Origin of the sequence: Xanthomonas vasicola (genome assembly GCF_000772705.2) — a bacterium.
GTDB lineage: Bacteria > Pseudomonadota > Gammaproteobacteria > Xanthomonadales > Xanthomonadaceae > Xanthomonas > Xanthomonas vasicola.
On record NZ_JSBW02000059.1, the window covers coordinates 112,763 to 155,588 of the forward strand.

Consider the following 42,826-nt stretch of genomic DNA (forward strand, 5'->3'; position numbering starts at 1 on the left):
GCGATCGTGCAGGCCACGCGCCAGGTGATCTTCCTCGAAGAAGGCGACACCGCCGAATTGCACCGCGATGGCGTGCGCATCTTCGACGGCAACGATGCACCGGTGGAGCGCCCGCTGCACCTGTCGGACGTGTCGCTGGCCTCGCTGGAACTGGGCCCGTTCCGGCATTTCATGCAGAAGGAAATCCACGAGCAGCCGCGCGCCTTGGCCGACACCATCGAGGCGGCGATCGATGCCAAGGGTTTCCCGGCATCGCTGTTCGGCGCCAACGCAGAAGCGGTGTTGCGCGACATCGAAGGCGTGCAGATCCTGGCCTGCGGTACCAGCTACTACGCCGGCATGACCGCGCGTTACTGGATCGAAGCCATTGCGGGGCTGCCGTGCAGCGTGGAGATCGCCAGCGAATACCGCTACCGCGCCGCGTATGCCAACCCGAAGCATCTGATCGTGACCATCTCCCAGTCCGGCGAAACGCTGGACACGATGGAAGCGCTGAAATACGCCAAATCGCTGGGGCATTTGCACACGCTGTCGATCTGCAATGTGCCGGAAAGTGCGATCCCGCGCGCCAGCGAGCTGGTCTGCTACACGCGTGCCGGCGCCGAGATCGGCGTGGCCTCGACCAAGGCCTTCACCACCCAGCTGGCGGTGTTGTTCCAGCTCACCATGGTGCTGGGCAAGTTGCAGGGCCGCATCAGTGACGCCGAAGAAGCCGAGTATCTGGAGCAGCTGCGCTTTTTGCCCGGCAGCGTGCAGCATGCATTGAATCTTGAACCGCAGATCATGGCCTGGGCCGAACGATTTTCGCCGAAGGAGAATGCGCTGTTCCTCGGTCGCGGCCTGCATTATCCGATTGCATTGGAAGGCGCGCTCAAGCTCAAGGAAATCTCGTACATCCACGCTGAGGCGTATCCAGCCGGCGAGTTGAAGCACGGCCCGTTGGCGCTGGTGGATGCGGCGATGCCGGTGGTGGTGATCGCACCGAACGACCGCTTGTTGGAGAAGGTCAAATCCAACATGCAGGAAGTGCGCGCACGTGGCGGCGAGCTGTTTGTGTTTGCCGACCAGGACAGCCACTTCAGCGAATCCGAAGGCGTGCATGTCATCCGCACGCCACGCCATGCGGGCGTGCTCTCGCCGGTGATCCACACCATCCCGGTGCAGTTGCTGGCCTACCACACGGCCCTGGCACGCGGCACCGATGTGGACAAACCGCGCAATCTGGCCAAGTCGGTGACGGTGGAGTAAGTGCAGTCGCGATGGCGGCTGCATGCACTGCCAGCTGCGGGCAGTCGGCGCACGCACACATGGCGTATGCGGCTCTGTCCCTGCCACTCGCAGGATGGCGATTGATTGCGACGTCCTGCTGGCCGCGCCAACGGGCAACGCGTACGACGTTCAGTCCCTCGCGAAGCAGTCGCGACATCTTTGCCTTTGCACGTGGCGCATGCCGATTCCAGAAAATGACCGTATCCGTCAGGCAAAGGCGCGGCAGCACTGCCAATAGCCGCTCTTAGCGCTCCTCCACCGCCTCTGCCAACCCAGTGGCCCAAGATATGCATAAGCTCCTTGCGAGGGTCTACACCACGCAGGAGGACGTATGCACGAGTCTTTCAAACAGGGGGCGCCGGCCGAATTGTGGCAGGCGTTGGTGCGCGAGGCGGGGCAGCGGACGGCGCGTCCGCTGGACGAATCGCGCGAGCACTACTTGGTGTTCGTGTTGCTGCGCTTCCAGCGCGATGCGCATCTGCTGTCGCGTACACAGGCACTGGCATGGCTGCATGCGCAGGACCAGATCGGTAGCGTGCGCGCCGACGCATTGCGCGATGTGGGCGACGGCTGCCTGCTGATTGCAGGCCTGTTCCCAGGCGTGGCGCAACGCCGGCGGCTGAGTGTGGATTACTTCATCGACCTGGGTAGAGGCGCTTACGCCGAAGTGGCCGATACCCGCTGCAGCGATGCAGGTCTGTTCGCGCAACTGGCCGAGAGCTATCGCGAACTAGTGCGCACACTCGCTGCACTGCGCACCCCGCGCGATTGGCAACCGAGCGCGGGTGGCATTTTGCATGCCTGAGCAGTGAGCATCCGAGGGGCGGTCCCCACATGCGTCGGGACCGCCCCGACTGCGATGGCCGCGTTGTGCGGGCACACTATCCCTGCAGGTCGATCCGCCGGGTGCGTTGTGCCATTACCCGTCGATCAGAACCCTGCATGTTGTAGATCAGCGCGTGCAAGCGTTGGTGCATCGGTCGCGCTGCATGGGGGACATGCAGCGCGTCGCACTAATCCATAGGGACAGGGATTCATGAAGACGTGTATCGCGGCGGTGCTATTGGCACTGCCTGGGCTTGCCGTTGCGCAAGACGTGCCGCTGGGCTATGCCGGTCAGGGCGGAATGACGCTGCAGGAGATCGACCCTGCCATCTACGCGTATCACTACGACCATGGATTCGTGGGCGAAGATGCGATGGGCTGGGATCCTGCGCTGCAATTTGCCTGGTCGCGCATTGCGGCCGCCAAGGTCTGCGCACAGCAATCGCCGTCCGATGCATTGATCGGCAAGCTGGTGGAGCAGTACGGCAAGGATGCCGGGGTGCATCAGGTCAACGGCATCGGCTTCCATGAAGCGCAGATGCGTGCGGCTGGCGCGTTCTGTACGCCTGCGCGCATTACCGAAGCCACGGCAGTGGCGCCAGCGTTCGCGGCTGGTGATTTTTCGACAGCAACGGCCTATGCCGCTGCTGCAGTTGCAGGCACTGTGTCGGTCGCTTCGACAGCCGAGCAGCCAAGTCTGCAGTCCGCTGCGGGCGCCATCGTTGCGCCATCGGCGGATTGGGCCTTGCAGCTTCCCTTACATTCCAGCATGCGAGTGGGCTCCAACGGTCTGCCCAACGGCGATGAAATGTTGCGTGTGGTGCGCCGCGGTCACACCGGAGTGGTCGTCGGCTTGCAAATCGCGACCAGCCTGTTTGCGCGCGGTGTTGCAGTGTCGACCTTCGGAAAAGACCAGCTGAAAGGCGAAAAGATGGAAGGCCTGGGGAATCCTGGCTACCAATTGCAGCGCGATGCAGTCAACGCCCATTTGAAGACCTATTTCACCGGACATCCAGCCGCACTGCCAGTGGACCCGTTCCCGTTGCAGGTGCTGATGTCCGACTGGCTGCTCGTCTATCAAAGCCTGGCCGATACTAAATCGCCTTATGAGCTGCGCTATGCGGTCACGATCGGTGGTGAGCGCAGTGGTTTTCTGAAGCGCAAGGCGAGCCCGATCAGCCTGGACTGTGCGCCGACACCGCGCACCGCCTCGCTGGAAGAATGGGAAGCCAACAATTACGCCTTGGTCAAAGAAGCTGCACAAGCCTATAGCGACGAATGCGCAACGAAATTCGCCGAGCGCTTGCCGCAATGGTTTCCAGACAGAGGTGTTGTTGCAACGTCCAACTGACGTCTCAGATTGGCGGACGCCCGATGTCCGTCGCCTGACGTGATCTGCAAGGATCGTGCAACACAGCGCTAAACCAGAAGGGGCACCGATCCATCGATCAGTGCCCCTTCTGTCTTTTCTACCGCAGCACAATCAACCGACGCTGCGCGCCTGGTTACGTTGTTGCTCGTGCTGATTCTGTGCCTGCGTTTGCGACTGCGCTTCTTGGCGCACGGCATTGCTGCTTTGCTCCAACGGGCGTTCCGCAGCGGCTGCCTTGTCGGTGTAAACCCGCTGATGCGCTGGGTCGTTTAGCTGACCCTGCACGCCGAACAGTCCATTGCCATCCTTGCTCGGCGCCACCACGTCGATGCGCTGCAAGCCGCTGACTTTAGCTTCGAAAGTCATGTGGCCGGCAGTGTTCAACAACTGCTGCCGGTTGGCGAAAGCATTCGGACCCAGCTGTTCCAGCTTGCTGACGGCTTGATTGAACAGCGGGTGATCGGGGTTGGTTTTCTCAGAGAGCAGTGGCGTTTTTTCCGCCTGCCTCAGCGCAGCTTGCGTATCGCGGCCAACCACACCGTCGTCCTGTAGCCCATGCGCACGCTGGAACGCCTTAACAGCTTCGCTCGTCCGCTGGCCATAGGCACCGTCGGGCTTGAGCTCGTGGCCGTTAGCATCCTTGTAACCCAGTTGCTGGAGCGTCTGCTGCAATGTGCGTACGTCTGCGCCACGTGCATTTTCGCGCAGGACACCCGACGCATCAGCGGCGGCATATGCCTGGCTGGGTTTGTGCTCGGTCGCTGCGTGAGATTGCTGCTTGGTCTGGCTGCGCTCCTGCAACAAGTTGCGCGCCTCAGACAGCGGGTCGCTGGCGTAGAGCTTGACGCCCTTGGCGCGCTTGCGCTCCAGGTAGGAATCCAGCGAACTGAGTTCGACACCTTCGCCGCCGCGCGATTGGCTGATCTTGAGCTGGCCATCCTTGGGGTCACGCACCACCATCGTGATGTGGTCGATGTCCTTGTAGCGTCCCTTGTCCCAACTCTGCGGGCCATTGTCCTCGCCGATGATCATGCCCTCTTTGAGGGTCTGCGCAGTGACGTCCTTACCTTGGATCAGTACACCAGAGCGCAGCTCGGCTTTGTGCAGCAATTCGGATGCACTGTCGAAACCAGTGCTGAACTTTTCGTCCTTGGTGAAGATGGCCTTGCCGGCGCCCTTGTTGATCTCATCCATGGTCGCGTTCTGCATCTCGACCACCCAGCCGGAGCAATCGACCCTGCCTTTGTCTGGATCTTTTGCGCCCAGCCCGTATTTGACGTGATCGTATTTGTTGGTGAGGTCATAGGCCGCGTGAAGCGCGATACCGTGCGCTGTAGCGTTCGCCGGCTGGGCAGGTGCAGACTGCGACGGTCCTTGCTGCGTGGCCGAAATGGGCTCGATGCCTTTTTCGGGAATACGGATACGGTCCATCTTCGTATCCCAGTACTGCACAAACGTCTGCGCCATATCCTTGTCGGACATGCGCCGGAACGTTGCCGCATCCACGCCGGTCAACGACTTCAGCTCTCTCTCGCCGACATTGTTGAGAATGTTGGCGCGTGTGCTTTCCAGGCCAAAAGATCCCGTGGCAATCGCGGTCTGCAGAGAGCGGTAGCCACCGGCGCCTTGCTGATGGGCCAGGTACATATCCAGGCCATCGGGCTTCGGCTTGCCCGACAGATAAGGCCGCCCATCGCGTTCGTGCCGATTAATCAGGATCGTCCGGTTATCCAGATACAGCCGCGCTGCTGCGTCGGTGTTGACCACCGCGTCCAGCTCGCGTCCGGCAATGCCGTACTGCTGGGCGGTTGGCGGAGTGAACTGGAACAGTCCTTTTGCACCACCAGGACCGCGGCTGGCCAACTCGTCGAAGGCGCCGCCAGTCTCTACGTGGGCAAAACGCAGGAAGTCGTCACGCGGAATATTCCGCTCGGCCGCTTCGCGTTCGATGATGTCGAGCACTTGGGCTCGTGAGTAGTTCGTCGGCATCGCTCAAGGTCCTTGATTGAGTGCTGCAGCCACGTGGCTGCAGCGGTACGCCGCCCGAACCAATTCCTTTGGTCCTGTATTAAGGGGTCGGCAAATACGATTTGTGGGCCGCATCGTAGCGATATTCAACCGTCTCGTCACCCCCGCTCGTCGGCGGATCTGCGGAAACGGTCACCCGCAGTGCAGGTAGGCCGGGCTGCTTCACGAACGCGAGCTTGCTGCTGTTCTTGAAGCAGGCAATCTTCCCAGGCGCATCCTCGTCACAATCTGCACTGTTGTCCTGCCCCGCCGGGACATTGCCGATATAGGTCCAATGCTTGTCGTTGACGTTATCGGTGTCCTTCGGGTTGAACACCAGCGTGTCGTAAGAAAGGATGCGTACGCCCGACTGCAGGCTCCAGGTCGGCACGGCAAGGACCAGCCGGCCGTCGTCGGTGGCAAAGGTCTCCGGCTTACGTTTGGTGTCGACGGTGTTGCCTTGTTCCATGCCGCCGAATTCGCCGATGTAAGGCTCTGCGCCAAGCAGCTTCCAAGGGGTTTTGCTTCCTGGTTCACTGGTCACGAAGGTGGCATGGGCCAAGGTCACCTTGGTGCCGGGCGCGGGAGAGTGATCGTCGCTTTCAGCGCCGAAGCGCTCGGGCGTTTCCCACGCAAAGCCGGTGTAATAGCGCGTACCGCTGAGTTCGAACTGAAAGCCGTACCAATAATTGATCCAGCTGCCATTGGCGACCTCGTAGGAGGTGGCACCATCGCCGTCCACGTTGCTGATGAAATACAGCACGCTGTCGGTCCGCGGCGGCTGCAATTGTTGGGTCGATCCCTGGGTTGCGTCCTGCATGGGAGATGCATCCTTGTCTGAAGGTTTGGGAGTGGTACTGGCCGCGGCTGCGGCAGTCTTCGGAGCTGTGGTGTCCGGTGTCGCCGGCTTGCAGGCGGCGATGGTTGCTAGCGCAAGAATCAGTGGAATCTTCCTGACGAGCATTCGGGTGCATCCATTGCGGAGGGCGGCGAAAGTCTACTCCAGCCCGGCGATGTGTCCAGTCGTTGCGCCGGATACGGCGGTGCCCGCGCGCCTTGGTGCCGTGTGGCCTTCGGGTAGCGGACGCGTGGCCCTTTCGCCTGCGCATCCGCTGGTTTCCATGCCCATCCCTGCCAAGACGCCAGCCTGCCGCGTAAGCCGCGGATTTATGCCAATGGCGTATTGGAAATGATCTCTACCCAGTAACCATCCGGGTCCTTGATGAAGGCCAGGTGCTTCATGCGGCCGTCTTCCAGACGTTTCTGGTAGGGCACGTTGAGGCTGTCGAAGCGTGCGCAGGCGGCATGGATGTCCGGCACTGAAACGCAGATGTGGCCGAAGCCGCGCGGGTCGCTGTTGCCGTCGTGGTAGACCGGCCCGTCCTGGGTTTCGGTGCCGTGATTGTGGGTAAGTTCGAGCACGCCGGGGATGCCGGCCATCCACAGGCGACGCTGCGCGTCGTCATCGGGAATAGCGGTGCCTTCCGGTAGCAGCGCGAGAAAATACAGGCTGAATTTTGCGTCGGCAAAATCGCGTACGTCAAGCAGGCGGAAGCCCAGCACGCGTGTGTAAAAATCCAGCGACTGCTTGGCATCCTTGACGCGCAGCATGGTGTGGTTGAACACGAAGCCGTGCGTTTCGGTGGGCGCGGTGGTGGCACCAGGTACGTGTTGCAGATCGTTCAAAGGCATGGCGGTTTCCTGGGTTGAAAAGGGAGCAGCGTGCTGCGTCACTGTTGATGCTAGCGAGGGCGGGGTAGTTGGCGTGTCATGGCCTGTGGCAGCGTTTCTGATGCGTTGGCGTTGATGAGGGTGCCGAACGCAGCGGCCGCTGTACGACGCCGTTACCTCAGAACCACATGCGGAAACCGGCAACGAAGCGGCTGTCGCGTGCTGGCGTATCGTCTATCGCCGCACGTTGTGCGCTATCGCCGAAGCGGCGGCTATGCACCCAGCCGATGTACGGCGCGAAGCGGCGGGTGATTTCGTAGCGCAGGCGCAGGCCAAGCTCGACTTCTTCCAGGCCGCTGCCAATCCCGCGGCGGTTGTCGTCGGTGAGCGCGATGTCGGCTTCCACGCGCGGTTGCAGGATCAATCGGTTGGTCACCAGTACTTCGTATTCGCCTTCCAGCCGCAGGGCTGCGCGGCTGCCGTTGCCCACATACAACGTGGCTTCGGTTTCGAACTTGTACGGCGCCAGTCCCTGCACGCTGAAGGCCGCCCAGCTGCGATGTTCGCCTGTGCCGATGTCCTGACGCGTGCCGACGAGCAGATCCCACCACGGCGAGATCGCGTGGCCGTAGAAGGCTTCCAGCGAGGCGGATTCGGTGCGTCCGTCGTGCCGCTCGCCTTCGCTGCGCAGCCAGAGCCGGTCGATGTCGCCGCCGATCCATGCGCGTGATTCCCACGCCCGGCCGCTACCGCGATCTGTGTTGGAAGCTTCCAGCCGATCAACCAGGACGTAGTGGTTGATGCCTGCCGAGTGCATCGCGTGCGCCTGCAATGGCGCGAATGCGGCGGCGATGTCGTCCGCGGTGGGTGTAGGGATAGGCTCGCGTGGAAGTGCGGTACTGCCTGTATTGGCCAGGTCGCCGGTGATTGCGGTGTTGGTGGGCCGCGTGTGGTCCATCTTCGAGTGATCCATCGAGGCATGATCCATTGCCTGGTGGTTCATGGCGCCAGTCTCCATGTCATCGTGCGACATGGCGGCGTGGTCCATGCGTGCAGCCTGAGATGATGCAGGCGTCTTATGCACGCCATCGGTCATCTGCATCGCATGGTCCTGCATCGCCTGTGGTGCGTCCTCCATCGCATCGTGCCGATGCTCCTGCGCAACCGCAGATGCACTTGCCAAACACGCGGTCGCCAACCACGCCTGCATGCGAAAGCGGCTCATGCTTGCACCCGTACTTCGCGCATCATGCCTGCTTCCATGTGGTACAGCAGATGGCAGTGATACGCCCAGCGGCCGAGCGCGTCGGCGCGCACGCGGTAGGTGCGGCGGGCACCGGGCGGCATGTCGATGGTGTGCTTGCGCACCTGGAAATTACCGTCGGCATCTTCCAGATCGCTCCACATGCCATGCAGATGGATGGGGTGCTGCATCATGGTGTCGTTGACCAGCACGATGCGCAGTCGCTCGCCGTACTGCAGGCGCAAGGGCTTTGCGGAAGCGAAAGCAATGCCATCGAACGACCACGCGAATTTTTCCATATGCCCGGTCAGATGCAGCTCGATCTCACGGCCGGGTTCGCGCCCATCCGGGTCGTCGAACACGCTGTGCAGGTCGGCGTAGCACAGCACGCGGCGGCCGTTGCCGCGCAAGCCCACGCCGGGGTCGTCCAGGCGCGGTGCAGTGGCATTGCTGCGCATGTCGATCAACGGGTTGCCGTCTTCGCTGGCGGGGTGATGTGGTGTCTTGCTCTTGGCTTCGGCGCTCGTATGGTTATGCGACTGCATTTCTGCCATCGGCATTGCCATCGCGTGCGCCGCATGCGGCTCGCTCTGCGGCGCACCGTTGCCATGCATCGCGTGGTCGCCATGGGCCATTCCATCGCCATGTCCCATGTCCTGCATGGTCAGAATGGCGCGCGGATCCAGCGCAGGAATCGGCGCCTGCAATCCGTGTTGCACTGCCAGCGTGCCGCAGGCAAAGCCGGTGCGGCCCATGTCCTGCGCGAATAACGTAAACGCATCCTGGCCGAGCGGTTCGACGATCACGTCGAAGGTTTCGGCCGCGGCGATGCGCAACTCATCCACGCTGACCGGATGCACGTACTGCCCATCGGCGGCCACCACGGTCATGCGCAAGCCGGGGATGCGGATATCGAAGTAAGTCATCGACGAGCCGTTGATGAAACGTAGCAACAGCTTTTCGCCCGGCTTGAACAACCCGGTCCAGTTGCCGGCCGGCGTCACACCATTGAGCAGGTACGTGTAGGTATTTGCGTTGACGTCGGAGAGGTCGGTAGGCGTCATGCGCATGCGCCCCCACATGCCGCGGTCGGCCCGCGTGGCGCGCAGGCCGTCGTTGCGCGCATCGCGTAGAAAATCGCCCACGGTACGCTGCGCGTAGTTATCGTGGCTGGGCATCTGCTTCAAACGGCGAAACAACGCGGCCGGGTCCAGATCGGTCCAGTCCGAGAGAAGCACCACATGTTCGCGATCGTGCCGATACGGCGGCGGGGTCAGCGGGTCGATGACGATGGCGCCATACAGCCCGGCCTGCTCCTGAAACATCGAATGGCTGTGGTACCAGTAAGTGCCAGATTGGCGCAGCGCAAAGCGGTAGTGATACTCCTGGCCCGGGGCGATGCCATCGAAACTCATGCCCGGCACGCCATCCATGTTGGCCGGCAGCAACAGGCCATGCCAATGCACCGAGGTGGGTTGGTCGGTCAGCGCGTTGCGCACGCGCACGCTCACCGTGTCGCCCTCGCGCCAGCGCAGGGTCGGTGCAGGCAAGCTCTGGTTGACGGTGATCGCGGAACGGGTGCGGCCGGTGAAGTTGACCGGCATGCGGCCGATCTGCAGGGACTGGCTGCCACCACGCAGCACTGGCGTGCTGGCTGGAGTCGCCGCGCGTGCATCGCGGCGGCACAGCCCGCCAGCAGCGGCAATGCCGCCCAGTGCCAATCCTTGCACGAAACGGCGCCGGCTCAGACCGTTGGTGCGTGAGCCATCTGAAAACAGGGGATCGAACGACATGACATCTCCGGCGCGCTCCGTCGGCAAGACGGGCGCATCGCATAGCTGAGAGAACCCGCGCAACCGCAACACGCGCGTGGGGCCGATGACGGCCAAGGCAAGGCCGTCAGCGCTCAGGCGATGGGAGGTCGCACCGGTTGGTCGGGCAGCGGGCTGCTGCGCCCTTCGGCCAGGGTGGCCGGTACTGCCAGGTGGCCGAGCTGGCCCACGGGCACCGCAGGCAAGGTCAGCAAGGCGAGGCTGCAGTGCTGCAGGCAATCACAGCTGCCCAGCTTGCAGCAGTCATGCGCGTGCGCAAGCGTGGCCTTGTCGGGCAACTGCGCTGTGGCGGGCGGCGGCATGGCGTCATGGCACGGCATGGCGTCCGGCATCGCCTGATGAACCATCGATGCGGTACTCGCCATCGCAGCAGCGGGCATCGCATCCGACGCCATCGCCGGCATCGCCATGCCCACCGACGCCCACGCGCCGGTGGCCGTATTGGCAACCAGACACAGGCACAGCAGCAAGCGGAGCAGGCGATACAGCACGGGTGATCGGGCAGTGGACAGGTACGACGAGCATAGCATCGGCCCCCAGCTGTCCGCCCGATGACCCAGCTGGCGTGGGCGCGTAGGCGCGCGGGCGAGGGCGGTAGAATTGCGGCCACTTTCGCAGCCAAGTCCTGCCATGTCGCAGCGCCAGTGGGTGGCCGCCGCCATCCAGAAGATCGAAGCCGATTTCAATCGTTCGGCCGACACCCACCTGATTCCGATGAACCTGCCGGGCTATCCGGGCATCGACCTGTACTTCAAGGACGAATCCAGCCACCCGACTGGCAGTCTCAAGCACCGTCTGGCGCGCTCGTTGTTTTTGTACGCGCTGACCAATGGCTGGCTGCGTGCCGGGCGCCCGGTGATCGAGGCGTCCAGTGGTTCCACCGCTATTTCCGAAGCGTATTTCGCGCGCTTGCTGGGCGTACCCTTCATTGCGGTGATGCCAGCCTCGACCTCGCCGGAAAAAATCGCCGCGATCGAATTCCAGGGCGGCCGTTGCCACCTGGTCGAGCGTGCCTGCGATCTGGACAGCGCCTCGCACCAGCTCGCACACGAGACCGGCGGGCACTTCATGGACCAGTTCACCTACGCCGAGCGTGCCACCGACTGGCGCGCCAACAACAACATCGCCGAATCGATCTTCAAGCAACTGACCGAAGAGCCGCACCCGATTCCGGACTGGATCGTCTGCAGCCCCGGCACCGGCGGTACCAGCGCCACCTTGGGTCGCTACGTGCGCTATCGACGCCATGCCACCCGCATCCTGTGCGCGGACCCGGAAGTGTCGGTGTTCTTCGACGGCTATTGCCGCGCGGTGGACGGGCAGTGTCCGAAGGAGTTGGCCATCACCGGCGGCTCGCGCATCGAAGGCATTGGCCGCCCGCGGGTGGAATCGAGCTTCATTGCCAGCTGCGTGGATGTGATGATCAAGGTGCCCGATGCGCTGAGCCTGGCCGCGATGCGGCATGTCAGCGCCACGCTCGGCCGCCGCGTCGGTGGCTCCACCGGCACCAATTTCGTCGGCGTATTGCAGGCCGCCCGCCGCATGCGCGAGGAGGGGCGGCAGGGTTCCATCGTCACCATCCTGTGCGATGCCGGCGAACGGTACGCGCACAGCTATTACGACCCGGCCTGGTACGTGGCTCGCGAGATCGATGTCAGTGACAGCGATGCCGCCATTGCGCTGGCCGTGAACGGCGGCGATTTGCCCGCCTTGCCTTGTGCGGCGCTGGAATGACCGCCATATCGGGCAATCACCCAGTCCACTGCCGGAGCGCCTCCATGACCAACCCGCTGCTCGATCTGTCCGGACTGCCGTCCTTCGATGCGATCCGCCCTGAACACGTGGGCCCGGCAATCGACCAATTGCTCGCCGAGGCCGAGGCGGCAGTGAAAGCAGCCGAACAGGTCAGCCCAGTGCGCTGGGACAGCTTCGTGAGGCCGTTGGACGATGCCACCGAGCGGCTGTGGCGTGCGTGGGGGCAGGTGGGGCATCTGCAGGCGGTGGTCCACACGCCGGAGCTGCGCGAGGCCTATAACAGCACTCTGCCCAAGGTGAGCCGCTTCGGCAGCGCGCTGGGCCAGAATCTGGCGCTGTATGCGCAATACAAGGCGCTGGCGCAATCGCCGCAAGCGGCGCACTTCGATGAAGCGCGTCGCAAGGTGCTGGCAAACGCGCTGCGCGATTTCCGCCTGGGCGGTGCCGAGCTCGATGACGAAGCCAAGGCGCGGTTTGCGCAAATCCAGGAAGAACTGTCGGCATTGGCGGCCAAGTTTTCGCAGAACGTGCTCGACGCCACCGATGCGTGGTCCTACGTCACCGAAGACGAAGCGCAGCTCTCCGGCCTGCCGGCTGAAGTCGTCGCCGCCGCACGCGCTGCCGCAGAAAAGGACGGCGTGCCAGGCTGGAAATTCACCTTGCAAATGCCGTGTTATCTGCCGGTGCAAAGTGATGCGGACAGCCGCGAGTTGCGCGCGCTGCTGTATCGCGCCAATGCCGAGCGCGCGTCCGAATTTGGCGATGCCGCGCTGGACAACAGCGCCAACATCGATCGCATTCTGGCCTTGCGCGCCGAGTTGGCGCAGCTGCTTGGCTTTGCCAGTTACGCGGACTATTCCGTCGCCACCAAGATGGCGCAAAGCCCCGATGAAGTGATGGGCTTTCTGCGCGATCTGGCCGTGCGTGCCAAGCCGCATGCGCAGTGCGACCGTGCCGAGCTGGAAGCCTTTGCGCGCGACGAACTGGGTCTGCACGAACTGCAGGCCTGGGATCTGGCGTACGCATCGGAAAAGCTCAAGCAGGCGCGTTACAGCTTCTCCGAGCAGGAAGTGAAGCAGTACTTCACCGAACCGAAGGTGCTGGCTGGCCTATTCGATGTGATTCACAGCTTGTACGGGCTCTCCGTCAAACCCGATAGCGCGCCGGTCTGGCATCCGGATGTGCGGTTTTACCGGCTGGAAGATGCGCAAGGCGCCCTGGTCGGCCAGTTCTATCTGGACCTGTACGCGCGTGAAGGCAAGCGTGGTGGTGCGTGGATGGACGACTGCCGCAATCGCCGCGAAACCGCCAACGGCGTGCAGACGCCATTGGTGTATCTGGTGTGCAACTTCGGCCGTGGCAGCGGCGACGCACCGGCCACCTTCCGTCATGGCGAAGTCACCACGCTGTTCCATGAAATGGGCCACGGCCTGCATCAGTTGCTGACACGTATCGGCGAGCTGGGCGTAGCGGGTATCAACGGCGTGGAGTGGGATGCGGTGGAGCTGCCGAGCCAGTTCATGGAAAACTTCTGCTGGGAATGGGAACGCGTGCAGGCGATGACCGCGCATGTGCACACCGGCGAACCGCTGCCACGCAACCTGTTCGACCGTTTGCTGGCGGCGCGCAATTTCCAGAGCGGCATGTTCACCGTGCGCCAGCTGGAATTCGCTTTGTTCGACATGCAGCTGCACAGCAGTTTCGACCCGACGCAAGACAGCGTGCTGCAGCTGATTGAGCGCGTGCGCGACGAAGTGGCCGTCAATCGGCCGCCGGCGTGGAATCGCTTCCCGCATCAGTTCAGCCACATCTTCGCGGGCGGCTACGCAGCCGGCTATTACAGCTACAAATGGGCCGAAGTGCTCAGTGCCGATGCCTACGCTGCGTTCGAAGAAGCACCCGACCAGGTGGCCGACACTGGCGCACGTTTCCGCCATGAGGTGTTGTCGCGCGGCGGCAGCCGCAGTGCGGCCGATAACTTCCGCGCCTTCCGTGGGCGTGCGCCGAGCATCGATGCGTTGCTGCGGCACAACGGTATGGCGGGCTGAGAGAGGTCGACTCAGGTTTCAGGTGCAATACTTTTGTATTGAAAACCTGAGTTTCTATCAGTATGTCCTCTCTTCCATTTAAATATAATCAAGTAATTAGAATCAACGTCCAAGTGCAACACCCCGCCTTGACGTAGGGTATTGGCATGGGCACACGGTACAGGCACCTGGGTTCCGAAGAACGCGCTTTGCCTCAAATCGAACTCGGTAACGGAATGAGCATCAACTCCCTTGCAAGGCGACTCAATCGCAGAGCGTCCACACTCTCGCGGACTTGTCCAAGGTGAGCCAGGAGTCTCTCGACAACGTCGCCGACCTGATGAACGCCCGGCCACGGCAGACGCTTGGCTGGAAGACGCCCAACCAGGCGCTGGAAGAAGAGATCGCCCAATTCAACTCACATGTCGCACTTGCAAGTTGAGACTGCCGTATGTGCACTAATTTTGTTGTAAAAGCCATGCAGAAATCTGATTCTGTTAGCGGTGCACTTGATTATTGAGGTCGCTCTCTTTGATAGTTAAATATAATCAATTATGTGCACAGTGGTCGTTGTGAGCGCCATGCAATCGGCTGATTATTTTTGATAGTGCACTTTTATTATTTAAAATTTACTCGATCCTTAATGCGTCGATACATCATCAGTGAAGTGATCGATGCAGGCTTACAAGGAATTTATGCTGCGACCTTATGAAATTGCTGTTTTCTTATGTAAGAAATTGCTAGAGTCCGCTTGTATCAAAACGAATCGGGAATACAACCATGGTTATTGGCAACGTTTTATCCGTTACCTCGCATCCGACCGGCGGTATTGACGCGGCAGTGGATATTCCCGATCAGACAGCATCGGTGTCCACCACCTCGCCTGGGAAAAATGCGTTGTCTGGACTTGGGCGTGCACCGTCCCGTGCGGCGGCTCGAGCGCGTGCGGACGCTTCGGCGCAGTCTCAGCAGGCTGATGCGCCAGGTTTGCTGCAGCAGGTGGGCATCTATGGCGGGCCGCTGGTGGACGGGGCCGCATCCGGGCTCTCATTGGCCGCTGCGCAATTGTCCGCGTCGCAGCAGCAGCCCGCCAAGCTCACCGGTATCGTCAGTGGTGCATTGTGGGCTGCTGGCGCGGCCATCAGCCAGTGCGGCAACGTGCCCGCTAATTCGTTGGTCTCAAGCGCCAATGCGGTAGGCGCTGCCGCTGGCGTACTCAGCGCTCTGGCAACATCGATGACTGGAAGCGACAGCAGCCGCGTGGCGTATGCATCGGCGTCTGCCTGGGCATTGAATGGGGGAGCCAACTTGGTGCGTGCTGCCACCGACACCGCTTCCGTTCTGCCGAGCCGGGTGCTGCAGGGTGTCAGTGGTGCAGCCAATATCGCATCTGCCGGACTTGCCGCTGCCGCCACTGCGGCCGCTGAAAAGGATGCGCCGGTCGAGGCGGTCAATCTCGGCACTGCTTCATCCGTGCTTTGGGGGGTCGGCGCGGTTGCCGCATTGGGATCGGCATGGATGGCAGGTCAGCGTGAAGCGCCGTCTGCAGCGATTGAGTCGCCCGATCATGTCCCCGTACCGCCCAGTCATTAGTAGAGATCCAAGCGCCATCATGTAGGCAATCAAGGCGGTCTACATGACTGGCAGCGGTGATGGTCCTGTACTGGCGGAAAGATGTTTACACCCGGCCGAACACAAGTGCCGCGTTGGTGCCGCCAAAGCCGAAGCTATTGGACATCACCGTGTTCAACGTCGCTTCCTGGGTCTGCCGCAGGATCGGGAAACCTTCGGCGCGCGGATCGAGTTCTTCGATATGCGCCGAGCCGGCCATGAAGCCATCGCGCAGCATCAGCAGGCTGTAGATTGCCTCGTGCACGCTGGCAGCGCCTAGCGAGTGCCCGGACAGCCCCTTGGTTGAGGACAGCGGCGGTACGTTGTCGCCGAACACCTCGCGCACCGCGCCCAGTTCGGTGACATCGCCCAGTGGGGTGGAGGTGCCGTGCGTGTTGAGGTAATCGATTGGGCGATCCAGCCCCTGCATCGCCATGTGCATGCAGCGCACGGCACCTTCGCCGCTTGGCGCGACCATGTCGGCACCATCGGAGGTCACGCCATAGCCGAGCAGTTCGGCATGGATGCGTGCGCCGCGCGCGATAGCGTGGTCGTAGTCTTCCAGCACCAGCATGCCGCCGCCGCTGCCGATGACGAAGCCATCGCGCTGCGCATCGTACGGGCGCGAGGCCACGGCGGGGCGATCGTTGAAGCCGGTCGACAGCGCGCCCATCGCATCGAACATCACGCTCATTGTCCAGTGCAATTCTTCGCCGCCACCGGCGAACATCACATCTTGGGCGCCATGCCGGATCAGATCCGCCGCCGCGCCGATGCAATGCGCCGACGTCGCGCAGGCAGCCGATAGCGAATAGCTCAGGCCACGGATCTTGAACGCGGTCGCCAACGATGCTGACACCGCCGAACACATCGTACGCGGCACCATGTACGGGCCCACCTTGCGCACGCCACGGTTGCGCAGCAGATCGGCGGTTTCCACCTGCCACTGGCTGGAGCCGCCGCCGGAGCCGGCAATCACGCCGGTGCGCAGCCCGCTGACCTGCTCGGCGTCCAGCCCGGCATCGGCGATCGCATCGCGCATTGCCAGATAGGCGTAAGCCGAGGCGTCGCCCATGAAGCGCTTGAGCTTGCGGTCGATCAGGCTGTCCAGATCCAGCGCCACCGCACCGCCTACCTGGCTGCGCAGACCTGCTTCAGCGTGATCGGGGAGCGCGGTGATGCCGGAGCGGCCCTCGCGCAAGGCGCTGGAGACGGTGTCCAGATCATTGCCCAGGCAGGAAGTGATGCCCATTCCGGTGACGACGACGCGACGCATCAGAAATTCTCCGTTGAAGTGAACATGCCCACACGCAGATCCTTGGCGACGTAGATCTCGCGCCCGTCCACCAGCATGCGTGCATCGGACTGGGCCATCACCAGCTTGCGGTTGATCACCCGGCTGATATCGATTTCGTAACTGACCAATTTGGCGCTCGGCAACACCTGGCCGGTGAACTTGACCTCGCCGCAGCCTAACGCGCGGCCACGGCCCCCTGCGCCGATCCAGGTGAGGAAAAAGCCGGTGAGCTGCCACATTGCATCCAGGCCCAGGCAGCCTGGCATTACCGGGTCGCCGATGAAGTGGCAACCGAAGAACCACAGGTCCGGGCGAATATCCAGTTCGGCACGAATCACGCCCTTGCCATGCGCACCGCCGGTGTCGCTGATCTCGGTGATGCGGTCGAACATCAGCATCGGATCATTGGGCAAGCGGCCGCTGTCGGGTGCAAATAATTCCCCACGCGCGCTGGCCAGCAATTGGTCGCGCGAGTACGTGCTTTGACGAGTCATGACGAACGTTTCCTGCAAGGAGCGAAAGGCGAGGCCGGGAAGGGTGCATGAGGTCGCGCGGTTCAATCAAACGTTTTATCCGTACGCATGCGTGCTGTTTTCAGCTGGTTGCGCAGTGCCGCAAGTCGTGCTGCGCGCGCAATCGCAACGCTCGGGCTTGCGTTGACGGGTTGACGGGTTGACGGTGGACGTGTGCGGTCGGCTGTGACGTTGGTGGAATCAATGCGTACCCGTTGACGTTCGATGAGCGGTCGCGCTTGTTTTCAGGCAGGGTCGTGGTCCATCTCGACGCAAGGTGTGAGACAGCGCTGGCCTATCATGAGCGCAGGCCTGCGACAGAGAAACCCGTTTGATGCGCAAGATCGTGCACGTGGACATGGATGCGTTCTACGCGTCCGTGGAGCAACGTGACGACCCTAGCCTGCGCGGCAAGCCGGTGGTGGTGGCCTGGCGCGGTGCGCGCTCGGTGGTGTGCGCGGCCTCCTACGAAGCGCGCACTTTCGGCATTCGCTCGGCGATGCCGGCCGTGCGCGCCGAGCGTCTGTGCCCGGATGCGATCTTCGTGCCGCCGGATTTTGCGCGCTACAAGGCGGTGTCGCGGCAAGTGCGCGAGATCTTCCACCGGCATACCGATCTGGTGGAGCCATTGTCGCTGGACGAGGCCTATCTGGATGTCACGCACGCCAAGACCGGCATGCAACTGGCTACCGAGATCGCGCAGCTGATCCGCACGCAGATTCGCGAAGAAACCCAGCTCACCGCATCGGCCGGCATCGCCCCGAACAAGTTCCTGGCCAAGATCGCGTCGGATTGGCGCAAGCCCGATGGCCAGTTCGTGATCGCACCCAGTCGCATCGACGCATTTTTGCTGCCGCTCAAGGTCAATCGCATTCCCGGCGTGGGCAAGGTGATGGATGGCAAGCTGGCGGCACTGGGCATCGTCACCGTGGCCGATCTGCGCCTGCGGCCATTGGAAGAATTGCAGGCGCATTTCGGCAGTTTCGGGCAGAGCCTGTATCGCCGCGCGCGTGGCATCGACGAGCGCCCGGTCGAGCCAGATCAAGAGGTGCAATCGGTCTCCTCGGAAGACACCTTCAGCGAAGATCTCCCGCTTGATGCGTTGGATCCGCACATCCTGCGGCTGGCGGGAAAAACCTGGCTCGCCACGCGCCGCACCGAGCGCATCGGCCGCACGGTGGTGCTGAAATTGAAGACCTCCAACTTTCGTATCCTGACGCGCTCCTACACGCCCGAGCAGCCACCTGCCTCGCAGGAGGCGCTGGCACAGATCGCGTTGTCGCTGACCCGCCGCGTGGAGATGCCTGCGCAGACGCGCTACCGCCTGGTCGGTGTTGGCCTGAGCGGTTTCAGCGATGTCGAAGAAGGTGCGGTGCAGGGGCAGCTGTTTGGCGAAATGCCGCAGGCGGAGTGACTGCAAGCCACTGTGCGTTGCGTGCGGCATGTGTCGCTGACTGCATCAATGTGTGCAGCGAGTAATCCACAGTGCTCACGCTGACGCGCGCTGCATGCGGCACTGCGGACACTGCGGCTCCCCCACACACGAGACCGTCCGAATGTTTGCGTATTCGCTGGTGATCTTCGATTTGGACGGCACGCTCGTGGACAGCGCGCCCAATATCGCCGAGGCGCTCAACGGCACCTTGCAGGAGCTCGGGCTGCAGCATTTCAGCGAAGCCACGATCCGCAGTTGGATCGGCGAAGGCGTGCATGTGTTGCTTGCCACCGCATTGCGCGAAGCCGGCAGTACCCGCGACGCCGATGCGGCAATGCCGGTGATGATGCGCCATTACGAAGCGAGTCTGCTGCACAATCCGCAATTGTATCCCGGCGTTGCCGAGGCGCTGATGGGCTTGCGCGATGCCGGCGTCACGCTGGCGTTATGCACCAACAAGCCCTCGCATCTTATCGCACCGTTGCTGGAACATCTGGGCATCGCCGCGCACTTCAGCAGTGTGCTGGGCGGCGATTCCTTGCCGCAGCGCAAGCCCGACCCGGCACCGCTGCTGCAGCTTGCCAGACACTTCCAGCGCAGCCCGCAGCAATGCCTGATGGTCGGCGATTCGGCCACCGACGCTGCTGCCGCAAACGCCGCCGATATGCCGCTGGCGATGGTGCGTTACGGTTACCTGCGTGGCTTCGATGTGCAGACCTCCGGTGCGGTGGCCATCATGGACGACATGCGTGAGCTGCTTGCGTTGACGTAATTTGGAATTGCGCGTCGCATCAACCGATGCGGCGCCAGCGTGCATGACTGCAGCAGGCGCAAGGTCAGGCGTTTGCACTAAGGCGGATCACTATGTCGAGCCGAATATTGAGCCGACCGGCCTGTTCCGCTGAGCGACTAGCAGCATCGGCACACCGCGGTGAGCCACCACAGCCAACATGTGATGTGATCAGTCAATGCGGCGTCGTGCTCTAAACGGATCACGCGAAGTTCAAGGCGATACTGCATGCATCAGCGCGCGCATGAACCCAAACAAGAGCGTACCGCACCGATCACCGATCGCTTGAGCTAACTCAATCGTCCCGTGCGTGGTCTGCATCTGCTGCGTCATCGAAGTCGGACGCAATGTCTGCATCGCCGTGCGTATCGTCGTTATCGGCGCGTGCGTAGTGCACGGTTTCCACCGGCCCGCCGATGGCGCGGCCGCGCACCGGCAGCAGTGCGCTGGCGGCTTCGTATTCGGCCAGCAACGCATGGCGTCGTGCTTCCGGCACATCCTGCCAATGACAATCGGTCAACGCGCCTTCCAGCGAATACAGCAGATTGAGGCTGGGCTTGAAGCCCGCGCGGCGCACTTTGACGAACGCGCCCACCGCACCCACCGCCTGCAGGTCCTGCTGCGTGCGCAGCCCGACCTGGCGCAGCCATGCTGCGCTCTTCGGGCCGATGTTGCGCATCCGCTCGGTGGTCACGCCAGCGCGTCCACAAACAGCTGCGCGATCGCTTCCAGGCCACGTTGGTCGTCGGCATCGAAGCGGTCCAGCTCCGGGCTGTCAAGGTCCAGCACGCCGATCAATACATCGCCCTTGACCAGCGGAATCACCAGCTCCGAGCGCGACGCTGAATCGCAGGCGATATGCCCCGGAAACGCGTCCACATCGGCAATGCGCTGGCTTTGCCGGGTACTGGCAGCCGCGCCGCACACGCCTTTGTCCAGCGGAATGCGCACGCACGCCGGCAGACCCTGGAACGGCCCCACCACCAGCTCGCGGCCGTCGTAGAAGTAGAAGCCGGCCCAATTGAGCGAGGGCAGCGAATGGAAGATCAGCGCGGCCAGATTGGCCGCGTTGGCTATCCGATCCGGCTCGCCATGCACCAGTGCCTGGGCCTGGGCGGTGAGCTGGGCATATTGTTCCGGCTTGCTGCCGGTCAGCGAAGAGGTTGCGAACATCGGTAAAGTCTAGCAGCGGATGTTTGCAGCGTGGTTGCGACGGGGGAGCCCGCGCAAAGGCCTGCCATCCGCCGACCACGCGGGCGACTGTCGGCAAGACGACGCGCAGAAGTGATCAGGAGCAACGCGGCACTCCGCCATAGCGCTCGGATCTCACTGGCCCTGAAGGCGGGCGTCTTCACCTCCTCACCCATCAAACCCGCTGATAGGCAGCGCGACCAAAGAAAAACAAGGATTAACCGGACTCAACTACACACAGGGTGCGCGCGTTATCCTGCGCGCCCTCACGGCAATGGCGGCGCGGCCGCAGGACCAGGCGTATGCAGCACCCGGCTTTTTATGTCACCGGCACCGACACCGGCATCGGCAAAACCATGGGCAGTACTGCGCTGCTGCACGCAATGCGCGCACGCGGCCGCACCGCGGTGGGCATGAAGCCGGTGGCCAGCGGCTGCGAGCACACGCCGCAGGGCTGGCGCAACGAAGACGCGCTGGCGCTGCAGGCGGCCAGCGATCCGCAGCCGGAGTACGCCACGCTCAATCCCTACGCCTTGCCTGCGCCGCTGGCACCGGAACTGGCGGCGGCCGATGTCGGCGTGACGCTGTCGCTGGAGCTCATCGCGCAGGCCTTCGCGCAATTGCGCGCGCAGGCCGAGGTGGTGGTGGTGGAAGGCGTCGGTGGGTGGGCCGCGCCGCTCAGCGCGACGTTGGATCAAGCCGATCTGGTGCGCGCATTGCAGCTGCCGGTGGTGCTGGTAGTCGGCGTGCGGCTGGGTTGCATCAACCATGCGCGCCTCACTGCTGCTGCCATTGCTGCCGATGGGCTGCAATGCATCGGCTGGATCGCCAACGAAATCGACCCGAAGATGGAGCGTGTCGAAGAGAACATCGGCATGCTGCACCAGCGCCTGGCAATGCCGTGCTGGGGCCGGATTCCATGGCGACCGGGCGCCGACGTTGCTGCCCAGGCACAGGGGCTGCAGCTGCCGCGCTAGATGCCACTAAGCGCAGCGCGCAGGCATAAAAAAAGCCCGACAGAGGGAGGGATCTGTCGGGCCGGATTGCACGGGGGGAGGGACCCATGCAAAGACGCTGAATTTTATTGGCGGTTACTTGCGCCGGGTCTTGCCTATTGCGCCGGCCTGATCGCTACCGTTTTCAAACTGCTGCTTGGTGAATTGCCCAAGCTCGCTGGACATCTTCAACCCCAGCCCGACCACTTCCTGATTGACCGAAGCCAGGCGTTCCAGATTGTCGCGCGCTACATGCAGGGCTTTGGGCCAAAGCGTCTGGTAAGCGCCTAGATCGCGCGCCTGCGCAAACTCACCGAAGAAACTGCTGGTTGCGTTGACGTTCTGTTCCAGCGTTTCCAATGCCAACTGGTTGGCACGTGCTGCAGCAGAGGCGAACTGACTGGTAAAGCTGTTTTCGAACTGCGCCGACATTGCGAACCCCTTTGGGGAAAGCCGTGACCGTTTGTTGCGTTGCAGCATACGCCGTTGCTGCTGCGATGCAACATATTTTCTGAAGATTTTCCAAGCGGCTGTAGAAGTGCTTTCTCATCAATGGGTTAGCCAGCTCCCGGAAATGATAAAAGCCGCCCAGCGGGCGGCCCTAGGTCACAGGACTGCGCTACCGGTCAACCGCGATAGCGACACCCGGAGGTGCAGGTTTCATGCACCACGATCTCGCTGAGCTGCGGCAATGCTGGCTTGAGCTGCTGCCAGATCCAGATTGCCAGGCGTTCGCTGGTGGGATTTTCCAGCCCGTCGATATCGTTGAGATAGTGGTGATCCAGGCGGTCGTAGATCGGCTGAAAGGCGGCCTTGATATCGCCGAAATCCATGATCCAGCCGGTCTCGGCGCCGGGTTCGCCGCTGACATGCAGCTCCACTCGAAACGAATGCCCGTGCAGGCGCGCGCATTTGTGCCCAGGCGGCACATTGGGAAGCCGGTGCGCGGCTTCAAGCGTAAAGACTTTGAAGATATCCATGTGCGGCATTGTAAGTGCGCCGGGCCCTCTGAAGCCGACGGCGAGCGCAACGCTGCGGTGCTTTTCGGCGTTCCAAAGCCACGGTGGCAGTTTGAGTGTCACACCGGTACGCAGCGCAGCGCGCATGCCTGGCGCGCTGACTCTCGCGTCCGTCACCAAGGTGCGGCATTGCCGCGCTCTCTTGCGCTGCCTAGTCGCACGCGGATCAAGCATGTTTGCTGACACACGCGCATGGCCCACAAAAAAGCCGCCCCGAAAGGGCGGCTTTTCAGTTCAACGCCAACCTGGCGCCGGAAGTACCGGCGCTCAGGATTTAGCGCGTGCCGCTCGGACGCTGGCCACCGCGGCCGCCGTCGCGACGGCCTGCGCCAGCACCGGCATTGGCCTGACGCGGACCACTGCTGCGCTGGCCACCCGGCTTCTTCGGGCCGGCATGTGCATGCGCCTGACGCGGTGCATCGCCATGCGGACGACGGGCGTGGCTCTTGCGCGGAGCGCGATCGCCACCCGGCTGCTCGGCACGTCCCGGTGCGCTATTGCCCCAACGGATCGGGGTTTGCGGCTCGTAGCCCGGCACGTCGCGGATTTCCACGTCGCGGCCCAGCATGCGCACGATCTGGCGCAGCAGCTTGGCTTCGTCCTGCGCCACCAGCGAAATCGCCTCGCCGGTGGAGCCGTTACGGCCGGTGCGGCCGATGCGGTGCACGTAATCCTCGGCCACCATCGGCAGGTCGTAGTTGATGACCTTCGGCAGCTGGTCGATATCGATACCACGCGCGGCGATATCGGTGGCCACCAGCACGGTCACGCGGCCGGCCTTGAAGTCGCTCAAGGCACGCATGCGCTGACCTTGGCTTTTGTTGCCGTGGATCGCCGCGGTCTTGATGCCGGACTTCTCCAGAAACAGCGCCAGTTTGTCGCTGCCGTGCTTGGTGCGCGCGAAGACCAGGGTCTGCTCGCGGCTGTCCTGCGCCAGCAGGTGCAGCAGCAGATCGCGCTTGCGCGCGCCATCGACCGGGTGCACGCGGTGGGTGATGCTCTCGGCCACGGTGTTGCTCGGGGTGACCTGGATCTGCATCGGGTTGCGCATGAACTCCAGTGCCAGCTGCTTGATGTTCTCTTCGAAGGTCGCCGAGAACAGCAGGGTTTGACGGTCCTGGCGCGGCAGCTTGGTCAGGATGCGCTTGATCGACGGCAAGAAGCCCATATCGAGCATGCGGTCGGCTTCGTCCAGGATCAGCAATTCGATGCCGGACAGGTCCACGCTGCGACGCTCGATATGGTCGATCAGGCGGCCCGGGCAGGCGATCAGCAGGTCCACGCCACGACGCAGCGCGTCGAGCTGGTTGCCCATGCCCACGCCGCCGTAGATCACCGCGCTGGGGATGCGTAGGTACTTGCTGTAGCCCCGCAGGCTGTCATGCACCTGGGTGGCAAGTTCGCGGGTCGGGGTCAGGATCAACGCGCGCGGCTTGCGCGGGCCGTTGACCGGCTGCGGCGAGGTGCCCAGGTGCTGCAGCAGCGGCAGGCCGAACGCAGCCGTCTTGCCGGTGCCGGTCTGCGCGCCGGCCAGCAGATCGTGACCGGCCAGCACCAGCGGAATTGCCTGCTGCTGGATCGCAGTGGGGGTTTCATAGCCCTGCTCGGCCAACGCGCGCAGCAGGAAGGGCGCAAGGCCCAGGGATTCAAAAGACATCAGGAAGCTCCAAGTAAAGCGTCGCCACCAAGCCAAGCCCGGAGCGCAAACGCATTGCAGATGCAAAAAGTGAGGCTCGGAGCGTTCCCGTGAACCGCGCTGCGAGATGGTGGATCAACCCGATCAAAGAGCGATGGGTTTGTCGGCACCACGAAAGGCGTCGGGTGGGGCGGGCGAGCGGATCAATCGATCCTGGTCTCGCCGGCTGTCCCTAAGGGAAACGGACGGCCGCATGCAGACCCGGCAAGTGTACTCGCGTTTGGCGCGCTGCACAAAATCCCGTCACTGCGGTTGTGGTACTGGTCAGTTGTTTCATGTGTAACTACTGTTGCGGCAGGCCGTACAATCGCCCAATCAGCCACAGCACAGGATGGTCATGAAGCTAGGTTCCCTGAAGGAAGGCGGCCGCGACGGCAGCCTGATCGTGGTCTCGCGCGACCTGCGCACCGCCGTGCGCGCCACCGGCATCGCGCCCACACTGCAGCGCGCGCTGGAAGACTGGAGCAATGTGGCGCCGCGCCTGAACGCCTTATCGGCCTCGCTCAACGACGGCAGTGCCGACGGCGTCTTCGACCTGGACATGCACGCCTTGGCCGCGCCGCTGCCGCGCGCCTACGAGTTCGTCGACGGCAGCGCCTACCTGCCGCACGTGGAGCGGGTGCGCCGCGCGCGCAATGCCGAGGTGCCGGAAAGCTTCTACACCGACCCGCTGATGTACCAAGCCACCAGCGCCGGCTTCTACGGCCCGCGCGATGCCATCAAGGTGATCAGCGAGGAGCACGGCATCGATCTGGAAGCGGAAATCGTGGTCATTACCGACGACGTACCGATGGGCGCCTCGCCCGAGCAGGCGGCCGCGCATATCCAGTTGATCGGTTTGGTTAACGACGTCTCGCTGCGCAACCTGATTCCGGCCGAGCTCGCCAAGGGCTTCGGTTTTGTGCAATCCAAGCCGCGTTCGGCGCTGTCGCCGGTGTTCGTCACCCCCGACGAACTGGACGATGCCTGGCGCGACAACAAGGTGCACCTACCGCTGGTGACCCATGTCAACGGCGCCTGGTTCGGCGCGCCCGAAGCTGGCGAGGACATGCAGTTCAACTTCGCTCAGCTGATTGCCCATGCCGCCAAAACTCGTCCGTTGTCGGCCGGCACGATCGTGGGCTCGGGCACCATCGCCAATCAGGACACCACGCTGGGCGCCTCGTGTTTTGCCGAACAGCGCGTGGTGGAGACCTTGCGAGACGGCAAGCCGAGCACACCGTTCATGGCGTTCGGCGACATGGTGCGGATCGAGATGTTCGATGCTGATGGCGTCAGCATCTTCGGCGCGATCGAACAGCGCGTTGAGCGGCAACCGCTGCCATGACCGGTTGCTCACCTTCCGTAAGCGCTCACAGGCAGGCTGGCGTATGAGCGCACCCTTGGAGCTGTTTTCGTACTGGCGTTCGAGCGCGGCCTATCGCGTGCGCATCGGGCTGAACATAAAGGCGCTGGCGTACATCACGCACCCGGTGCATCTGGTGCGCGACGGCGGCGAGCAGCATGCGCCGGCCTATGCGCAGCTCAATCCACAGCAGCTAGTTCCGGCGCTGCGCCACGGCGCAGTGGTGGTTCCGCAGTCGCTGGCGATTCTGGAATATCTGGAAGAAGCGTTTCCAGGCGGCGCGCAGCTGCTGCCGGCAGCGCCGTCCGAACGCGCCCGCGTGCGCGCACTTGCCCAAGCCATCGCATGCGATGTGCACCCGCTCAATAACTTACGCGTGATGCAGTTGCTTGAGCGAGAGTGGCAACGCGATGCCGCACAGCGCCTGCATTGGACGCAGCACTGGATGCAGCAAGGGTTTGCGGCGCTGGAACTGCAACTGGCCAACGATCCGCACACCGCAAGCTTCTGCCACGGCGACACGCCGGGCCTGGCGGATTGCGTGCTGATTCCGCAGCTCTACAACGCGCGCCGGTTTGAGGTCGATCTCGCGCCATATCCCAAGTTGCAAAGCATTGAACAGGCCTGCCTGGCACTGCCGGCATTCGACGCGGCGCGGCCGGAAATGCAGATTGATGCAGTTGTTTGAGACGGGCGGGCGAGGGTAGTCGCTCTCGTCTGCGCCGCGGCAGCTTTCCTGGTAAGCGGAAAACAAGCGCGGCTTGCGGGGCAATTGCTCAATCCGAGGTCGGCCCATTGCTGGGTCCGTGCTGAAGATAAGAGCTAGCGCTTGCCTCAAAGCAGGCTTGAAGGCACGCATATGGTCCCCGCATCCCTTCCTTCGCGAGCGCAAGAAGAGATGCGGTATTGGATGAGGATGCAAGTCGCAATCGAATCGCGACCAAACTCATCTATCAGCGTGTCAATCGATCAGCGCCACGGCGCCAGTCGCTGGTCGAAAACCGCGACGAGGCCGCTTAAATAAACCCGTGGCTGATCTTCGGCGCAGCCGGCGTTTCGTAATCCGCGTACGGGTCGTGCTCGCCGGAGCCACCTTCGGAGAGGCGGAACTTCAGGGCGAGGCCATCGCGCGAGTCGGCGGCACGTAGTGCTTCTTCCTGCTCGATTTCGCCCGACTTCACCATCCGGAACAGGCACTGGTCGAAGGTCTGCATGCCTTCTTCCAGCGACGCTTCCATCGCCTGCTTGACCTCGTGCACCTGGCCGCGGCGCAGCAGGTCGCGAATCATCGGCGTGTTGAGCAGCACTTCGGTCGCCGGGCGGCGGCGTCCATCCACGCCCTTGACCAAGCGCTGCGACACCACTGCGCGCAGGTTCAGCGCCAGATTCATCAGCACGTTCTTGTGCGCGCTTTCCGGGAAGAAATTGAGGATGCGCTCGATGGTCTGGTCGGCATTGTTGGAGTGCAGCGTGGCCAGGCACAGGTGACCGGTTTCGGCGAAGGCGATCGCTGCCTCCATGGTCTCGGCGTCCAGGATCTCGCCGATCAGGATGACGTCCGGCGCCTCGCGCATCGCATTCTTCAGCGCGCTTTGGAACGCATGCGTGTCCAGGCCCACCTCGCGCTGGTTCACGATCGACATCTTGTGCTTGTGCAGATATTCGATCGGGTCCTCGATGGTGAGGATGTGCCCGGTGGTGGTGCTGTTGCGGTGGTCGATCATCGAGGCAAGCGAGGTCGACTTGCCCGAACCGGTCGAGCCCACCACCAGCACCAGCCCGCGCGGGGTCATGATGACGTCCTTGAGCACCTGCGGCAGGTTGAGCTCCTCGATGCTGGGGATCCGGCTGCGGATGGCGCGGATCACCATGCCCACTTCGCCGCGCTGCTTGAACACGTTCACGCGGAAGCGGCCGGCATCGGACAAGGCGATGGCCATGTTGAGCTCGAGCTCGCGCTCGAACTGCGGCACTTGGCCTTCGTCCATCAATGAGTAAGCGATTTTCTTGACCATCCCCGGCGGCAACCCCGTATTGCCGAGCGGGTAAAGCTTGCCTTCGATCTTGATGTACACCGGCGCGCCGGTGGTCAAGAACATGTCCGAGGCATTCTTTTCGGTCATCAGCTTCAGGAAGTAGCCGATATCCATGCGCAATGGTTCCCCAACAAACAGCAGCGTCTCGTTGCAAGTACGCCGCAGGCTTCCGACAATGGCCGTGCTCGAGACTTCTCGCTACGGCTCCCCTAATGACGGCTAGCTTCGCATACTTGCGGCGATCCCTGTATGGCATCGCCTGTTTCATGGTTCTTTCCTCTCCGGCCGCCGCCCAGGTGGCGCCGGAGCTCACTGCTGCCGAACAGGCCGTGCAACGCGCCACGCAGGCCGATGCCGACCAATACGCACCCGATCTGGTGAATCTGGCACGCCAGGAATTGATGCAGGCTCAGCAGGCTCAACTGGACAAGCGCCAACGCAAGCAGGTACCCCAGATCGCCTTACGCGCAGCGGCCGACGCCGACCTGGCCAAGGCACGCAGCGAAGAGGCGGTGGTCACCGCCCAGCTGGAACAGCGCAAGAAGGAAGTGGCGCAGTTGCAGAACACCCTCAACACCGGGGAAAGTGGCCGATGAAACTGCGCCCACTGCTCTACCTCGGTGTCCTGAGCTTGGCCGCGTTGCCGCCGCTGGCGATGGCGGCCAAGGACGACCCGCAGGCCGACGCGCTCAACCGGCGCTTGGCCGCGCTGCAAAATGACCCGCAGACCAACGATCTGGCCCGCTTCGAACGGTTGCAGGCCCAGCAGAGCGTGGCTGCGCTGGCCGAGGCCAAGCGGCGCGACCGCGACGAGCTGGTGTTTCTGGCCGACCGCCGGGTCGAGATCGCCGAACTTACTGTCCGTACCGCGCTGGCGCGGCGTGAGCTGGACCGCCTGGAAGGCACCCGCAACGACTTGCTGATCGAAGCCAGTCGCCGCGATGCCGCACGTGCGCGCCAGGAGGCCGAACGTCTGCGTGTGCAGGCGCAGATCCAGGCCGAGGCCGCCGAGCAGGCGCGCCAGGCCGCCGAACAGGAGGCGCTCGCCCGCCAAGACGCCGAGCTGGCCTTGACCAGCGTGGCCGGCAAGCAGACCGCCAAGCTCAACGCGGCCCAGCAGAAGGCAGTACAGCTGGCGCATGAGGAAGCCGAGCTCGTGGCCGGGGCCAAGTTGCCGGCCGCCACATTCGACAGCCGCGGCGAAGTGTTCTCGCTGGGCAGTGCTGCCTTCGGAGGCAAGGCTGCGCTGTCTGGCGATGCCGCCGGTCAGGCCAAGGCCTTGGCCGAATATCTGAACATCGGCAAGAAGGGCCGGGTCAATATCGTCGGCTTCGACAACGATGCAGCCACTGCCAAGAAGCGTGCTGAAGCACTCCGCGATGCCTTGGTGGCAGGCGGCGTCGCGGCCTCGCGGCTGCAGGTCACCGGCACCAAGGGCGCGGCCAGCAAGACACGTGCGGCCGAGGTCGTCGTTGCTCCATGATGGCAAGTGATTGGAAGTTAAAGCCTTTTAACCCGGGCATGACGCGTGGTTGAACCGCGGTCACTGATTGCGCCAAGGAAGGGCAAATGCGGCCGTTTCGGTCTTGAACCCCCTCCGCGACCGGCGTAGGGTCGTATCTCCGGGCAGCAACTCCGCTGCCCGGGAAGTACGGAGGACCGGGCCAGTGATGCAGAGGCACGCAACGACGCAAAACGGTGGAGTGGTTGTTGGTGGTTCCGCCCGTGTGTCGGCCTGTGCAACGCGTTGGTCTTCCATCCCCAAGCTGCGCCCCGTGCCTTTGCTGGCCGGGGCGTTCTTGTTTCAGTGAAGGAGGTAACGTCATGTTCGAAGGGCAACCGCAGACCGAAATCGACGCATTGATGAAGTCCGATCCCCAGTTCAAGCAGCTCTACCAACGCCACAAGCTATTGAACAAGAAATGCATGGATGCCGAACTCGGGGTGCTCCCGATCGACGACGTGACCTTGGGCCAGATGAAGCGCGAGAAGTTGCAGGCCAAAGAAAAGCTCACTCGCATGTACGACCAGCTGACGCACTGATCCTTCCCCACCGTTAGAACAAGTTCACCGTCGCGGGCGGTGGCGGCCTCCTCGTCGGCTTGCCACCGTCCGCGTCTTTGTTTGTGCCGCTGTGCCTTCGGGCTTGTGGCGCATTCTTGCAGCGGCTGAGCCTGCTCGTTCATAGGTCCGCGCAATCGTTTCAAGGCTGAATGAGCATTCCCCAGCTGTTCGTCGGATAATGACCGGCCTAGCCCGCGTGGCGCAGCGACGATATCCCGATGGCGATTCATTCCTCCGTACTCGAACTGATTGGCAACACGCCGATCGTCAAGGCCCAGCGCCTAGACACCGGCGTCTGCGAGCTGTTCCTCAAGCTGGAGGCGAATAATCCTGGCGGATCGATCAAGGACCGCATCGGTCTGTCGATGATCGAAGCGGCCGAACAGCGCGGCGATCTCAAGCCAGGCGCTACTCTGGTGGAGGGTACTGCCGGCAACACGGGTCTGGGCCTGGCCCTGGTTGCGCAGCAGAAGGGCTACCAGCTGATCCTGGTGGTGCCGGACAAGATGAGCCGCGAGAAGATCTTCAATCTCAAGGCCATGGGCGCCAACGTGGTGTTGACCCGCTCGGATGTGGCCAAGGGCCACCCGGAGTACTACCAGGACCTGGCCGCCAAGATTGCTGCCGAAACGCCGGGGGCCTACTTCATCAACCAGTTCGGCAACCCGGACAACCCGGCCGCGCACGAATTCGGCACCGGCCCGGAGATCCTGGCGCAGATGGATGGCCAACTGGACGCCATCGTGTTCGGCTGCGGCAGCTCCGGCACCATGACCGGCCTATCGCGCGCCTTCGCTAGTGCCTCGCCGCACACCGAACTGGTGCTGGCCGACCCGGTCGGCTCGATCCTGACCCAGTACATCGAAGAAGGTACGGTCAGCGAAAAGTCCGGCAGCTGGCTGGTCGAAGGCATCGGCGAAGACTTTTTGCCAGATATCTCCGACTTCTCGCGCGTCAGAAAGGCCTATTCCATCAGTGATGCGGAAAGCTTCCACACCGCACGCGAATTGCTGGCCAAAGAGGGCATCCTCGGTGGCTCGTCCACCGGCACCCTGCTGGCTGCGGCGCTGAAGTACTGCCGCGAGCAGACCACGCCCAAGCGCGTGCTGGTGTTCGTCTGCGATACCGGCAACAAGTACCTGTCCAAGATGTACAACGACTACTGGATGCTCGACAACGGCTTCCTGGAGCGCCCGCAACACGGCGATCTGCGCGACCTGATCCTGCGCCCGTACAACAAGCGCGACACCGTGGTGGTGGGCCCAAAGGATCTGCTGACCACCGCCTACCAGCGGATGAAGTTGTACGACGTGTCGCAGTTGCCGGTGATCGACGATGGCGAATTGGTCGGCATCGTCGACGAGAGCGACGTGCTGCTGCATGTGTATGGCGACGAGGCGCGCTTCCGCGACCCGATTTCCACTGCCATGGTCAGCAAGCTGGATCGTCTGGACGTCGCATCGCCGATCGAAGCGCTGCTGCCGGTGTTCGACCGCGGCCAAGTCGCCATCGTCATGGACGGCAACCAGTTTCTCGGCCTGATCACCCGCATCGACCTGCTCAATTACCTGCGCCGCCGCGTGCAGTGACCCCGCACCGCCGCGCGCTCGGATGAGATGCGCGGCATGGGCCATTCAGACCTGCTTGTTACAATCGCCCACTTTTTCGGGAACCTCCATGTCCAATCGCACCACTCATAGCCATGACGGCGCGCGCGCGCTGTCGCTTGCAACGCTGGCGATCCATGGAGGGCAGTCGCCAGATCCGAGCACCGGCGCAGTGATGCCGCCGATCTACGCGACGTCCACCTACGCGCAATCCAGTCCTGGCGAGCACCAGGGCTTCGAATATTCGCGCACCCACAACCCCACACGCTTCGCCTACGAGCGGTGCGTTGCCGCGCTGGAAGGCGGCACGCGTGCATTCGCGTTCGCCTCCGGCATGGCGGCGACTTCCACGGTGATGGAATTGCTGGACGCCGACAGCCACGTTGTGGCGATGGACGACTTGTACGGCGGCACCTTCCGCCTGTTCGAGCGTGTGCGTCGCCGCACCGCCGGCCTGGATTTCAGCTTTGTCGACCTGACTGACCCATCCGCGTTTGAGGCTGCGATCCGCCCCGACACCAAGATGGTGTGGATCGAAACCCCGACCAACCCGATGCTCAAGCTGGTCGACATCGCCGCCATTGCCGCAATCGCGCGCAAGCACGGCCTGCTGATCGTGGTCGACAACACCTTTGCTTCCCCGATGTTGCAGCGCCCGCTCAGCCTGGGTGCGGACATCGTCGTGCACTCGGCCACCAAGTATCTCAACGGCCACTCGGACATGGTCGGCGGCATTGCCGCGGTCGGCGACAACGCCGAACTCGCGGAGCAAATGGCCTTCCTTCAGAACTCCATCGGTGGCGTCCAGGGTCCGTTCGACAGCTTCCTCGCCTTGCGCGGTCTCAAGACCCTGCCGCTGCGCATGCGCGCGCACTGCGACAACGCCCTGGCGCTTGCGCAATGGCTGGAAACGCACCCCGCCATTGAAAAAGTGATTTACCCCGGCCTGGCCTCGCACCCGCAGCACGCGCTCGCAAAACGCCAGATGTCCGGCTTCGGCGGCATCGTCTCCATTGTGCTCAAGGGCGGTTTCGACGCAGCCAAGCGTTTCTGCGAAAAGACCGAACTGTTCACCCTCGCCGAATCGCTTGGTGGCGTGGAAAGCCTGGTGAACCATCCTGCCGTCATGACGCATGCCTCCATTCCGGTTGCCCGCCGCAACCAGCTCGGTATCAGCGATGCGTTGGTGCGGCTGAGCGTGGGGATTGAGGATTTGGGGGATTTGCAGCAAGACCTGGAGCTGGCTCTGACATGATCAGGCCGCAGTTGGAATTCCGCCGGTGAATGACCTTCGCCGGCGCGGGCCAAAGGGTCTGCTCTTGCTCAACCTGTCAGCTTGGATCAAGCAGCGCAGCGGGCTGGGCATGCTGTATCGGAAGTTGCCTCTCACCTGGCGCGTGGGCGCAGCTCGGCTGCTGTCAGTGCCTTCTGCCGAAAGTGCGCGTTTCGCGCGTACGCCCGCATGGGATGCTCCGTTGCCCTCAGCGGTCGCTGGCCCAGTCGCGCCGACGCCAGCGACCCTCGGTCCGGGAGTCAATATTCTTGGCTATGTACGTGGACAATTCGGCCTGGGTGAGAGCCTGCGTCTGTACGCGCGTGCGCTGATCGAGGCTGGGGTACCTGTGCGGTTGTTCGACATCGATCTTGGTTTGCCGCACGGTTGGGATGACCATAGCTTGGATACTTGGATCGGGGATGATCTGCCTCATCCGGTCAGCATCATTTTTGTAAATCCTGATTATCTAAAGTCGGCGCTTGAGCTCGTTGGCGTCGAGCGTCTCACAGGAAAGCATCTCATCGCCTGCTGGTTCTGGGAACTTGAGCGTGTCCCTAACGCATGGCTTCCTGCCATTGCCTTGGTCGACGAAATCATGGTCGCTACGCGCTTCATCGAAAACGCGTTCTCCAAAGTCACTGACAAGCCGATCCTGCGCGTGCCGCAGCCGCTTTCAGCCATTGGTGACAGCGGTCTGCAACGTGCAGATTTTGGAATTGAAGAAAACAAGTTTATCTTTTTAATAACCTTCGACTTTAATTCTTGGATCGAGCGCAAGAATCCCTATGGCGCGATCGCAGCGTTCAAGCGTGCTTTTCCAAAAGAACGCGACGATGTGCGGTTGTTAGTTAAGTCCAGCAATGGGCATCGGCATCCAGATTCGTTTCGGCGCCTGCTCAACGAGGCAGCCGCCGACTCGCGGATTGTCGTACGCGATGAGCTGATCGATCGCGCTCACGTTCATGCCTTGCAGCGTTGCTGCGACGCGTATGTTTCGCTGCATCGGGCGGAGGGCTTCGGTTTGGGGCTGGCGGAATGCATGGCAATGGGAAAGCCCGTCATTGCGACAGCTTGGTCCGGAAATCTGGATTTCATGGAGACTGGCAATGCCATGTTGGTGGGATATCGGTTGGCGCCTGTGCGCGAAGGTGAATATCCACACGAACACGGCGATGTCTGGGCCGAGCCCAGCGTTGAAGAGGCAGCCGTGTTCATGCGAACGCTAGCCGATGACCCAGTTCGAGCACAGAAACTTGGTCAAATGGCAGCAGAATCCGTAAGGGCGCTCCTCTCGCCGCAGTATGCGGCTCGCGCCATCGATGTTCGCGTTCGCCAGCTCGCCGCTAGCCTGGCGCTACACTCTTAACCCGATTGAGGTACCTTATGTCATCATTATTTGCGGCCGCATGGCGCTACAGGGGCTTCATCGCTTCGTCGATCGCCAATGATTTCCGCTCCAGGCTTGCGCGTAGCAAACTGGGTACACTTTGGATCGTTTTGCAACCATTGGCACAGGCATTGATTTTCGCGATCGTGCTGTCGAACGTCTTGGCCGCCAAGCTTCCAGGCGTCGAAAACCACTTCGCTTTCGCGGTCTATCTGCTTTCTGGTCTGTTGTGTTGGTCCGCGTTTGCCGAGATCGTGCAGCGTTGCCTCACAGTCTTTATCGACAACGGCTCGCTACTGAAAAAGATGCAGTTCCCAAGAATCAGTCTGCCGTTAGTCGCGGTAGGTTCGGCAATGGTAACCAACGTTGCCTTGCTCGCAGTCATCTTGGTGCTTGTGCCGATCTTGGGCATTTCGCTGACGCCGGCGCTGGTCTGGTTGCCGTTATTGTTGTCGATTAACGTAGCACTGGCGACCGGGATCGGCCTGCTTCTTGGTACGCTGAATGTGTTCGCACGCGATATCGGACAGATTATGGCGGTAGTGATGCAGTTCTGGTTCTGGATGACGCCGATTGCTTATCCCGCACAGGTTGTCCCTGAGGAGTTTCAAGGGATCCTGCGATATAATCCCGTCGCAGCATTGGCGACGGGGTACCACGATATCTTCCTTTACGGTCGCGCGCCGCAGAATTCACTCGTCTATCCGGCCGTGGTTGCTTTGGTGGCGCTGGCCCTTTCGTTCTTCGTTTTTCGGCGCGCCTCCGCCGAGATGGTTGATGCCCTATGAGCAATTCCGTACTGGTCGTCGATGGTGTGGGTAAGTGCTACCGAAATTATCGTAGCGAGTTACAACGCTTTGCCAGTTGGTTCGGCATTCCTGTCAAGCCGCAGTCCGAACACTGGGTGTTGCGTCATATCTCATTTCGGATAGGGCGTGGCGAAGCTGTCGGCCTCGTCGGGCAGAACGGCGCAGGCAAGAGCACGTTGCTCAAGATCATCACCGGCACGGTCCGCCCCAACGAAGGCTCTGTGGTGGCCATTGGTCGCATCTCGGCGCTTCTAGAGCTTGGGCTCGGTTTCAATGCAGAGCTCACCGGTCGCGAGAACTCCCGTCATGCTCTCGGCTTGATGGGGGCGGCGGGCCACGAGATCGAATCGATGCTCGAGTCGATCGAAGAATTTGCCGAAATTGGCGATTACTTCGACCAGCCGATACGTGCCTACTCCAGCGGCATGCAAATGCGCGTGGCTTTCAGCGTGGCGACTGCCGTGCGGCCAGAAACGCTGATCGTTGACGAAGCGCTATCAGTGGGAGACTCGTACTTCGTACACAAGTGCTTCAAGCGGATACGTGAATTCCGGGAGGCTGGAACGACGCTTCTGATCGTGTCCCATGATGCCGGTGCAATCCAGGCCTTATGCGATCGCGCGCTGTTGATCGAAGGGGGGCGGCTGATCAAAGACGGCGATCCGCAGGAAGTCATGGATTACTACAATGCGCTGATTGCCGAAAAAGAGAACGCGAGCGTCAGGACGGCAAGTACCGAGGATGGCCGTACAGCGACCGAGTCCGGTACTGGCGAGGCGGTCTTTGATTCGATCCAACTGCTCGACGAAACTGGAAATCCAGTTGAGTACATTGGCGTAGGCGATACGGTGACCCTGCGTTGCAAAATTTGCGTTAATGAGCCAATCAACCGTCTCGTCCTCGGTTACATGATCAAAGATAGGCTGGGTCAGTCCGTGTTTGGCACGAATACCCACCACACTGGTCAGACTCAAGAGCGGCTGCAGGCTGGGGACCAATTGATCGCCAAAGCGCGCTTCCCGATGAATCTAGGCCCTGGAACTTATTCCGTCTCCGTGGCGTTAGCTAGTGCCGAAACCCATTTGGTCGAGAATTACCATTGGCGTGATTTGGCCTTGGTTTTCAATGTCGCCAATATACGTCACGACACCTTCGTTGGGACGGCTTGGATTCCGCCGGTACTGTCGATCGAAATCCCACGGGGGGGCGCTTGCCATGACTCCTCAGTCTAAAATCGTTACCCCACACTCACCGGTGCTGACAGAAATGAGCGTGGCCGAGATCCTGCGGAAGATCAACGCAGTCGTGCTAAAAAGAAAAGCAACGGGCGTAACTGGCGTCGACTCTCTAGTCTGGCCGGAAAATTTCGAGATATGGACTGCGGCCGAACCCGCAACGGCACCGCGAGAAGTCTATGAGCTGGGTGATCTGCTTGCTCAGGACGACGCCGACTTCGTGACCAACGCCTATCGTGTGCTGCTGCGTCGTCCACCGGACTCGGCCGGGTTCCTTAACAACATAGAGGCGATGCGCCGAGGTGACCAGACCAAGTTAGACATCATCGCTTCGTTGCGGTTTTCACCTGAGGGCATGGCCGTCGGCGTTCCAGTGCGTAGATTGCGCCTAGCGTGGTTACTGCACCGCTGGAAACGCAAGCCTCTGGTTGGCCCTATCCTCTCATGGGCCCATGCGCTGCTCCGTCTCGGACACCACGTAAGTCGATTGGAGTGGCTGGAGGTGCGCAGCGCACGCGAGGCCCATCGATTGGGGCGACATGTCAATGAGGTAGTGCTCGAGGCTGGCAGCAGGATCGAGGCAATCGAGAAGAAGCTTTCACGCCTGGACAAGCGTGAAAGCCGACTACTCGAGGAGGAGACGCGCCGTGCCGCTCTTGTGCCACAGTTGGACGCGCTGTATTCCGCGTTCGAAGATCGCTTCCGTGGCCCCGAATCTCTGATTCAGGCGCGCGCCCGTCCCTACTTGCAACTTGTTCGCGAGTGCGGCGCGGGAACTCTAGAGGCTCCAGTGGTTGACGTTGGCTGCGGTCGTGGGGAATGGCTTGCGTTGCTGAGTGACGAAGGGTTGCACGCGCGCGGAATCGATCTTAATTCCCGTTTTGTCAGGGACGCGGCTGTGCGAGGTCTTGAGGTGATCGAGGGAGACGCGATCGAGGTGCTGCGAGCTATGCCTGCAGGCAGTGTTGCCGCGATCACGTCGATGCACCTAGTCGAGCACCTGCCGTTCGAGCGCGTTGTGGAATTCATTGACGCATGTCATCACGTACTGCGGCCCGGCGGCGTGTTGATCCTCGAAACTCCGAATCCTGAAAACCTGGATGTGGCGACAATCTATTTCTACATGGACCCGACCCATCGCAATCCGCTTCCGCCAGAGATGCTGCGTTGGGTGGTTGAGGCGCGTGGTTATCCGGATGCAAGGATCGAGCGTCTCAGTGAAGAGCGCGAGTTGAGTGCTCCAGCCTTGCTGTCCGACGACCTACCTGGATCATCCTCGATCAACACCTTGCTTGCTCGTACGCACGTCGCTCCCGATTACGCGATCATTGCCCATCGTGGGGAGGTTTCGCATGAATGAGGTCTGTAAAAAACTTCTTGTGACTGGTGCCGGCGGGTTTGTCGGAAAGCATCTGCTAGACGCGGTGGGGCGGGGACAGTTTGGTAATTTCGAGGCCCTACCATTGCCAGCCGGTACTGATTTACGCGATAGGGCTGCAATCGAGAGTGCGCTAGGCGATGTTTGTCCTGACGCCGTAGTGCACCTTGCTGCACAGAGTTTCGTACCCCAGTCATTCGACGATCCTGAGGAGACGCTGCAGATCAATTTGATCGGGACCCTGCATCTGCTTCAGGCGCTTGCGCGGAAAGGCTTCTCCGGACGGTTCCTATATGTCAGCTCGGGAGATATTTACGGACGCGTTCCTGAGAGCGATCTCCCTGTAGATGAGACCCTTCTGCCGGAACCTCGCAGTCCATATGCCGTCAGCAAATGTGCCGCTGAACAGCTCTGCATGCAATGGCATCGAAGCGAGAAGCTCGACGTGGTGATCGCGCGCCCTTTCAATCACGTAGGCGCTGGCCAGGGAGATCGTTTCGTGCTTTCTTCGCTTGCCCGGCAGGTGGTCGCCATTGCCGAGGGGCGGCAGGCTGCGGTGATAGAGGCGGGGGATATCGATACGACGCGCGATTTCAGTGACGTGCGCGATATCGTCTCGGCTTATGCAGCTCTGCTGACGCGCGGCAGGTCCGGTGAAACCTACATTGTTGCTTCGGGCGTAGAGCGCCGCGTCCGCGATTTGCTCATTGAAATGTGCCGTCTCACCGGCGTCGAGGCGGAAGTGCGCCAAGATTCCGCCAAGATGCGTCCCGCCGAACAGAGGCGTATGGTGGCCAGTCCGGCAAAACTCCAGCGTGATACCGGCTGGATGCAGGCTTTCGACATACAATCAACGCTTTCCGAAATTCTCGAACATGCAAGGAAAATTCAATGAGTAAGAATGCCCTGATCACTGGCATTACCGGCCAGGACGGCGCCTACCTCTCTCGGCTTTTACTGTCCAAAGGCTACAAGGTACACGGCATTCTTGCCCGCCGCAGCAGCGATACGCTGTGGCGCCTACGCGAACTGGACATCGCCGATGACGTCGTCTTGCTTGATGGCGATCTTACGGATCTGTCGTCACTCATCCGTGCCATGCATGCCTCCAAGGCTGACGAGGTTTACAACCTTGGTGCTCAGAGCTTTGTCGGCTCGTCTTGGCAACAGCCGATTCTGACGGCTCAAGTTGATGGGGTCGGTGCGCTCAACGTGCTCGAAGCAGTGCGCATCGTCAATGACAAGGCCCACTTCTACCAAGCATCTACCAGTGAGATGTTCGGCTTGATCCAAGCCGAGATGCAGAGCGAGTCGACGCCCTTCTATCCACGCAGTCCCTATGGCGTGGCGAAGTTAATGGCGCACTGGGCGACCGTGAACTATCGAGAAAGCTTCGGAATGCACGCTTCGAGCGGCATCCTGTTCAACCATGAGTCCCCGTTGCGCGGAATTGAGTTCGTGACCCGCAAGGTGACCGACGCTGTGGCCCGTATCAAGCTGGGCAAGCAGCGGGAACTGCGCCTGGGCAACATCGATTCAAAGCGTGACTGGGGCTTTGCCGGTGACTACGTCGAGGCGATGTGGCTGATGACCCAGCAGGCAGAAGGCGGTGATTATGTGGTTGCTACCGGCCTCACTACGACGGTGCGCGACATGTGCAAGATTGCCTTCGGCCACGTGGGCTTGAATATGGATGACCACCTGGTGATCGATGAGAAATTTTTCCGTCCAGCCGAGGTCGACGTACTGCTCGGAAACCCCGGTAAGGCGATGGAAAAGCTCGGTTGGAAGCCCAAAACATCCCTTGAACAGCTGATCACGATGATGGTAGATGCGGATATGCGTCGACTTTCAATCTGAAGACTGAGTAGGGGAATACGGTGCGTCTTGCTATCGATATGCAGGCGTGCCTGACTGATTCGCGCGACCGCGGGATCGGCAGGTATGCTGACAACTTAGTTGCTGAGATGGTGCGTCAGCGCCAGGACGACGAAATTCTGTTGGCGCTGGATGGTGCTGACCCTATGCGCCTGCGCCAGGCGCGTTCGCGCCTGCGTCATCAGTGTGTGCGTACGGCAACGACAGTGATGCATTACCCTGCAAGCGCTTTCGTCGATCATGACGCGCTGCGCATGCAAAGTGCCGCGCGCCTCCGTGGCAGATTCTTTGAGTCCTTAGGGCTAGATGCATTTCTGCATACTAGTTACTTTGAAACTGGTGGCAGCTACACAACCGGGATCGATTGGGCAGCGGATCCGCTGCCGAAGACGGCCGTCATTGCATACGATGTGATACCACTGCTGTATCCGGAGCGCTACCTGACGCCCCATCCTTTCATGGCTGATTGGTATCCGCGTAAATGCGAGAGTTTCAGTAGGTTCGATTGTTTCCTGTCGATCTCCCAAGCAACCCGAGTGGACCTAATCGAAAAGCTTGATATTTCTCCGGAAAAGATTCACGTGATCAATGCCGGGCTTGATCCGGGAATGTTGGCTATTGCGCAGGCAGGCTTGCCGGTGGATGAGGCAATACTCATGCGGCGCGGCATCGACGCGCCCTTCGTGCTCATGGTTGGCAATGGTGACTGGCGCAAGAACACCTTGGGTGCGCTCGAGGCTTTTGCACGACTGCCGCGTAGCCTCCAGAAAAAGTATCTGCTGGTACTCACCCAAGTCGGTACGGATGTCAAAGAGGCACTTGCTGGGTCCTTTTCTCATCTCGCCTCGCGGGTACGCGTGCTTGGCCGTGTCGACGATGTTGAGTTGGTTACGCTGTACCAGGCTTGCCGAGTGTTCTATTTCCCCTCCTTTTATGAGGGCTTTGGTCTTCCTGTACTTGAGGCGATGGCATTTGGCGCGCCTGTTCTAAGCGCCAACACTGGCAGTCTGCCTGAAGTCGTGCACGATCCGCGTTGCCTGTTCGACCCGCATGACATCGACGCGGCTGCATCACTGCTTGAAGCCGCCTTAGAAGATGCGACCTTCCGTGAGGTGTTGGTTTCCGGCGTCAAGGCACATGCTTGGACTTACAATTGGAAGTCATGCGCTGAAACCGCATTTGCGGCGCTGCGAGCTCTGGCAGACGATGCCAAGGCGGTGCAACCTCGGTTTGGCAAAGCCGGTGGTTTTGATCGTGTGCGGATAACGCAGGAAGACATTGATGCCTGGTCGGGGCTCCTGATTGATGCCCCCGATGCAGTGGGTCATCTGGAACAAGGGTTGGCTGCGGCTGCTGCATGCGGTCGACGCCGCATCCTGGTTGATATTAGTGAGGTGGTACGCCTGGATGCACGTAGCGGCATTCAGCGCGTCGTCCGCAATTATTGTGCAGGATTGCATGCGCTCGCTGACGATGTGGGGGTTGAAGTCCAGCCTGTCTATTGGACCGAGCACGGCATCCTGTATGCCAGTGATTACGCCGCCAATCGCTTAGGTATGCCCATTGAGACCGCTAACGCAGGCATGCGAGTCACGGTGAAGCCGAATGACCTGCTGCTGATGCTCGACTCATCGTGGTGGAGTCCCGAGCGGTTTGATGCCCTGCACACCCAGGTGGCTGCTGCTGGTGGGGAGGTGGTTTGGATGGTCTACGATCTTATTCCCTTGCTAGTGCCGCATACCTGCGATCCCGTCATGCCGCCGGTGTTCCGGGGATGGCTTGAGCATGCTGCCGCCACCGCAGATGGGTTTATCTGCATTTCCGAGGCGACACGGCAGGATCTTGAGCGTTTCCTAGACGAGCGGCCCGCGCATCTGGTGGCAAGACCATGGACGCGCGCGATGCACCTGGGCAGCGATCTGGAGTCCGGGCAGATCGTCGGCCAGGCGTCAGAGGCGATTGCGTCTTTGCTGGAAGGGCTGGAGGCCAAGCCGCTAGTCTTGGCAGTTGGCACAGTCGAGCCGCGCAAGGACTACGCGACCATTCTGGCAGCCTTCGAAAAAGTGTGGGCGCGTGGTGGTAATGCTGCACTGGCCATCGTTGGCAAACATGGATGGAACGTCGAAGAGCTTGCGCAGAAACTTCAGGCGCATCCGCAATTGGGTACGCGACTTTTCTGGTTGCAGGGAGTGTCAGATACCGACCTTCACCACCTGATGGATAGAGCGGACGTCTTGGTCCAGGCATCGGTTGCGGAAGGGTTTGGTCTGCCGCTGGTTGAGGCTGGTAGTCGCGGCAAGCCACTGTTGCTCAGCGATCTTGCGGTTTTCAAGGAGATCGCGGGCGAGGAGGCAAGCTACTTCCCCATAGGGGATGCAGATGCGTTGGTAGCTGAGATTGAACGCGGTGTAGCGAACGGATGGAAGGTGCCGACGAATATCCGGACGTTAACTTGGCGGGAATCGTCGCGTGGATTGATAGATAAATTGTTGTACTAGAGCGGATCCGCGACAAGGGAGTGGCGCAACATTCCTTCTGATTGCATGTTGATGCTTTATTTACTTCTGCAGGAGCGGTTGCGAGCTTCTTTGCTTGGCAATTTTGCTCAGATGCAAAAAGCTCTATTGGTCAGTGACTTCTTCACTTTTCTTGAGCTTGGTCTCAACGGCCTCTTCTACTCTGGCGCTATGTCCGAGTACGTATGAAGCGTTGAAGCGTCCTCGTTTCTTCGAGTCACTGAGAAGTAGAGGTAGTTTGTAATTGTGCCATTGCGAAGCGGATGGGTGGAAAGCCGCCGAGTGATCGATGTGGTCGTTGGTGGTTGTATCGATTGCCTGACCCACCCCGTGACCCACCCCCGAAAACCGTGCCAACGTAAAGTAGAGACTTCGCCCCGCATGGGCCCCGTGGATCACGAGGAATCAGGCGATGAAGGTGTCGACTCCCCGTAAAATTGATCCATCCATAGTTAGAGGTCTCCGGCACACTAGCCACCAAGGAGACCAACCATGCGCAAGAGCAAGTTCACCGAGAGCCAGATTGTCGCCACGCTGAAGTAGGTGGAGGGCGGCCGCCAGGTCAAGGATGTGTGCCGAGAGCTGGGTATTTCCGATGCGACGTATTACATCTGGAAGTCTAAGTACGGTGGCATGGAGGCCGCTGATGTGCAGCGCCTTCGCGACCTGGAGACCGAGCACAGCAAGCTCAAACGCATGTATGCCGAGCTCGCGATGGAAAACCATGCACTGAAGGATGTCATCGCAA

At 61.6% G+C, this 42,826-nt stretch carries 39 protein-coding genes and 1 pseudogene (1 of these 40 only partly in view); 26 read left to right on the top strand and 14 right to left on the bottom strand.

All coding sequences use genetic code 11. The annotated features are described in order from the left end of the window. The 3 genes from glmS to NX05_RS16825 form a co-directional block, all read left to right on the top strand. Nucleotides 1-1,248, top strand: partial view of a glutamine--fructose-6-phosphate transaminase (isomerizing) gene (gene glmS, locus NX05_RS16815; protein ID WP_039431119.1) — the 3' portion only. It extends 582 nt beyond the left edge of the window; 1,248 of the gene's 1,830 nt are visible here — the last part of the coding sequence; its start codon lies beyond the left edge, outside the window; its stop codon occupies nucleotides 1,246-1,248. 352 nt (nucleotides 1,249-1,600) lie between these two features. Beyond that, a complete protein-coding gene (locus tag NX05_RS16820) occupies nucleotides 1,601-2,074 on the top strand; it encodes a hypothetical protein (RefSeq protein WP_010371959.1) in 474 nt (157 codons plus the stop codon). A gap of 231 nt (nucleotides 2,075-2,305) precedes the next feature. After that, nucleotides 2,306-3,445 carry a hypothetical protein gene (locus NX05_RS16825; RefSeq protein ID WP_039431117.1) on the top strand — a complete coding sequence of 380 codons (1,140 nt, stop codon included), beginning with the start codon at nucleotides 2,306-2,308 and terminating at the stop codon, nucleotides 3,443-3,445. A gap of 132 nt (nucleotides 3,446-3,577) precedes the next feature. On the opposite strand, the gene NX05_RS16830 is transcribed toward NX05_RS16825, so the two are convergent. The 6 genes from NX05_RS16830 to NX05_RS16855 all read right to left on the bottom strand — a co-directional run bounded on the left by NX05_RS16830 (nucleotide 3,578) and on the right by NX05_RS16855 (nucleotide 10,749). Then, the gene (locus NX05_RS16830) at nucleotides 3,578-5,428 is read right to left on the bottom strand and encodes a peptidoglycan-binding protein (protein ID WP_039431115.1); all 1,851 of its coding nucleotides are present in this window, start codon (nucleotides 5,426-5,428) and stop codon (nucleotides 3,578-3,580) included. Between the two features lie 106 nt (nucleotides 5,429-5,534). After that, nucleotides 5,535-6,293: a hypothetical protein gene (locus NX05_RS16835; protein ID WP_039431113.1), complete on the bottom strand. Its 759-nt coding sequence runs from the start codon at nucleotides 6,291-6,293 to the stop codon at nucleotides 5,535-5,537. Between the two features lie 347 nt (nucleotides 6,294-6,640). Beyond that, on the bottom strand, nucleotides 6,641-7,165 hold the full coding sequence (gene gloA, locus NX05_RS16840; RefSeq protein ID WP_039431111.1) for a lactoylglutathione lyase: 525 nt from the start codon (nucleotides 7,163-7,165) through the stop codon (nucleotides 6,641-6,643). Nucleotides 7,166-7,322: 157 nt separating this feature from the next. Then, nucleotides 7,323-8,369, bottom strand: a complete 1,047-nt coding sequence (locus NX05_RS16845; RefSeq protein WP_039431109.1) for a copper resistance protein B — start codon at nucleotides 8,367-8,369, stop codon at nucleotides 7,323-7,325. Further along, nucleotides 8,366-10,180: a copper resistance system multicopper oxidase gene (locus NX05_RS16850; protein ID WP_039431107.1), complete on the bottom strand. Its 1,815-nt coding sequence runs from the start codon at nucleotides 10,178-10,180 to the stop codon at nucleotides 8,366-8,368. Before NX05_RS16850 ends, NX05_RS16845 begins: the two co-directional genes overlap by 4 nt. Before the next feature lie 113 nt (nucleotides 10,181-10,293). Beyond that, on the bottom strand, nucleotides 10,294-10,749 hold the full coding sequence (locus NX05_RS16855; RefSeq protein WP_026112184.1) for a CopL family metal-binding regulatory protein: 456 nt from the start codon (nucleotides 10,747-10,749) through the stop codon (nucleotides 10,294-10,296). A 100-nt stretch (nucleotides 10,750-10,849) separates the two neighbouring features. On the opposite strand from NX05_RS16855, the gene NX05_RS16860 reads away from it, so the two are divergent. The 5 genes and pseudogenes from NX05_RS16860 to NX05_RS16870 all read left to right on the top strand — a co-directional run bounded on the left by NX05_RS16860 (nucleotide 10,850) and on the right by NX05_RS16870 (nucleotide 15,594). Then, on the top strand, nucleotides 10,850-11,953 hold the full coding sequence (locus tag NX05_RS16860) for a PLP-dependent cysteine synthase family protein (protein WP_010371935.1): 1,104 nt from the start codon (nucleotides 10,850-10,852) through the stop codon (nucleotides 11,951-11,953). 44 nt (nucleotides 11,954-11,997) lie between these two features. Further along, nucleotides 11,998-14,022: a M3 family metallopeptidase gene (locus NX05_RS16865; RefSeq protein ID WP_039431104.1), complete on the top strand. Its 2,025-nt coding sequence runs from the start codon at nucleotides 11,998-12,000 to the stop codon at nucleotides 14,020-14,022. A 146-nt stretch (nucleotides 14,023-14,168) separates the two neighbouring features. Next, a complete protein-coding gene (locus NX05_RS25390) occupies nucleotides 14,169-14,309 on the top strand; it encodes a helix-turn-helix domain-containing protein (RefSeq protein WP_080764480.1) in 141 nt (46 codons plus the stop codon). Further along, nucleotides 14,294-14,443, top strand: a pseudogene (locus tag NX05_RS23905) (IS30 family transposase); the annotation flags it as partial. The gene NX05_RS25390 and the pseudogene NX05_RS23905, both read left to right, overlap by 16 nt. Nucleotides 14,444-14,781: 338 nt before the next feature. Further along, nucleotides 14,782-15,594 (top strand): hypothetical protein, encoded by an 813-nt coding sequence (locus NX05_RS16870; protein WP_230597564.1) that lies wholly within the window; start codon nucleotides 14,782-14,784, stop codon nucleotides 15,592-15,594. 85 nt (nucleotides 15,595-15,679) lie between these two features. Here NX05_RS16870 and fabB read toward each other — a convergent pair whose 3' ends face one another. Both fabB and fabA read right to left on the bottom strand, forming a co-directional pair. Then, nucleotides 15,680-16,888, bottom strand: a complete 1,209-nt coding sequence (fabB, locus tag NX05_RS16875; protein WP_039431100.1) for a beta-ketoacyl-ACP synthase I — start codon at nucleotides 16,886-16,888, stop codon at nucleotides 15,680-15,682. After that, nucleotides 16,888-17,403, bottom strand: a complete 516-nt coding sequence (gene fabA / locus NX05_RS16880; RefSeq protein ID WP_010371924.1) for a 3-hydroxyacyl-[acyl-carrier-protein] dehydratase FabA — start codon at nucleotides 17,401-17,403, stop codon at nucleotides 16,888-16,890. The genes fabB and fabA overlap by 1 nt, the downstream gene beginning before the upstream one ends. 352 nt (nucleotides 17,404-17,755) lie before the next feature. Here fabA and dinB point away from each other — a divergent pair, with 352 nt between their 5' ends. Further along, nucleotides 17,756-18,835 carry a DNA polymerase IV gene (dinB, locus tag NX05_RS16885; protein WP_010371921.1) on the top strand — a complete coding sequence of 360 codons (1,080 nt, stop codon included), beginning with the start codon at nucleotides 17,756-17,758 and terminating at the stop codon, nucleotides 18,833-18,835. A gap of 142 nt (nucleotides 18,836-18,977) precedes the next feature. Next, nucleotides 18,978-19,628: a phosphoglycolate phosphatase gene (gene gph, locus NX05_RS16890; RefSeq protein WP_039431096.1), complete on the top strand. Its 651-nt coding sequence runs from the start codon at nucleotides 18,978-18,980 to the stop codon at nucleotides 19,626-19,628. 313 nt (nucleotides 19,629-19,941) lie between these two features. Here gph and NX05_RS16895 read toward each other — a convergent pair whose 3' ends face one another. Further along, nucleotides 19,942-20,340 (bottom strand): TfoX/Sxy family protein, encoded by a 399-nt coding sequence (locus NX05_RS16895; RefSeq protein ID WP_010371917.1) that lies wholly within the window; start codon nucleotides 20,338-20,340, stop codon nucleotides 19,942-19,944. Beyond that, on the bottom strand, nucleotides 20,337-20,819 hold the full coding sequence (locus tag NX05_RS16900; RefSeq protein WP_010371915.1) for a GAF domain-containing protein: 483 nt from the start codon (nucleotides 20,817-20,819) through the stop codon (nucleotides 20,337-20,339). The genes NX05_RS16895 and NX05_RS16900 overlap by 4 nt, the downstream gene beginning before the upstream one ends. A 320-nt stretch (nucleotides 20,820-21,139) precedes the next feature. Here NX05_RS16900 and bioD point away from each other — a divergent pair, with 320 nt between their 5' ends. Then, the gene (bioD, locus tag NX05_RS16905) at nucleotides 21,140-21,814 is read left to right on the top strand and encodes a dethiobiotin synthase (protein WP_039431093.1); all 675 of its coding nucleotides are present in this window, start codon (nucleotides 21,140-21,142) and stop codon (nucleotides 21,812-21,814) included. 114 nt (nucleotides 21,815-21,928) lie between these two features. Here the strand turns inward: bioD and NX05_RS16910 are convergent, their stop codons facing one another. The 3 genes from NX05_RS16910 to NX05_RS16920 form a co-directional block, all read right to left on the bottom strand. After that, nucleotides 21,929-22,264 carry a phasin family protein gene (locus tag NX05_RS16910; protein WP_039431092.1) on the bottom strand — a complete coding sequence of 112 codons (336 nt, stop codon included), beginning with the start codon at nucleotides 22,262-22,264 and terminating at the stop codon, nucleotides 21,929-21,931. Between the two features lie 194 nt (nucleotides 22,265-22,458). Next, entirely contained in the window at nucleotides 22,459-22,812 is a 354-nt protein-coding gene (queD, locus tag NX05_RS16915) for a 6-carboxytetrahydropterin synthase QueD (RefSeq protein ID WP_010371905.1), read from the bottom strand. Between the two features lie 313 nt (nucleotides 22,813-23,125). Beyond that, entirely contained in the window at nucleotides 23,126-24,508 is a 1,383-nt protein-coding gene (locus NX05_RS16920; protein WP_039431090.1) for a DEAD/DEAH box helicase, read from the bottom strand. Between the two features lie 376 nt (nucleotides 24,509-24,884). On the opposite strand from NX05_RS16920, the gene NX05_RS16925 reads away from it, so the two are divergent. Continuing rightward, nucleotides 24,885-25,874 carry a fumarylacetoacetate hydrolase family protein gene (locus NX05_RS16925; RefSeq protein WP_010371899.1) on the top strand — a complete coding sequence of 330 codons (990 nt, stop codon included), beginning with the start codon at nucleotides 24,885-24,887 and terminating at the stop codon, nucleotides 25,872-25,874. Nucleotides 25,875-25,917: 43 nt separating this feature from the next. Continuing rightward, nucleotides 25,918-26,580 (top strand): maleylacetoacetate isomerase, encoded by a 663-nt coding sequence (gene maiA / locus NX05_RS16930; protein ID WP_039431088.1) that lies wholly within the window; start codon nucleotides 25,918-25,920, stop codon nucleotides 26,578-26,580. A 328-nt stretch (nucleotides 26,581-26,908) separates the two neighbouring features. Here the strand turns inward: maiA and NX05_RS16935 are convergent, their stop codons facing one another. Further along, nucleotides 26,909-28,042 carry a PilT/PilU family type 4a pilus ATPase gene (locus tag NX05_RS16935; RefSeq protein ID WP_039431087.1) on the bottom strand — a complete coding sequence of 378 codons (1,134 nt, stop codon included), beginning with the start codon at nucleotides 28,040-28,042 and terminating at the stop codon, nucleotides 26,909-26,911. 98 nt (nucleotides 28,043-28,140) lie between these two features. Between NX05_RS16935 and NX05_RS16940 the strand changes: the two genes are divergently transcribed. The 13 genes from NX05_RS16940 to NX05_RS17000 all read left to right on the top strand — a co-directional run. After that, entirely contained in the window at nucleotides 28,141-28,524 is a 384-nt protein-coding gene (locus NX05_RS16940) for a DUF4398 domain-containing protein (protein WP_010371890.1), read from the top strand. Next, the gene (locus NX05_RS16945) at nucleotides 28,521-29,411 is read left to right on the top strand and encodes a membrane protein (RefSeq protein ID WP_039431086.1); all 891 of its coding nucleotides are present in this window, start codon (nucleotides 28,521-28,523) and stop codon (nucleotides 29,409-29,411) included. Before NX05_RS16940 ends, NX05_RS16945 begins: the two co-directional genes overlap by 4 nt. Nucleotides 29,412-29,752: 341 nt before the next feature. Then, nucleotides 29,753-29,971 (top strand): HP1242/YdcH family protein, encoded by a 219-nt coding sequence (locus NX05_RS16950; protein ID WP_003484103.1) that lies wholly within the window; start codon nucleotides 29,753-29,755, stop codon nucleotides 29,969-29,971. Nucleotides 29,972-30,210: 239 nt separating this feature from the next. Beyond that, nucleotides 30,211-31,581 (top strand): pyridoxal-phosphate dependent enzyme, encoded by a 1,371-nt coding sequence (locus NX05_RS16955; protein ID WP_010371860.1) that lies wholly within the window; start codon nucleotides 30,211-30,213, stop codon nucleotides 31,579-31,581. Between the two features lie 88 nt (nucleotides 31,582-31,669). Then, a complete protein-coding gene (locus NX05_RS16960) occupies nucleotides 31,670-32,854 on the top strand; it encodes a cystathionine gamma-synthase (protein ID WP_039431085.1) in 1,185 nt (394 codons plus the stop codon). Between the two features lie 25 nt (nucleotides 32,855-32,879). Further along, nucleotides 32,880-34,241 (top strand): glycosyltransferase family 4 protein, encoded by a 1,362-nt coding sequence (locus NX05_RS16965; protein WP_039431084.1) that lies wholly within the window; start codon nucleotides 32,880-32,882, stop codon nucleotides 34,239-34,241. Nucleotides 34,242-34,258: 17 nt separating this feature from the next. Next, the gene (locus NX05_RS16970; protein WP_010371848.1) at nucleotides 34,259-35,050 is read left to right on the top strand and encodes an ABC transporter permease; all 792 of its coding nucleotides are present in this window, start codon (nucleotides 34,259-34,261) and stop codon (nucleotides 35,048-35,050) included. Continuing rightward, a complete protein-coding gene (locus NX05_RS16975; RefSeq protein ID WP_039431083.1) occupies nucleotides 35,047-36,303 on the top strand; it encodes an ABC transporter ATP-binding protein in 1,257 nt (418 codons plus the stop codon). The genes NX05_RS16970 and NX05_RS16975 overlap by 4 nt, the downstream gene beginning before the upstream one ends. Nucleotides 36,304-36,337: 34 nt before the next feature. After that, nucleotides 36,338-37,666, top strand: a complete 1,329-nt coding sequence (locus NX05_RS16980) for a class I SAM-dependent methyltransferase (RefSeq protein ID WP_039431081.1) — start codon at nucleotides 36,338-36,340, stop codon at nucleotides 37,664-37,666. Next, the gene (locus NX05_RS16985) at nucleotides 37,659-38,579 is read left to right on the top strand and encodes a GDP-mannose 4,6-dehydratase (protein WP_039431079.1); all 921 of its coding nucleotides are present in this window, start codon (nucleotides 37,659-37,661) and stop codon (nucleotides 38,577-38,579) included. Before NX05_RS16980 ends, NX05_RS16985 begins: the two co-directional genes overlap by 8 nt. Beyond that, nucleotides 38,576-39,544 (top strand): GDP-mannose 4,6-dehydratase, encoded by a 969-nt coding sequence (gmd, locus tag NX05_RS16990; protein WP_010371836.1) that lies wholly within the window; start codon nucleotides 38,576-38,578, stop codon nucleotides 39,542-39,544. Before NX05_RS16985 ends, gmd begins: the two co-directional genes overlap by 4 nt. Before the next feature lie 20 nt (nucleotides 39,545-39,564). Next, nucleotides 39,565-42,060: a glycosyltransferase family 4 protein gene (locus tag NX05_RS16995; RefSeq protein ID WP_230597563.1), complete on the top strand. Its 2,496-nt coding sequence runs from the start codon at nucleotides 39,565-39,567 to the stop codon at nucleotides 42,058-42,060. A 561-nt stretch (nucleotides 42,061-42,621) separates the two neighbouring features. Further along, on the top strand, nucleotides 42,622-42,826 hold a 205-nt coding region (locus tag NX05_RS17000; RefSeq protein ID WP_253956536.1), incomplete at its 3' end, for a transposase.

Coding starts and splice junctions, on each gene's coding strand:
- NX05_RS16850 (WP_039431107.1), bottom strand. CDS start 10,180: ATGTCGTTCGATCCCCTGTTTTCAGATGGCTCACGCACCAACGGTCTG.
- NX05_RS16870 (WP_230597564.1), top strand. CDS start 14,782: ATGGTTATTGGCAACGTTTTATCCGTTACCTCGCATCCGACCGGCGGT.
- NX05_RS16820 (WP_010371959.1), top strand. CDS start 1,601: ATGCACGAGTCTTTCAAACAGGGGGCGCCGGCCGAATTGTGGCAGGCG.
- fabB (WP_039431100.1), bottom strand. CDS start 16,888: ATGCGTCGCGTCGTCGTCACCGGAATGGGCATCACTTCCTGCCTGGGC.
- NX05_RS16985 (WP_039431079.1), top strand. CDS start 37,659: ATGAATGAGGTCTGTAAAAAACTTCTTGTGACTGGTGCCGGCGGGTTT.
- NX05_RS25390 (WP_080764480.1), top strand. CDS start 14,169: ATGGGCACACGGTACAGGCACCTGGGTTCCGAAGAACGCGCTTTGCCT.
- NX05_RS16900 (WP_010371915.1), bottom strand. CDS start 20,819: ATGTTCGCAACCTCTTCGCTGACCGGCAGCAAGCCGGAACAATATGCC.
- NX05_RS16975 (WP_039431083.1), top strand. CDS start 35,047: ATGAGCAATTCCGTACTGGTCGTCGATGGTGTGGGTAAGTGCTACCGA.
- dinB (WP_010371921.1), top strand. CDS start 17,756: ATGCGCAAGATCGTGCACGTGGACATGGATGCGTTCTACGCGTCCGTG.
- NX05_RS16910 (WP_039431092.1), bottom strand. CDS start 22,264: ATGTCGGCGCAGTTCGAAAACAGCTTTACCAGTCAGTTCGCCTCTGCT.
- NX05_RS16925 (WP_010371899.1), top strand. CDS start 24,885: ATGAAGCTAGGTTCCCTGAAGGAAGGCGGCCGCGACGGCAGCCTGATC.
- NX05_RS16835 (WP_039431113.1), bottom strand. CDS start 6,293: ATGCAGGACGCAACCCAGGGATCGACCCAACAATTGCAGCCGCCGCGG.
- bioD (WP_039431093.1), top strand. CDS start 21,140: ATGCAGCACCCGGCTTTTTATGTCACCGGCACCGACACCGGCATCGGC.
- NX05_RS16955 (WP_010371860.1), top strand. CDS start 30,211: ATGGCGATTCATTCCTCCGTACTCGAACTGATTGGCAACACGCCGATC.
- NX05_RS16845 (WP_039431109.1), bottom strand. CDS start 8,369: ATGAGCCGCTTTCGCATGCAGGCGTGGTTGGCGACCGCGTGTTTGGCA.
- NX05_RS16960 (WP_039431085.1), top strand. CDS start 31,670: ATGTCCAATCGCACCACTCATAGCCATGACGGCGCGCGCGCGCTGTCG.
- NX05_RS16865 (WP_039431104.1), top strand. CDS start 11,998: ATGACCAACCCGCTGCTCGATCTGTCCGGACTGCCGTCCTTCGATGCG.
- gloA (WP_039431111.1), bottom strand. CDS start 7,165: ATGCCTTTGAACGATCTGCAACACGTACCTGGTGCCACCACCGCGCCC.
- fabA (WP_010371924.1), bottom strand. CDS start 17,403: ATGACTCGTCAAAGCACGTACTCGCGCGACCAATTGCTGGCCAGCGCG.
- gmd (WP_010371836.1), top strand. CDS start 38,576: ATGAGTAAGAATGCCCTGATCACTGGCATTACCGGCCAGGACGGCGCC.
- NX05_RS16980 (WP_039431081.1), top strand. CDS start 36,338: ATGAGCGTGGCCGAGATCCTGCGGAAGATCAACGCAGTCGTGCTAAAA.
- NX05_RS16855 (WP_026112184.1), bottom strand. CDS start 10,749: ATGCTATGCTCGTCGTACCTGTCCACTGCCCGATCACCCGTGCTGTAT.
- gph (WP_039431096.1), top strand. CDS start 18,978: ATGTTTGCGTATTCGCTGGTGATCTTCGATTTGGACGGCACGCTCGTG.
- NX05_RS16950 (WP_003484103.1), top strand. CDS start 29,753: ATGTTCGAAGGGCAACCGCAGACCGAAATCGACGCATTGATGAAGTCC.
- NX05_RS16940 (WP_010371890.1), top strand. CDS start 28,141: ATGACGGCTAGCTTCGCATACTTGCGGCGATCCCTGTATGGCATCGCC.
- NX05_RS16860 (WP_010371935.1), top strand. CDS start 10,850: ATGTCGCAGCGCCAGTGGGTGGCCGCCGCCATCCAGAAGATCGAAGCC.
- NX05_RS16970 (WP_010371848.1), top strand. CDS start 34,259: ATGTCATCATTATTTGCGGCCGCATGGCGCTACAGGGGCTTCATCGCT.
- queD (WP_010371905.1), bottom strand. CDS start 22,812: ATGGATATCTTCAAAGTCTTTACGCTTGAAGCCGCGCACCGGCTTCCC.
- NX05_RS16825 (WP_039431117.1), top strand. CDS start 2,306: ATGAAGACGTGTATCGCGGCGGTGCTATTGGCACTGCCTGGGCTTGCC.
- NX05_RS16945 (WP_039431086.1), top strand. CDS start 28,521: ATGAAACTGCGCCCACTGCTCTACCTCGGTGTCCTGAGCTTGGCCGCG.
- maiA (WP_039431088.1), top strand. CDS start 25,918: ATGAGCGCACCCTTGGAGCTGTTTTCGTACTGGCGTTCGAGCGCGGCC.
- NX05_RS16935 (WP_039431087.1), bottom strand. CDS start 28,042: ATGGATATCGGCTACTTCCTGAAGCTGATGACCGAAAAGAATGCCTCG.
- NX05_RS16920 (WP_039431090.1), bottom strand. CDS start 24,508: ATGTCTTTTGAATCCCTGGGCCTTGCGCCCTTCCTGCTGCGCGCGTTG.